Consider the following 57,671-nt stretch of genomic DNA (forward strand, 5'->3'; position numbering starts at 1 on the left):
TTGGTGATTTTGAAATTATTAGTCAGGTTAAGAAAAGCTACGAACAGTCTTTAGAAGTTAAAACTTCAGATGTTTTTCTGGATCGCTTGATCAACTCCGTAATTCAAGCCAGTCGAAAAGTAAAGTTTGAAACGGAATTAAGTTCAGGTGCAACTTCAGTTTCGTTTGCAGGTGTACAATATATTAGAGAACAGTTTCAGGATTTAAATGATAAAAAAATCCTATTGTATGGAACCGGCAAATTAGGAAGAAACACCTGCGAAAACCTGATCAAACATACCGATCATGATGCCATTACATTGATCAACAGGAGTCAGGAAAAAGCAAATGTACTCGGACAAAAATTTGACATCCATGTTAAAAATCATCAATACTTAAATGATGAAATTGGTGCTTGTGATATCCTATTTGTCGCTACTGGTGCCCAGATTCCTACTGTTACCAAAGAAAATATTACCAACGATACTCCTCTACTCATTCTGGATTTATCTATTCCTAGAAATGTAGACCCATCGGTGGCTGAGTTACCAAATGTTTCTCTGATCCATATGGATGAATTGAGTAAAAAAACCAATGAAACCTTAAAGAACAGAGAAAAATATCTTCCACGTGCATATAAAGTTATGGACGAACTCAAAGCTGAGTTTTATGCCTGGATTGATTCACGAAAAATGGTACCTACAATCACCGCGCTCAATCAAAAACTGAAACAGTACAAAGACAGCGAACTCCAAAAGCTATCAAAGTCTATCGGTGAAAAAGAGCAAGAACAGATGATGATGCTCTCAGACAAAATTGTTCAAAAGTTAACGGGACAATTCGCAAGTTACCTGAGAAACAACAGCACTGAATTTGATCGGGATCTAAATTTCATTCAGGAAGTATTTAAACTAGAAGAAGTACAGGCACATGAGTAATGTAGTTAGAATCGGAACCAGAGATAGTGTACTAGCCATGTGGCAAGCGCACTTTGTTCGTGATGAAATTGAAAAACTGGGATTAGAAACTGAAATTGTTCCTATCAATACTAAAGGCGATCAAAATACCGTAGTCCCGTTATATGAATTTGGGGTGACCGGAATTTTCACAAAAAGCTTAGATATTGCCTTATTGGAAGATCGCATTGATATCGCGGTACATTCCATGAAAGATGTCCCAACCATTTTACCAAAAGGAATTTCTGAATTTGCCATTCCTCAGAGAGGGGGCATTCACGACACTATGGTTTATAATGGTTCTCCGGAAGATTTTCTAAATAACTCCTCCCGTGTAATCGCTACCTCTAGTCTAAGAAGAAAAGCGCAATGGTTATATCGTTATCCAAACGATACTATCACTGGAATTAGAGGAAATGTGATTACCAGATTAGAAAAACTAGCATCCAATCCTTGGGATGGAGCCGTATTTGCCGAGGTTGGATTAAAAAGAATTGAAAAGCTTCCTACTCATTCTATGCGGTTGGATTGGATGGTTCCCGCAGCTGCACAAGGTGCGTTGCTGATCGTTGGAAAAACTGAAAACACAGAATTACAGAATCGTTTGGCTTCTCTTAATGATGAAAATACAGCCGCAGCTGTGACTATTGAAAGAGATTTTATGCATACGCTTGAAGCTGGTTGTACTGCTCCGATTGGGGCGCATGCCGAAGTTCGCGATCAACACATACATTTTCACGGAGTGGTAAACTCGATCGATGGTTCACAACAACTTGAAATCAAAGAATCTGTGGCTTGGGATGACCGCGAGCATTTCGGAGCTAAATGTGCTCAAACCATTTTAGGTCAGGGTGCCAAAGAAATTTTAGATGAAATAAAAAGTAGTCAATAATGACGCCTGTGGCTTCCATATTATCTACAAAGGTCCTCTCTGAAGATTTACGTGAGCAATTGATTTCAAATCATATTGCCATTCGGGATGAGGATTTTATTTCAATCGCATACAATCAGGTTGATTTAAAAAGAGATGCTTTAGATCATGTGGTGCTCATTACCAGTAAGAATGTTATTCAATCTTTGTTGGATTCAAATCAGATACATGTTTTGGAAGGAAAGGAGATTCATTGTGTGGGAGATTCTATTCCGAAGCTTCTGAAACCATATGGCATATCGATTCAGCAATCATTTCAAAATGCAAAAGCACTGGGCGAGTTTATAGTGCAACAAGATATTAAGTCGGTTACTTTTTTAAGAGGCAACAAGAGCCGACCAGAATTGCCTCAATTGTTACTAGATCATGGCGTTCTCCTGAAACAATATGAATTGTATACCACCAGATTGACCCCAAAGAAAATGGATCAATCATTTGACGGGCTACTATTCTTTTGTCCTTCTGCGGTAGAAAGTTACCTCACGAATCATCACATTAACAACGAACAGATTATATGTATTGGTCAGACCACTGCTTCAGCGGTTCAACCATATTCTAATAATATTATGATTGCCGATCACCAAAAGGTCTCTTCGGTGATTCAAAAAACCATTGAATTATTTCAAAAATCATGAAAAACGACTTATTTCTTCGTGCCTTAAAAGGCGAAACTGTAGAACGCCCTCCAGTATGGATGATGCGTCAGGCCGGGCGATTCCTTCCGGATTTCAGAGCACTAAAGGCCAAATATGATTTCTTTACCAGATGTCAAACGCCTGAACTGGCAACAGAAATCACTGTGATGCCAGTCAATCAAATTGGCGTAGATGCAGCCATTTTATTTTCTGACATTTTGGTAGTTCCACAAGCCATGAACATTCCGTTCGTAATGAAAGCTGGAGTTGGCCCATGGTTGGAAGACCCTATTCGTTCTATGGCGGATGTTCAAAAAACAGTTGTACCGGAAATTGGTGATACTTTACAATATGTAATGGATGCCATTAAAATGACGAAAGCAGAATTAGATGATCGTGTACCTTTAATTGGTTTCGCTGGTTCTCCGTGGACAATCCTTTGCTATGCAGTAGAAGGAAGAGGTTCTAAATCATTTGATCAGGCCAAAAGCTTCTGTTTCTCACAACCTGAAACTGCACATTTGCTATTGCAAAAAATTACCGATACCACCATTGCTTACTTAAAAGAGAAGGTGAAATCCGGAGTCAATGCGGTCCAGGTATTTGATAGCTGGGGAGGCATGCTTTCTCCTGAAGATTACGCAGAGTTCTCATGGCGATACATTCAACAAATCGTAGATGCTCTGGCTGATGATGCTCCAGTAATTGTGTTTGGAAAAGGATGTTGGTTTGCAATGGATAAAATGGCAGCTAGTAAAGCCTCTGCTATTGGCGTGGATTGGACCGTAACTCCAGAAACAGCAAGAAAATTAACTGGAGGAAACATTACTTTACAAGGTAATTTCGATCCATCCAGATTGTTATCTCCTATTCCAGTGATTGAACAGTTAGCGACAGAAATGATTGATCGTTTTGGAAAAGACAAATACATCGCTAATTTAGGTCACGGTATTTTACCTCACGTTCCGGTAGAACATGCACAAGCCTTTGTGAATGCAGTTAAAAACTATAAAGCGAAATAATTATGTATCCATATAAAAGACCAAGAAGATTACGCCAAAACGGAGCCATTCGTTCTTTAGTTCAGGAAACTATCGTAACTCCAAATGACTTTTTGGTACCACTTTTTATTTCGGAAGGTACCAATCAGGTAAAGGAAATTCCATCTATGCCAAATTACTTCAAAAAAAGTCTGGATTTGACTGTTCAGGATGTGAAGGAACTATGGAACATGGGAATTAAATCTGTACTACTATTTGTACAGGTTCCTGATGATTTAAAAGACAATCAAGGCACAGAAGCCATCAATGCAGATGGTTTAATGCAAAGATCTGTTCGAGCCATTAAGGATGCTGTTCCAGAAATGCTTGTCATGACAGATGTGGCTTTAGATCCGTATTCTTCCTACGGTCATGACGGTATTGTGGAAGATGGACAAATCTTAAACGATTCTACAGCTGAAGTACTGGCTGCAATGTCTATTTCTCACGCTGAAGCAGGAGCCGATTTTGTGGCCCCAAGTGATATGATGGATGGACGTATTCAAACCATTCGTGAAGCACTGGAAGAAGAAGGATTTACCAATACAGGAATCATGAGTTATAGTGCCAAATATGCTTCTAGTTTTTACGGCCCATTTCGTGACGCACTGGATTCTGCTCCAGGTTTTGGAGATAAAAAAACGTATCAAATGAATCCGGCTAACGGACATGAAGCTGTTAAGGAAATCCTAATGGATATCGAAGAAGGCGCTGATATGGTTATGGTGAAACCAGGATTACCTTATCTGGATATTGTAAAAGAAGCGAAAGCTATTTCTGAAGTTCCGGTTTCGGTTTACCAGGTAAGTGGTGAATATGCAATGATTAAAGCAGCTGCAGAAAAAGGCTGGATTAATGAAGAGCAAGCGATTATCGAATCATTGACTTCACTTAAACGTGCAGGTGCGGATGTGATCGCAACTTATTTTGCCAAAGAAGCTATTCGTTTATTTGGGTATTAAAAGATCAAAAAGATGAATCAAAATCTAATTCAGAAATACAATATTCCGGGACCGCGATATACAAGTTATCCAACAGTTCCATATTGGGAAGCTGATACAATCGATCAGGATTCCTGGAAAGAATCTGTAATTCGTTCTTTCAACGAGAGTAATTCAGAAGAAGGCATTAGTATTTATATTCATCTTCCTTTTTGTGAAAACCTATGCACATTCTGTGGATGTCATAAAAAAATCACCAAAAGACATACTGTAGAATCTCCATACATCGAAGCCGTTTTAAACGAATGGAATTCTTATGTAAAACTGTTTGACGAAACACCCATCATTAAAGAGTTACATCTTGGTGGTGGCACACCTACCTTTTTTGCTCCGGAACATTTAGAACAATTAATTACCGGATTATTTAAATCAGCAAAACGAGCTGAGAATCACGAATTCAGTTTTGAAGCGCATCCGAATAACACCACGAAAGAGCATCTTACAACACTTTTCAACTTAGGCTTCGAACGTTGCAGTTTTGGGATTCAGGATTACGATCCAAAAGTTCAAAAAACCATTAATCGAATTCAGAGTTTCGAACAGGTAAAAATGGTAACAGAATGGGCCAGAGAAGTAGGATATACATCAATAAGTCATGATCTTATTTTTGGTCTACCACATCAAACCCTGGAAAATGTTCAGGATACTATTCGTAAAACCAACGAACTTTTGCCGGATCGATTGGCATTTTACAGTTACGCGCATGTTCCTTGGATTAAGGGAAATGGCCAGCGAGGTTATAGCGAAGCTGACCTACCAAAAAATGAGGTTAAACGCGCGCTTTACGAAGCTGGGAAAAAGATGTTTTCCGAATTGGGATATGTAGAAATCGGGATGGATCATTTCGCTTTAAAATCAGATTCCCTGTATAAGTCTCTCGAGAGCAAAAAACTACATCGTAATTTCATGGGGTATACCGCAAGTAAAACCCAGTTAATGATCGGGTTGGGAATGTCGGCTATTAGTGACTCGTGGTACGCTTTTGCTCAAAATGAAAAATCCGTAACGGATTATGAGAATAGAGCAAATGCGGGTGAACTCCCAATTTTTAGAGGTCATTTACTCACCGATGAAGATCGTGTAATTAGACAGCATATTTTGAATATCATGTGCCATTTCGAGACTTCATGGAAAGAACCTGATGCTCAATTCCCAGAACTTCCTGAATGTCTCGACAAATTAAAAGAAATGGAATCTGATGGTTTACTCACCATTCAAGATGATATGTTGTTTGTTCCTGAACATGCCAGACCTTTCGTAAGAAATATCTGTATGGCTTTTGATTTGAGACTCCTTAGAAAGGCTCCGCAAACGAGAGTATTTTCAATGACGATCTAGTTGCGTTTTTCTCTTTGCCTTTTGTAAATTTTGATGGCCATCATCAATACAACAGCAAAAGCAACCAGTCCCAATAATCCGTATAACCAATCGGTTGCCGTTTGGAATATCACCAAAAAGATTATAGCGAATAAAAATAAAGTTGCTGCTTCATTCCATATTCTCAGTTTGGTAGAAGTCCATGAATATTGGTTGTTTTGAAGTTGCACAAAAATTCTGTGATTTAGAAAGTGATATACAAATAATAGGATTACAAATGTCAGTTTGATGTGCATCCAGGGTTGTTTTAAAAAGAACGGTCTTTGTAACAAAACGCTGGTTCCAAAAATTAGAGTCAGTATAGCAGAAGGCCATGTAATTCCATACCACAGTCTTTTACTCATTAACTGAAACTGGCGCGTCAAAATATCTTTTTCTACCTCAGGTTTATCCTGAGCTTCAGTCTGATAAATAAATAACCGAACGATGTAAAACAATCCCGCAAACCACGTTACCACAAAAATGATGTGCAACGATTTCAACCATAAAAAAGACATATTGTTCCTTTTGAGTAAAAGCCCAAAGAAACAATAAATTCTAAAACAACAATCCTATTCCTCAAAAGGAGCTCCTACTCCTTTTTCACAGTAGTTTCTTAAACTCTCCAAATACCTACCCCAACTGAAATTTATGTTTCCAAGCGCTGAATAATCATCAGAAAAAGCACCATGTGTAAACTGAACCATGACTTTATTATCATTTTCAGATAACTTAAAAGCGATATGCGTTCCTTCCCAATCAGGATTTCCCGAAACGGATTTCCAGACAACCATCAGATTTTCCTGAACCTGAACAACCTTCATTTCAAACGTGGCATATTCTGCGAATTTAAAAAATACGGTTCCGTTCAAATTGGCGTCTCCACTGGTGGTTTTAGTCCACCAACCGGATAACCCGTCAATTGTAGTGAGCGACTCAAATACCTTTTCGAAGGTGGAGTCAATATGAAATGTATGATATAGTGTTTGCATAAATCAAATTTGTTAAAACAAAAAGCGCGGCTGATGCCACGCTTTTTAAAATGAGTTTTTACATTGGTAAGCACTCTCTGATTTCCAGATTTCCGTTGTGCTCAAACACCGGGCAACCTTTTGATAATTCTACAGCCTGATCGTAATTTTCTGCTTTAATCATCAAATATCCTCCAATTGCTTCTCCACTATCCGAGTTTACCACACCATCAGTTGTGCCAGCCGTGGTTAAAATTCTACCATCCTGACCTAATGGTAATCCTCCGGCAAGATTTCCTGATTGCGCCAGACCTCCCATAAATACATTCCATTTCTCCATGTGTGCTGCAGTTTCAGCTTCTGTTAAATCTGCCATTCTTGCGTCACCACCTCGAATTAATACTAAATAATCTTTCATAGTTAAAATGTTTTTGGTTTATGCTAACAAAGGTAAATCCCACTTTACCCTTTTTATGGGTGTATTTCCGACACTTACACGGGTGTTTTGAGACACATAGTTTGTATACATTTGTTTTTCAACATCTTCAAAACAAAGGCCATGAAACATATTAGTGTTATAGTTCCTAACGGGGAAGCAGTTTTAAGCTCTATCATTGGTGCTTATAAGATATTTAATAAAGTCAACGATTATTTACTACAGACCGGTCAAATCTCATCTGACATGTTTAAAGTGGATCTGGTTGGATTGAATTCTAAGACTGATTTGTATAATGGTGCTTTTACTGTAACACCTAACAAAACGATTGATCAGATAGAACGTACGGACCTGATCATTGTAACTACAATTGTTGGAGATATGCAGAAGGAACTGGCCAATAATGCGGAATTTATTCCTTGGATTAAAAAGCAAAGAATTCAAAACGATGCGGAAGTGGCTAGCTTGTGTACTGGGGCTTTTCTTTTAGCTGAAACCGGATTGTTAAATGGTAAGACCTGTACGACACATTGGTTTGCTGCAGATAACTTTAGACAAATGTATCCCCAAATTACACTTCTAAATGAAAGAATTATTACTGAAGATAATGGCATTTATACTTCCGGAGGGGCCTATTCCTTTCTAAATCTCCTATTGTATCTGGTTGAAAAATACTGTGGACGTCAAACGGCCATTTGGTGTTCCAAAATGTTTGAAATCGAATTTGACCGTAGCAATCAAAATCAGTTCACCATTTTTAATGGGCAGAAAGAACATGAAGATGAATCCATAAAAAATGCGCAGACTTTTATCGAAGGTCACTTTGGTGATAAAATAAATGTAGAAGAGCTGGCCAACAAATTTGCTTTGAGTCGTAGAAACTTTGTGAGAAGATTTAAGAAAGCTACTTCAAACACACCAATCGAATATATCCAGCGTGTTAAAATTGAAGCAGCTAAAAAAAGTCTGGAGTCCTCCACTTATTCTGTAAGTGATGTTATGTACAATGTGGGTTACACAGATGACAAATCATTTCGTAATACTTTTAAAAAGTTCACCGGGTTATCTCCAATGGAATACCGTAAGAAGTATAATCGCGAGATGAGCTTATTATAGTCAGACAATATTATTTTATAACAAATTTTAATATCCCAATTCTTTTCCTAATTCAAAAGTCATTTTAAATTTGTCGCATGCGATATAATCGCTCACGATTTAAATTAAGATCATGGAATTTTACGATTTAACATTCGAAACGCCATCTGGAAAAAGTATTTCCATGGCTGACTTCAAAGGAAAAGTAGTTTTAGTAGTTAACACGGCCACCAAATGTGGACTTACTCCGCAATTTGACGGACTGGAACAACTACATCAAAAATACAAAGACAAGGGATTAGTTGTTTTAGGTTTTCCTTGTAACCAATTTAAAAATCAAGAACCGGAAACCAACGATACTATTGAAGAAGTATGCCGCATCAACCACGGTGTTACCTTTCAATTAACGAAAAAAGTGGATGTAAATGGAGAAAATACACATCCTGTATATAAATACTTAAAAAGTCAACTCGGTAGTTTCCTAGGACGAAAAATCAAATGGAACTTTGAAAAGTTTCTAATTGACAGTAATGGTAAACCATATAAGAGATATTTACCCACTACCGTGCCCTCCAAACTAGAAAAGGATATTGTTAAACTATTATCATAAAGTCATGAAAGATCAATCACAGCTTTTACTGGAAAATCAACTCTGCTTTCCGATTTATGCCACATCTCGGATGATCACAAGATTGTATCAACCGCTATTAGATGTGATTGGTCTTACCTATCCTCAATACCTGGTGATGTTAGTGATGTGGGAGCATGAAAATCTAAGCGTGAGTCAATTGGGAAACAAGCTCTTCCTGAATACCAATACGATTACTCCGCTCCTCAAAAAAATGGAGCTTAAGGGGCTAATTGTTAAAAAAAGGTCTTCGGAAGACGAACGAACGGTAAATGTTTCACTGACCAAATCTGGACAACAACTCAAAATAAAAGCGCTGGATATCCCGGAAAAACTAGCTACGACAAGTAACATTCCAATTACGGAGTTAAATCAACTAAGATCCACAATGTGGAAAATGTTAAATTTTATTGAAAAATAGATTCACTTACAACAATTGTATATACATTTGTTGTCTCAACAATAAAAAAATGAAATTAGAAGAGGAATTAAAAATGGGTGACATTCAAGATGCACATCATCGTGCCACACTAAATGTAATATTTACAGGAGCGTGGATGTCTGAAAGAATGAATAGCCTTTTAAAACCTTTTGGAATTTCAGAGCAACAATATAACATATTACGCATCTTAAGAGGTCAAAAAGGAAAGGCGATTAGTCTTCAGGATATTTCAGGTCGTATGGTACATAAAATGAGTAATACTACGCGTTTGGTAGAAAAACTTCGCATCAAGGGATTGGTAGATCGTCAGATTTGTCCAGCCAATCGTAGGAAGGTAGATATTTCCATATTGCCGGCCGGACTAGATTTATTAGAGAAAACATCTAATGAACTCAATGAAATGAACCAATCTTTTAGAGATAGCCTAACGGAACAGGAGGCTTCTACTCTCGCTGACTTATTAGATAAGATTAGGAATTAAAAAATTTTACAACAACCATTGTATATACAATTATTAACATCACAACAATTAAAAACAAACATCATGAAAAAATCAACATTATTATTAGGACTTGGATTTGCAACAGTATTAGGTTTAAGCGCCTTTACTTCAGCTGGTGAAAAAGAAGCAAGTAAATCCACATCGATTATCGAATGGACTGGCTCTAAAGTTATCGGTGGAGATCATAAGGGAACGATTTCTATTAAAGAAAGTGATTTCGAATTCAAAAAAGATCAATTGATAAAAGGAACGGTAGTCGCAGATATGACTTCAATTACAAATTCCGACTTAGAAGGTGAATGGCAACAAAAATTGATTGGCCATCTAAATTCTGATGACTTCTTCTCTACTTCGAAGTATCCAACCGCGACAATTAAAACGACTAAGGTTACTCCGGGGAAACAAGCGAATACATACGACATCGTAGCGGATTTGACCATTAAAGGCATTACCAAATCTCAAAGTTTTACTGCAATCGTAAAGCCGAATGGTAAGGGGCATATCATCACCGCTAACGTGGATATAGATAGAACCAAATATGAAGTGAAATATGGTTCATCTAGTTATTTTGATAGTTTGGGAGACAAGGCAATTAGTGATAACTTCAACTTAAAGGTCACTATTTATAGCCAAAACTAAATCGAGTCTATCCCATTAAAACATTCAACATGGATAGAAAAAGTTTTTTAAAAAAGGCATTGATAGCGGGTTCAGTGGGAGCAATAGCTCCCACAGTTCTGGCGTCAGAAAAAGATTCCAAAAACCAGAATGATATAAAAGTCATTTCTCAGGAAGGTTTTAATCATATTCCCAACAAAGAAATACGAACTATGAAAACGGTTTTACATAAAGCAAATACCCGTGGTCAGGCGAATCATGGTTGGTTAAAAGCGAATCACTCTTTTAGCTTTGCAAATTACTATAATCCTGAACGAATGAATTTTGGAGTGCTTCGTGTACTAAATGATGATCATATTGCTCCGGGAGCAGGATTTCCAACCCATCCACATGACAATATGGAGATCATTACTATTCCATTAAGTGGACAGGTGGAGCATAAAGATAGTATGGGCAATTCGGGAGTGATTAGTCCAGGAGAAATTCAGGTGATGAGCGCTGGTACAGGAATCCAACACAGCGAATTTAATAAAAACAAGGATCAAGATTTAAAGCTCTTGCAGATCTGGGTTTTCCCTAACCAAAAACAAGTTACTCCGCGCTACGATCAACATCAAATTAATGCAACACAGCAGATCAATGGATTTAGACAGATCCTATCTCCCAGTTCAAATGATGATGGCGTTTGGATTCACCAAAACGCCTGGTTTCATCTAGGTGAAATGAATTCTAGTGAACAATTCACGTATGAACTTAGAGATAAAAACAATGGAGTGTATATCTTCCTGATCGAAGGGAATGTCCAAATTGAAGGAGAAAATCTATCCGCACGTGATGGTTTAGGCGCATGGGATAGTGAAGAATTATTAATAAAATCACAAGCAAAAAGCAAAGTACTTGTAATGGAAGTACCTTTGCGCATCAACTAAGAAAAAAATCAAACTATGTCATTAATAGAAAATTTAAACTGGCGTTACGCAACTAAAAAATTCGATGCCACTAAAAAAGTATCTAATGCCGATATCGATACCATTAAAGAAGCCATCAGCTTATCTGCAACATCATACGGGTTGGAAGCTTATAAAGTGCTTATTGTAAAAGATGAAAGCCTAAGACAAGAGTTGGTGGCAGCATCATGGGGACAATCTCAGGTTTCTGATGCTTCTCATTTAATGATTTTTTGTAACTTCAACGAAGTTACTCCTGAATATATCGATCAATATGTTGATTTAAAATCAAGCGTTCAGGGCATCCCATCAGAAAACTTAAAAGGATATGGGGATTTTATGAAAAAGACTATTGGTTCTTTTCCTGAAGAAATTACCAGAACCTGGACTGCAAAGCAAACCTATATTGCTATGGCAAACGCAATGGCAGCTTGTGCCGAACTAAAAATTGATTCTTGTCCGATGGAAGGTTTCGATGCTGCAAAGTATAACGCGATTTTAGGTCTGGAAGCAAAAGGATTATCTGCTGCTTTGGTTTTACCAATCGGTTACAGATCAGAAGAAGATCAAACCCAGCACGGCAAAAAAGTAAGAAAACCACTTACTGATTTATTTGAAGTTGTATAACAATGCAATTCCCTGAAGGAGGGTAAAATGAAAAAATCGATTGAAAGAATCGTAAACAATCAAACGGTATGGATGGGTCAAACAAAAATTGGTCAACCTATACCTCAGGCTGAACTGGATGAAATCAGCCCATTTATTTTATTACATCATGCAGCTCCGGAGGAAATCCCTCCCGGAGGTCCTGCATTTGAAGTAGCACCTCATCCACATCGCGGTTTTGAACCTGTTACTTTTGTTTTTCAAGGTGAAGTTGAACATCGAGATTCGAGAGGAAATCAAGCCATCGTAAAAGCAGGTGGTGTACAATGGATCACTTCCGGAATGGGAATTATTCATTCCGAGGGTGTTCCAAAATCATTTGTAGAAACCGGTGGCACATTAGAGATTATCCAACTATGGATCAACCTGCCAAAGGATTTGAAAATGGTGCAACCCAATTATCAGGTCTTTAATTCAGAAGATATCCCAGTCATTAAACAAGTGGATAGTAAGATCAATGTAATTTCCGGAGAGATTGGAGGTTATAAAGGCCCCATAAAATCATTGACAAGCATCACCGCTGCAACTATTGAAATGCAAGAGCAAGGTAAAGTACAACTTGATCTACCTGAGGGAGAAAATGGAGCCATTTATCAATTAGCTGGTAGTTCTAAAATCAATGGGCAACAAGTTGGAAATATGCAACTCGTACAATTGGGTACAAATGGATCGGAAATAGAAATTGTATCAGATACTGAAAGTAAACTTTTAGTTTTATCAGGACAGTCCATTGATGAACCTAAAAAGATGTGGGGACCTTACGTAATGAACACGCAAACCGAAATTATGGAAGCGCTTAGAGATTACGATATGGGTAAAATGGGGTTCTTACCAAGGTAAGAACAATGATCCCCGAACAAATCAACCTATCAGGTTTAAAAAACCTGATAGGTTGATTTGTTCGGGGACTTAATATTATTTATGCGCTCCCTTTTTACAACAGGAGTGTAATTTATCATAAGCTTCTTTATCTGCAGGGACATCATCCGCATCATAACCAGTTGCTGCAACTGCTTTTCGAATCAAGTCCGGATTCGTTTTCTTAGGATTATATTCCACCGTTAAAATACTCGTTTCCACATCTAAAACTGCTTTTTTAACTCCTTTTTCGAATGCCATTCCTTTTTCGATGGTTTCTTTACACATATCACACTGTGAAGATGTTTTGATTTTTATCGTTTCCGTTCCACCTGCGAAAGCTGCATTCGTAAAAAATGAAACCGCCATAAAAACAAGTAACAAACCTAAATTTCTCATATCTATCTTTTATTTAATTGAATATCTAAAGCCAATATACACCATTCTTCCTGATACTGGTCCCCAAATCATAGACGCATCAAAATGATCTCCAAAAGGGTTTTCACTATCGATAATGGGATTATCTTGTCTATAATTCAATAAGTTTTCTGCGCCCAGGTATGCCTCAAACAACCTGAACTTTCTTGTAATCTGACCATTAACAACAAAAAACGCTTCCGACTCTGTCTTTCGAACTGCATTTTCAGGGTTACCCTCTGTAGACGGCACGCGACTCAATCCTGTCCAGAGTGTGGTAATATCAAACTTCCATTTATCAAATCGCGAACGATATCCCAGATTTAATAAAACTCTATCTTTTGGTGTAAATGGTTTTCTTTTCAATCCAGATGCATAATCTGTCATGACATCCAGGAACTTATAAGCCGTTCTAAATTCCCAGCTTTTATACTCTATACTTCCTTCTATCTGAAATGCATGCGAATATGATTTTCCGTCTAAATTATAAAACGAAACAAAGTCCTTATTCTCTACATCAACCACTACTTGATTTTCAAAATCAGTATAATAATAGTCTCCATTAACCGATACTTCAACATCCGAGATAGTCCACTTATGGGAGTAACTCACTCCATAATTCCATGCTCTTTCCGGATTTAAAGCTTCTACAAAATTTACCTTCCGAGAACTCACCAAATAAGATGAATTTTCGATTAGCACATTTGTAGTTCTAAAACCCTTCCCAGCTGATAATCGAAATGCTGATCTGGATGTTAAATTGTACTTCATGTGAAATCTTGGAGATACAAATCCACCAAACTGATTATGGTGATCTCCCCGAATACCCGCAACAACCGATAATTTATCACCAACATACGCATACTCCAAAAACACCCCTGGAACAACTTCCAAATTGGTAAATGAAGAATCGTTAAAATGATGTCTATAGTTATCGTAATTCAGACTCAACCCTGTTTTGATACTGTTTTTCTCATCAATAATCTCATCCGCATATGTAAGATTTACATAAAAGTTTCTTTGATCTGCATCATATCTCGTTAATCCATATGTAGATTTAAGCTCATGATATTTAAACTTTGAAATGATTGCAACACTATTATCATTATTCAATAAATATCCTCCTTTAGCGAAAGCATATAACTGATTGGTCTTGATGTTTACCTGATACGGATTCTCCAAAGCCTTCTTTTGTCCAGAGTTCACATCATTCAATACTCCCCTTACCCCAAATTGCGATCTAAACGTTTTGCCAAAATATTTCCATCGATTCATTACAATCAATGTGTTTTTTAAAGGAATATCTAAAAATTGATCATTATTACGATCTATTTCAAAACCCTGATTTCCTCCATGAATCATCAACATCGTACTCCATTTGTTATTGAGTTTTTTAGACAGATGCGTATTTAACTCAAATCGGCCCATTTCATTGGCATACACATTCACAAACAACTTTTCGGCCACATCAGGTTTTAACAATTCCACATTGATTTGTCCTGCAATAGATTCATATCCATTCACCACTGAGCCTGCACCTTTTTTGATTTGGATAGAATTCACCCAGGTACCTGGAATATAGTCTAACCCATTTGACGCGGATAGCCCTCTTACCAACGGTAAATTCTCAAATTGAATCTGGGTATATATCCCATCCAACCCCAACATTTTAATCTTTCGAGACCCCGAAACCGCATCGGTTACATTCACATCTACAGATGCATTGGTTGTAAAACTTTCTGAAACACTACAGCAGGCAGCCTTTTTTAATTCTTCTGCGCTTAAAGTTTCTACTTTGTCTGTAGAAATCGTCCCTACGGAAGTCGCACTTTTACGCTCTGCTACTTCGAATTCCTTTAAATCCAGATTACTTTTTAACGTTATAGTAATCTTTTTCATATTTTCCCAAACCTTGATCGTATCGGTTTTAAATCCCACACTGGAAATCACCAATAATCCAGGGTATTTCTGCGGCACATCAATTTTAAACTTTCCAGATTCATCTGTACTCACTCCAGTCTGTGTATACGCCCACAAGACGTTCACAAAAGCCAATGGCGCATTGCTTTCATCAGTAACAACTCCACTGATTTTTTGTGCATTCAAATCAGACACACTTAGCCATAAAAAACCCATAATCAAGCCCAAGCACTTAAGCACCGGGTTCAAATTAACTTTGAGATTTTTTATTTTCATGGATTCGGTTTTGCGGCTAAAATAAGTTTCGAAACTGATAGCTACCAATTTTAATTAAATTTTAACCTTTATGTCACAAATTACTCATAAAATGAGTTCAGATTCTCATTCAAAAGTCCAACCAACAAAGATCAAAACCCCTCTTTCCTTCTTATTTCCAGTTCTTTTCAATCCTCTTTATTTACTAGAAGTTATCCTTCTATTTCAAATTCTTATTCTTTAATAACTCAAAGTGTTTTTTTTCACTTGTTACCTACCTAAAAATAGGTATTTTTGCGCTTAATTAGAATCATTCTAAATAAACCGTTATGATAGAAGTAACAAACGCAGCACGTGACGAAGCATTACGGCTATTGAAACAAAGTGATCTGGGAAATGACGCCTTTATCCGAGTAGGAGTCAAAGGCGGTGGATGTTCTGGATTGATGTATGATTTAGATTTTGATAACAAAATCACAGAAGAGGATAAAAAAATGGAGGATAATGGGGTTACAGTTGTCGTTGACAAAAAGAGTTTCTTGTACCTCATTGGAACGAAGCTGGATTTTTCGGGTGGATTAAACGGAAAAGGTTTTCAATTTATCAATCCGAACGCTTCTCGTACCTGTGGGTGCGGTGAAAGCTTCGCTGTTTAAAAATAAAAAGCACATATAATGGGCTATAACGAAACAGATTTAGAAAAGGATTTAGAAGGGCAAGAATATAAATATGGTTTTGTTTCCAACTTTGAGACAGATCGTATTGAAAAAGGATTAAATGAAGACATTATTCGTTTAATCTCCAGTAAACGTGATGAACCAGAATGGTTATTGGAATTTCGATTAAAAGCCTATCGCCATTGGTTGACCATGGAAGAGCCTGATTGGGCACATGTAGAATACGAAAAGCCTAAATTTCAAGATATCAGTTATTATTCTGCGCCAAAGCCTAAAAAACAGGTAAATAGTTTAGATGAAATCGATCCTGAGCTAAAAAGCATGTATGATCGTTTAGGCATTTCGGTTGAAGAGCAAAAAAGAATGAACGGAATCGCTATTGATGTAGTGGTAGATTCTGTATCTGTTGCAACAACCTTCAAAGAAACTTTGGCAGAAAAAGGGATTATTTTCATGTCTTTTTCAGAGGCGGTAAAAGAACATCCTGAATTGGTAAGAGAATATTTAGGAAGCGTGGTTCCATCTTCAGATAATTATTATGCAGCTCTAAATTCTGCGGTATTTACGGATGGATCTTTCTGTTACATTCCAAAAGGCACCAGATGTCCAATGGAATTATCTACTTACTTCAGAATTAACGAAGCCGGCACTGGTCAATTTGAACGTACATTGATCGTAGCTGATGAAGGCTCATATGTAAGTTATTTAGAAGGTTGTACTGCTCCAACACGTGATGAAAACCAGTTGCATGCTGCAGTGGTTGAAATCATGGTGAAAAAAGAAGCTGAGGTTAAATATTCTACTGTTCAGAACTGGTATCCTGGAGACAAGGAAGGAAAAGGCGGAGTATATAACTTCGTTACCAAACGTGCGATGTGTGCTGGATATAAATCGAAAGTATCCTGGACACAGGTTGAAACAGGTTCAGCTGTCACGTGGAAATATCCTTCATGTATTCTAAAAGGAGACTATTCCGAGGGAGAATTTTACAGTGTTGCGGTTACCAACAACCACCAAATGGCCGATACAGGTTCGAAAATGATTCATTTAGGTAAGAACTCCAAAAGTGTCATTATTTCGAAAGGTATTTCTGCTGGCGTTTCAGAAAACAGCTACCGTGGATTGGTTCAAATTCACAAGAATGCAACAAAATCTAGAAACTTCTCTCAGTGTGATTCCTTGCTTTTGGGAGATCAATGTGGGGCGCATACTTTCCCATACATTGAGGTGAAGAATAAAAACTCACAAGTGGAACATGAAGCGACCACCTCAAAAATTGGAGAAGATCAAATATTCTATTGCCAGCAAAGAGGTATCAGTGAAGAAAAAGCAATTAGCTTAATCGTAAATGGTTATGCACGTGAAGTATTAAACCAGTTACCAATGGAATTTGCTGCAGAAGCGCAAAAATTATTAGAAATTACATTAGAAGGATCAGTAGGGTAAATTTAGTCTGATGACATTATTCAAATTCGTCATCGATTACAAAGAAAAAAACAATGAGTACACCAATTATATCAATTAAGAATCTACATGCTGAAGTAGAAGGTCATAAAATCTTAAAAGGTTTTAATCTGGAAATTAACGCAAGTGAAATCCATGCGATCATGGGACCAAATGGAACTGGAAAAAGTACTTTGGCCTCTGTATTGGCAGGAAGAGATGATTATGAAATTACCGAAGGAGAGGTTCTTTTCAATGGAAAAGATCTTTTGGATTTGGAGCCAGATGAGCGTGCTGCAGAAGGTTTATTCTTAGCATTCCAATATCCGGTTGAGATCCCTGGAGTGAGTAACACCAACTTCATGAAAGCAGCGGTAAATAACATCCGTGAGTATCATGGAAAAGAACCTTTAAAAGCCAAAGATTTCTTAAAACTCATGAAAGAGAAACAAGAATTGGTTGAGCTTAAAGGACGTTTAGCGAACCGTTCTGTAAATGAAGGTTTCTCAGGTGGTGAGAAAAAACGAAATGAAATTTTCCAAATGGCTATGTTGGATCCTCAATTAGCTATTCTGGATGAAACCGACTCAGGATTGGATATTGACGCTTTAAAAGTGGTTTCTAACGGAGTAAATCAATTACGTAATGAAGAAAATGCTTTTATGGTAATAACTCACTATCAAAGACTTTTGGATCATATTGTTCCGGACTTTGTTCATGTAATGTATGATGGGAAAATTGTAAAAACCGGGCCAAAAGAATTAGCATTAGAATTAGAAGCTAAAGGTTACGACTGGTTAAAAGAAACTACGGTTTAATTCTTCAAATTAGATAATTATGAGTGCCATAGCACCAATAAAAAATAAGGAGTTTGTAGATAGTATCGTAAATACCGATCATATCGTATCCGGTTTTGATCATCTTAGATCAGAGGGTTTACGTCAACTGGAAACAACTCCATTTCCGACATTGCGAAGTGAAGTGTGGAAATACACCAAAGTTTCCGGACTTTTAAAAAAGAGTTTTATTTCTTCTCCGTCCGATCTCAAAGCAATTCCAGATTACATCAAATCCGCAATTGATGGGAACCCACATATTGTATTTGTGAATGGATTTTTTAATGCAGATTTAAGTCAACTTCCTGAAGAGCAAATCCACATCGCAACCTTAAGTTCAGGAAATGTAAATAGCCAGGACATTTCTTCCCTTCCTACCAATTGGGAAGGTGAAAATGAAGCTTTCACGCACTTAAACGCTGCGTCTTTTACAGACGGTGTATCTATTACAATAGAAAAAAACATAAAACTAGATACTCCATTATTTGTTATTCATCTTACGAGAGGTGAAAACGTATCGGTTTCAAAAAGAAACTTTATTCGGGTAAAAAATGGAGCTGAATTGTCGGTCATCAATATGTTTGATGGAGATTCAGAAACTTCCTTTTCTAACCATTTTAATAGCATTTCTGTAGAAGCAAATGCATATTTGAATTGGTATGATTATCACCAGGATGGAAACTTATCAAATCAGGTAAACACTACCATTGCTGATCAACAAGGTGATAGCCATTTGAATATCGGTTCTTATATCTTTGGAGGAAAACTTTTACGTAAAAACTTCTACGTAAATATCCTCGGGGAAAATGCGGATACTACTGTTAATGGCGCGTATATCTTAAACGAAAAACAAGTTGCGGATCATCGTATCATCCTGGACCACAAAGCTGCACATTGCACCTCAAATCAGATGTTCAAGGGAGTTATGGGAGATCAATCTACTGGTATTTTCAATGGAAAAATCTACGTAAGAAAAGACTCTCAAATCATTAATGCTTTCCAAAACAACCGCAACATTTTGTTAAGCGATGATGCTAACGCATATTCCCGACCACAATTGGAAATTTATGCGGATGATGTAAAATGTTCGCATGGATCTACCATTGGTCAATTAGATGAAGAAGCGCTCTTCTACTTAATGGCCAGAGGAATTCGCAGGACTGAAGCTGAAAAATTACTTGTATCTGCATTTACTGCGGATGCACTCGAAAATATTTCTTTTGAACCTTTCAAGGAGATTGTTCTCAACGCTATTGCTGAAAAAAGCGCAAAACTTTAATCATGGAAAAAGTATTGGACATCTCTAAAATACGTGAAGAGTTTCCCATTTTACAGGAGAAAGTAAATGGGAAACCTTTAGTATACTTTGACAATGCGGCATCTTCTCAAAAACCAATTTCGGTAATTGAAACTATTTCAAATTACTATTTGAAAGAACATGCCAATATTCATAGAGGGGTTCATACGTTAAGCCAAAAAGCTACTTCCAAATACGAAGCGGTTCGGGAAAACCTTGCCGATTATATCGGTGCGGAATCAAAAGAGATCATCTTCACCAGAGGAACTACAGAAGCCATTAATTTATTTGCATCGACCTACGGAGCTGAAAATCTCATGCCGGGTGATGAAATCATTATTTCTACACTAGAGCATCATTCTAATATGGTACCCTGGCATATGTGGTGCAAAAAAACAGGAGCAATTCTAAAAATTATTCCAATCAATGATGCCGGTGAGTTAGATTTAGAAGCCTATACTGAGCTACTCAATGAGAAGACTAAAATAGTTTCTGTAGCACATGTCTCCAATACACTCGGTACTGTAAATGATGTGAAGTTTATTATTCAAAAAGCGCATGAATTTGGCGCAGTTGTTTTATTGGATGGTGCACAAGCTTTGCCACATATTGAAGTAAATGTTAACGATCTGGATTGTGATTTTTATGCTTCTTCTGCACACAAAATGTATGGACCAACAGGAATTGGTTTTTTATATGGTAAAGCTGAGCTTTTAGAAAAAATGCCACCTTATCATGGTGGTGGAGAAATGATCAAATCCGTTAGTTTATTAGAGAGTACTTATGCTGATTTACCTTTCAAATTTGAGGCTGGAACTCCAAATATTGCTGATACCATTGGTTTTGGAGCAGCCATAGACTTCTTAAAAAAATACGGAGCTCATAATATCGCAGCACATGAAAAAATGCTCCACGATTACGCAACTGAAGAGTTAAGCAAAATTGAAGGGATTCGTTTTATCGGAACCTCAAAACACAAAGCTGGAGTAATTTCATTTTTAATTGGAGATATCCATCCATATGATCTGGGTGTGATTTTAGACCAACTAGGTATTGCAGTACGTACGGGACATCATTGTACCGAACCATTAATGCAACACTTTAATATTCCTGGAACCGTTCGAGCTTCATTTGCAATCTATAATACCAAAGAAGAAGTCGATCAATTTATTGCAGGTGTAAAACGTGCACAAAGAATGTTATCTTAAATAGATACGAAATGACGATTAAAGAAAAACAAGATCAGATCATAGAAGAGTTCGCCATGTTCGATGAGTGGATGGATAAATATGAGAATATTATCGATTACGGAAAAGAACTTGAAGGGTTAAATGATTCTGATAAGACTGATGAAAATATCGTACGCGGTTGTCAAAGTAATGTTTGGCTAACTGCAACCGAAAAAGATGGAAAATTAATTTTTAATGCAGATTCAGATGCCATTATTACAAAAGGGATCATTGGGTTATTGTTAGAGATATTTTCCGGACATACCCCTCAGGAAATTGCAACAACCGAACTATACGCGATTGATGAAATAGGGTTGAAAGAGCATCTTTCTCCAAATAGAGCCAATGGACTCACATCAATGGTGAACAAAATTAAAATGACGGCTTTGGCTTATAGAGCGAAGCAAAACGGATGAGGCTATGAAAATGAATAAAAAATTATTAGGAAATGAAATTATTCGGGTCTTAAAAACTATTTATGATCCGGAAATTCCTGTCGATGTATACGAACTGGGATTGATCTATGATGTTCAAATTAAAGATGATTATTCTGTATTCATCCTAATGACATTAACAACTCCAAACTGTCCGGTAGCAGAATCTCTTCCACAAGAAGTAGAAGATAAAGTTGCAGGAATTCATGATGTAACAAAAGCATCGGTGGATATTACATTTGAACCGCCATGGACCAAAGACATGTTAAGTGAAGAAGCTATGCTTGAACTGGGAATGCTATAAAATTGAAACAGCCGAAATAAATATTTCGGCTGTTTTTTTATGGATAATATTGTTTGATCCTGATCCTTGTATTGTGTGTTCGAATGGGTAACCATTCTTTCAACTTCTTCATTCTGGCATTCTTTGTTGAGGTCCCTATCTTTCGGGACCAATTAATAAACAATGTTGGAATCGTATCTAATTTCTCTCCACTATTTTCAATTACATCGCCAAACGCCAATGTATTCACACCAGAGTACATAGAACGAATTTCATCCGAAATCTGTTGATAATCTATCATCATAGAATCTCGTTTATGAATCTGATTATTTAATTCATTAATCACAGAATCTTTCATACTTAGATTCATCCTATTCTCCAACATCATCGCATTAAAAGCCGATTGATTTTCTTCATTTTGACTAGAGGAACTTTGTTCTAACTCTTTAATCTTGTCTGATAGTAATTCATCATGAATATCTTGAATAATGTGCAACTCCGTATTCTCCAGATTATATTCCTGCAACTTGGCCACCCAGGACTGAATTGTAGAATCACCAACCGTTTGTCCTCCCATTAAAATCTCAATTTTTGAATCTCGATTCGGATTAAAATTAAAATTCTCAGCAATTACAAAGCTATTGCTATGTTGGATTTCCTCCTTTACAAATCTATTTGCAGCAGATTCGAATAAAGATTTACGAGTCGCATTGATAAAAAAGAAAATACTTGGAACTATTAATACAATCATCGATACCGTGATAATGATCTTTGCTTTCTTCTCTTTTCTCTTATTAACGAAAGTATGAATAGGGAATCCTATCACACGCACAAAAACGGTTGTAGAAATACTGATAATTACAGAATTCAGCATAAACAGGTACATCGCACCCAATGCAAATTCCATTTGAAATGTGGCCAGTCCATAACCTACTGTGCATAATGGTGGCATCAGAGCAGTTGCAATAGCCACCCCTGGAATTACGGTTAGCCCCTGAGTCTTTTTTGTTCCAGCAATAGCACCAGCCAATCCACCAAATGTAGCTACCAATACATCTAGTATTGTTGGAGCCGTTCGTGCTAAGATTTCTGTATCCGCCTTATCTATTGGAGTCAATAAAAAATACAACCAGGATGTAATTAAACTTACGGTAACCATGATGACAAAATTCATGAATGACCGTTTCAGTAAGTCAAATCTATTGGTCCCCAATGAAAAACCAACTCCAACAATGGGTCCCATTAATGGAGAAATTAACATGGCTCCGATAATGATCGCTGTAGAATTAGAATTTAACCCAATCGAAGCAATAAATATTGAGATGATCAATACCCAAACGTTAAAGCCCTGAAACTTGATTCCTTCCGCAATTCTCCTTGGAGACTCTTCATAATCAATCTCACTCTTTACACTGACCAGTGAAACCAAAAACTCTTTCAACGAGCTATATAAACCCGTCACCTTTTCTTTTACTTCGTGTTTTGCATCCTCTAACTTCTCTTGTTCCTGATTCTGGTTATCTTCAGCGGGATTCATTGGCGTAATTTTTCGGAAAGTTAGTAAATATAATTTTTTCCAAAATTCAAATCAGTATTACTTATTCGCTTATTTCTAAACATGCGGGTATAACATGTATTTTTGTTGTTCAATCAGATCGAACATATGTCAGAAATCATCAACAGAGTAGAAAAAAGTGGTCTTATTCAAATTGATTTGGCAGACTATTATACCCATGGAAAAAGAACCATACTAGATATCAAACCATGGCTATTTGAAGAACTCATACTTAAAGAGAAGGATTTCAGAGATTATGTTAAAAATCATGATTGGAATCAATATCAGGACCATTTCGTTTCTGTGATCTGTAGTGTGGATGTCATTGTTCCTTCATGGGCATATCTTTTAATTGCGATAGAATTAGAATCTATTGCTAAAAAAGTGGTCTTTGGAAATACGGAAACTATGGAAACCATATTGTTTGAGGAATATTTCAATCAATTTGATTTTGTTCAATATCAAGACAAAATGCTAATTGTTAAAGGTTGTGGACATCTTCCTATTCCACAACAGGCTTATATGCACTTTATAATCAAAGCAAAACCCTTTGCAAAGTCTATTATGTTTGGAGAACCTTGTTCTGCTGTACCTTTGTACAAACGGTCAAAGAAATAAAACATAAACAAGTTACAACTCCTATCAGGTTTTATTAGATTTGCTCACCCAATACTCAACAAAATGGATCAAAAAATTCTAATCACTGGAGGTGCAGGTTTTATCGGTAGTCATGTTGTCAGACTATTTGTTCAGAATTACCCCAATTATCATATCTATAATCTGGATAAACTTACTTATGCGGGGAACCTGGAAAACATCAGAGATATAGAAGATGCTTCTAACTATACCTTCATTAAAGGGGATATCGTTGATGCTAGTTTTATTCAATCCATTTTTGAAGAGCACCAGTTTGATGCAGTAATTCATTTGGCTGCAGAAAGTCATGTAGATCGTTCCATTTCAAATCCAATTGAATTTGTGATGACCAATGTGGTAGGTACGGTTAACCTTCTGAATGCTGCTAAGCATATTTGGAACAATAACTTTGAAAACAAATTATTCTATCACGTTTCTACCGATGAAGTATATGGTTCACTTGGCGAAACAGGGATGTTTTTAGAAACTACAGCTTACGATCCTCATAGCCCATACTCAGCTTCTAAAGCAAGCTCAGATCATTTTGTGAGAGCCTATCATGATACTTATGGAATGCCAACGGTTATTTCCAACTGTTCTAATAATTACGGTCCAAATCAATTTCCCGAAAAACTGATTCCGTTATTCATTAATAACATTAGAAACAACAAACCTTTACCAGTATACGGTAAAGGTGAAAATGTCAGAGACTGGTTATTTGTGATTGATCATGCCCGTGCTATTGATGTCATATTCCATAAAGGAGTTGATGGAGAGACTTATAATATTGGAGGGGAAAACGAATGGACCAATATTGAGCTGATCAAAGTAATTTGTAAAGCCATGGATAAAAGGCTAGGCCGAGAAACAGGCACTTCAGAAAAGCTGATCACTTTTGTGAAAGATCGTGCAGGTCATGATTTAAGATATGCGATTGACTCCTCTAAACTGATGTCCGAATTAGGTTGGGAACCATCATTACAATTTGAAGAAGGAATCGAGAAAACCATAAACTGGTATATGGACCATCAGGAATGGATGGATAATATCACATCAGGTGATTACCAGAAATATTATGATGAAATGTATCTAAATAGATAATTTTTCGCCACAAATCACTTTCATCTTAACTCCATGTAAATCAAAAACATCTGCTCAGACAGTGATTTTACCAGCATTCTATTGTGATTTTTTTAACAAAAAAAGAACCTTTTCTCCAACCCTATATCCAATCAGAGTTGTCTACTTTATTAGGATGACACTCCGATAATTCCGCTCTTAATTCATCTAAGGGTCATCCCAAATCTTGAGCAATATTCTGCTACGTCCATTTTCCGTAGCACAAATTCTAAAATGTAATATCTAGATGATAGGGGATAAACGAATTGTCGTGGTTATGCCTGCGTACAATGCTAAAAACACTTTACAGAAAACTTTTAATGAAATTCCATTTGACATTGTGGATGATGTTATTCTCGTAGACGATTGTAGTACAGACAATACTGCGATTGTGGCGAGAAAAATTGGTATTCATCACATTATTAGACATCAACAAAATCGTGGTTATGGAGGAAATCAAAAAACATGTTACCAAAAAGCGATTGAGCTTGGTGCCGATATCGTAATCATGCTCCATCCGGATTACCAGTATACACCTAAACTTATTCAATCCATGGCCTTTGTTATTGCCAACGATCTGTATCCAGTTGTATTAGGGTCTAGAATTCTGGGTAAAGGTGCTTTAAAAGGAAATATGCCTATGATCAAATATGTGGCGAATCGATTTCTAACACTCTTCCAAAACATAATGTTGAATCAAAAACTCTCTGAATATCATACCGGATATCGTGCTTTCTCTACCCAGATATTTAAAGATATTGATATCGAAAAAAACTCTGATGACTTCATTTTCGACAATCAAATGCTATGTCAAATTTTTATGTCTAACCACGAAATCGGAGAGATTACATGCCCTACTAAATACTTTGACGAAGCTTCTTCAATTAGTCTTAAACGGAGCGCTATCTACGGTATGGGAGTTATTAAGACGTCCATCCAATATCGATTACATAGATGGGGACTGGTTGAATCACCAATATTCATGAATTAATATAAAACCTATGGGGCAGTTAAAATCATCAAACATACTCGATACATTTGTATACCCACTGATTATTTCAGTTGTATTCCTATTCATCTATGCTTTCATATTTGATATGAAATTAGATACGAATGGAGATAATTACAATTACCTCAACTATGCAACTTCAATACTAGATGGGCATGGTTACTCTTCACCTTATAATTCCAACTATTCCCCAACCAACTGGTATCCTCCAGGATACTCTTCACTTTTAGCGATTACTATGGTTTTCTTTGGTGAAAATATTCCATTACTTAAAGTTCTTAATGGGGTACTTTACTTAGTGGGCTTAATTCTGTTTTATATCATTATCAAAAAAAGTACAAATGACTCTATTTTAGCTTTTTCAATCACTCTATTACTCACATTTAATCCTGGGTTGCTACGATTTTCAACGATTTTAATGTCCGAAATCCCATTTCTATTCTTTACGATGTTCACTGTTTATCTTGTAATCCATTTTGATGAAAACAACTTGCAATGGAGATCCCCATACTTTCTAGGGATAATTATCAGTGCAATCACGACATATTATTTCCGTACAGCTGGAATTTCATTACTTGTAAGTATTTGCATTCACTGGGCAATTCAGAAAAAATGGAAACAAATAGGTCTATATATTACTGGGTTATTTATTCTTTACCTTCCCTGGATTATTCGCAATTCTATTCATGGCATTAAAGGACGTTATATGGGGTCCATTATGGCCGTAAATCCATGGAGACCTGAAGAAGGTAACATCGGTTCAATTTCTGAATTTGTATCCAAAATGAAAACCAACCTTTTTGATACTGTTCTTAAAGGTTTTCCTGAAACATTATTCAACTTCTATCCCTTTAAAGATTTATCTACAGAAAGTATGATTGTAATTGGAGGGCTCACGCTTCTCATCATCTTATTTGGAATTTGGAAACTTCAAAAAATCAATTATCTCCTTTTATTTCTGATTTTAGGTAACATCGGAATTTTTATGATTTGGCATGGAGGCAATGGTATTAGATATGTTTGGACCATTACTCCATTTTTAGCTTTGGGCTTCTTTAACGGACTCATTCAACCTCTTAAACTTCTATTCACATTTAAAAATCAAAAAGTCTATTCCTATTTCTCTCTCTTGATTTTATTATTATTTATCCCTTACAAGCCACAACTTCAGGCTTATCATCAAAACGCACAGAAAAAGGGAAGTCCTGCATATCAAAACTATTTTAAAATCGCCAAAGAAATCAAACATATGGAAGGTCAGGATGTTACGGTTACTTCCAGAAAACCAGGAATGTTTCATTTCTATTCTGATGTATTTGTAAACAATTACAAATACACTTTAGACATTGAAGAACAGATTGACTTTCTAAAGAAATCGGGCACCGATTATGTGGTTTTAGAACAGTTAGGTTATTCCAGTACTAACAGATATTTATATCCAGCAGTTCAGCGCTATCCTAATAAATTCAAAATAATCAAACACATTAAGAATCCCGACACCTATCTACTTAAATTCTCTCCTGACCTTGGGTACACCGGTGAATGGGAAAATAATGAACGCTCAGGATATGGTACTTTTGTTTGGGAAAACGGGATGACATTTGCAGGGAATTGGAAAAACAATGTGCGTAATGGTAAAGGGACTTTATACTTTTCTGATGGTCGTCAACTGGAAGGTTCCTGGGAAAATGATAAATTACATGGGCCAGCCATTATAAAATCTAAAGAAGGAACTATCATAGAAAGATGTGAATACCAACACAATAAGAAAATTAAAATCTATTAAAAACAACTTTTTTGATTTTTTTTAGTCTTTTACCAACCAATCACCTCTTTCATATTGTCTATGGTATTAGGAGCATATTTAATATCATTTTATAAACACTTATTATGAAAAAAATTAACAAATTAATTCTTGCGATCTTTGCGCTACTATCGGTGCAAATGGTTCAAGCCCAGTGTGACGCTTCGTTCACACATACAGGAACTGACCCTACGTTTAGTTTCTCGCCTAACACGACCCCTTCAATCAGTTCTGCTGCCTGGTGGAATTTTGGTGATGGGAATATTAGCTATACCATCAGTCCTTCACATACCTATGCTGCAAATGGAAGTTATATGGTTACATTTAATGTAATCGATTCTGCTTCAAACTGTAGTGATATCGATACCCTTTGGATCAATGTAACCAACGCAGCACCCGTTACTTGTAGTGCGGCATTTACTATTTCTGGAACATCTCCAACTTTCACGTTCAACCCAACAGGTACTCCAACTGCTCCAGCAGGATATTATTCTTATGTATGGGATTTTGGTGATGGAAACGTGAGCTACGCAAATAATCCAACGCATACATACACCGCAAATGGAACATACAATGTAACTTGTATTTTCTATGATAGTATTTGGTGTGCTGATACTGTAACCAATATAGTAACGGTGACTGGTATCTCAACACCTTCATGTGATGCTTCATTCACTGTAATTGATTCTAACGGAACTTTTATTTTCATTCCTAGCGCACCATTCCCAGGAGCAGTTTACTCATGGATTTTAAGTGATGGTAGTGTATATGGAGTACAAAACCCGGTTGTTAATTTAACTACTCCTGGCAATTACGTAATGTGTTTAACTATTTCCGATCCTTCATCAGGTTGTTCAGATACTTTCTGTGACACAGTAGTAGTTAATCCAGCAGTTTGTGATGCTTCATTTACAGTATCAAATATGGACCCTTCTTATACATTTACTCCGAACACGGTGCCTTCAGTTTCTAGTGGTTACTTCTGGGATTTTGGTGATGGAAATACTTCTACTCTATTAAATCCAACACACACTTATGCTGCAAATGGAACTTACAACGTTACATTTACTGTAATTGATACCTTAAACTGGTGTGGTGATTCTTCGGTTACATCAATAACTGTAACCAACATTGTTCCTACTCCAACTGTGGGACAAATCACAGGTATTGTTGCAATGGGATTACAAGGTGCTGATGCTGGGGTAGTATTCTTAATTACATATGATTCCGCTGCAGGAACTTTAACAATGGTCGATACTACTCAAATCGATTCTTTCGGAATGTATGCATTCTATAACGTACCTTACGGAACATATTTAGTTAAAGCTGCCCTTAGTCCAGCTTCTATTAACTATACAAATTTCCTACCTACATATTATGCTACCTCAGTATGGGGAGGAGAATTACTATGGAACAATGCTACTGATGTAGTTCTTAACACCCCTTACCTAAACAACGTAAACTTCAATCTGGTACCAGGTTCAAACCCTGGAGGACCAGGATTTGTTGGTGGTTTAGTAAGTCAAGGGGCAAACAAAACCGGAGATCCAATGTCTGATATCCAGATCATGATTTTAGATCAGAACGGTGATGCAGTAGCGTACGAGTACAGTGATAACACCGGATCATTTAATATTCCTGATTTACCTTACGGTACTTACACCGTTTATCCTGAAGTTCATGGTCGTGTAACTACTTCTGTTGATGTGGTTTTATCTGCAGCTCATCCAGGAACAAATCAAATTAGAATTGAAGTAAACAGTACAACTGTTGAAGCTTCTATTGCTACTGGAATTAATGATTTACCACAATTTGCTAATATCAGATTATTCCCAAATCCGGTAAAAGAAATTCTTAACGTGGATTTAGGTTCTGAATTAAGTGGAAAAACTACGCTTCAAATATTAGATTTAACTGGTAAAGTTATTTCGACTACTAACGTTTCTTCAACTGGTGTAATGACAGTTAATACTTCTGAGTTAAACACAGGAGTTTATATCTTATCTGTTGAAAATAACGGTAATAAAGCAATATATAAGTTTGTAAAATAATATCTAAATATCTCAAAATTAATCTCGGTGTGGGCAAATTCCCGCACCGGGATATTTTACTTTATGGCGGTTGATCAAAGACTTATTCAACAGTGCATTAAAGGTAAGGAAAAGGCTTATTATGAACTATATAAGCTTTGTTTTTCAGACCTAATGGCTGTCTGTGTAAGATATTTCCGCAATAAAGAAGAAGCTGCACCAGTATTAAACAAGGCTTTTTTAAGAATTACGCAGAATTTAGATAAGTATAAATCTGACGTTCCCTGGGATCGTTGGATTAAACGAATAATGATTAATACGATCATTAATGAATATAAAAGTCAAAAAAGAAATAAAGATTTTTTCGTTCCAACTAGCTTTGAAAGCGGATCTTTAGAATTTGATAATTATTCATTAAATGAAATCAAAGAACGCATTGATCTCGAACACATAAAATCTTTTATTCATGAGTTGCCCGCAACTCAGAAAGAAGTTTTTAACCTTTATGCGATAGATGGTTATACGCATAAAGAAATAGCTGAAATGTTGGAGATTCCTTTGGGGACCTCAAAATGGTTACTTGCCGAGGCAAGAAAAAGACTTAAAACTATGGTAACAAAGTCTTTAAATATTAATACTGCAATCGCGATATGAATAACGGTGATCACAATATAGATAAGTTATTTAAAGATGCTTTTGAAAGTGAAGAGCATGACTTTAATGCAGCTTACTGGCAAGATGCTCAGCAAATGCTGAACACTGGTAAATCCACGCCTATTTTTACAAAACCATATATGGTGGTTAGTGCCTTATCTATTGTTATTTCATCTATTCTATTTTTTGCAGACTCAACACCTCAACAATTTATTCAAACTAAAAACCCCATTGCTGAAAATCAAACTATCAATTCAACTGAAAAACAGCGTATTTCCAATACAACATCTTCAAACACTGATTATTCTAAAAATATTCAAATAGGCACAGAACAAAATCAAACTCTTGATTCCAAAGCTTTAACTAATGAAGAATCAAAAACTAATTCCACACCTTCTTTAATAAAAAACGAACAAGAAGCTAATTCTAAATTAGAATCCCACCTTGTAAATAACACTACGGAAATCGCCATATCTGAGCGTCCACGCAAAATAACAGCTCAGAATACTAAAACTGAATCAAAAGTTGCTAAAGGAGAACTGACTAAATCGAATATATCAACTTCTAATATTGCTCAAACCGCTATTGTTTCTTCCAGTATCGGAACAAATAATGCGACTAACCAAAACCAATTAACGCTTCGCAAAACAAGCAATCATACAGTTATGTCAAATGATACGGAACAGAATGTATCTCAAGAACATACTGTGAATCAACCTCATCAAGACTTACAGTACAAAAAGACCATTCTCAATCATGACTTTAAAGAACAAGCTTTAGGTTTTATGAATACAAAGTCGCTGGTTTTATCGAAACAGGATAATTCATTAGCTATTCCTTCTTCCGACTTCGAACCCTTAAAGTCAATTCATCTACCACTTACATTAAGATTAAGTGTGGGTAATTACTGGAGCGAGTCATTTAATACCGCATCTAGCAACGTTCAAACTTATGGACAAAATAGAAATATCGAATTTAGCGCAGAATATCTCTTCAGACCTAATTGGGGAATTCAGGTAGGTATTTCCTATAACAACATGGTGGAAGAACAAGCACACCGAGGTTTAGGTGTGATCAACAACTCATATTGGAACGAAGTGGATAATTCCTATTGGAAATATCAAGAACAACAAATAACGATAAATGATAGTACCTGGTGGTTAGGTGGCTGGTGGCACTATGCTCCGTATCAGGATACAGTTATAGACTCCACCTACATATCAAAACATGATCAGGTCTATGTTACTAAATACGATACAACTGCTAAAAACTTTAAATCCGAGCAAAAAATCAAACTTATTGAAGTTCCAGTATTGATCTCTTACAATTTCAATATTGAAAGATGGACTTTCCAATTGGCATCAGGTATGTCATTTGGGTTCTATTCAAACTCTTCCGGACAAATTATTCGTCCAGGAGATCCGGTGCGATTGGAAAATTCGAGTTCTTCATTGTTTCATAATATCCAATACAACTACCTGCTTCAAACTGAACTAGGATATAATATTACAGATCAGTGGCAACTTACGGCAAGACCTCAGATGAAAATGAACCTGAACAGCATTTATAAAAACGAATCTGGTTTCCGACATCGTTATCTATTTTATGGTGTCAATGTTGGTGTTGCATACAGATTCTAGGCTCCCACAGCCGAGTATGGTAATCAGAGTGAGAAAAAGTCCCTTGGAAGATTATGACAAACGCTCGCTTTGATTACTTAACTCCCCTCCTTTTGTTTTAAAAACGTATTCTTCTTAGCCATGAAAAACATGTATTTTTACATCTAGGTTTGGCTTAATCATTGTTGTAGATAATATATGTTAAAAAAGGTTTTCATATTACTTCTTTTCATTGGATCATTTTCTCCTATCTATACTCAAGCATATTTATCCGAATTAAAGACAAACGATGATTTTGAAACGTTAAGCGGCTTACCATTATCCAATAAGTATGGTCAACTTTCAGCTATAAAAGTGGTTGTCGACTTAAAAACTGATAAGATTTATTATTTAAATGCCTCAGATTATAAATTTCATCATGAATTTTGCGAGCAGGTTTTAAGAAATAATGTGACCCTTTCCTATTTCAATGAAGTGAATTATGAAAACTCTTCTCAACGCCAATACTTGCTTGGGAACCTCAACCTTATCGAGACTTCGGGCAAGTATTTTTTAGAACTTTCGCCAACGGATTTGATGTCTGAAAAACTCATCTATCAATTCTTCAATAAGGTTCAAAATTCATTTTATAATTCAAAAAAATTACTGTTTCTGATCAACAGTAACAGATTAAACGAAATCTCGGATTCACTAGCATTACAAATTCCCATTTTACACGCTTCGGAGATTTATCAGGATCTCGATTACCAGGCCATTGGCAAAGGTGAATCAGACGGATATTTAAAAATCATTGATGATTTGGAGACATGTGTAAATCAGTTACAACCCACTGATATTATTGTCATCAATCAAACACCTCTGTTTTTGCCTCAGGTTGCTGGCGTAATTGTTACCAAGTTTCAGACTCCTTTAAGTCACTTGAGTATTCTGGGGCAAAATAGAGATATTCCGATCATGGCCTACACAAATGCTTTTAGGGATCATCATCTACAACGATTAAACAACAGCCCTGTTCATCTTAAAGTGGAAAGTGATACTTTTTATCTTCGACAAATTGAAGAAGTGATTCCCAAAACCTCAGCCTCCAAAAAAATCAAATTAAAATATGATCTGGACGTAGACTCTTTAATCAGCATTAAAGATCTCAAAAGAAAATCTTCAAAATATGTGGGTAACAAAGCACAAAACTTTAGAGAACTCTATAAACTTTCTTTAAAGAACAATTTCAAAGTTCCAGAATCTGCTTTTGCAATCCCATTCTTTTACTACCATCAGCATCTGATAGAAAATAAGATCGACACACGAATTGAACACTTCTTAACCCATTATAAAAGTTTAGAACCGGATTCCATTCAATTCTATCTTAAACAGATCAGAAGAGAGATCAAAAACACTCCTGTTAATGATCAACTTTTAAAAGATACGGAAAACATGATTTTAGCATTAGGTACATACAAGCGAATGAGATTTCGATCTTCTACCAATGCCGAAGATGCTAAAGGTTTTTCAGGAGCCGGACTTTATTCTTCTAAAACGGGAATTCTATATGACGACCAAAAAACGATTGATCGGGCCATTAAAAAGGTATGGGCAAGTTTATGGAATTATGAAGCCTTTATGGAACGTGAGTTTTTTTCAGTCGATCATCGACAAGCGTATATGGGAATTCTGGTTCATCGTTCCTTTCCTTCAGAAGTTGTAAATGGCGTTGCCATTACTAAAAATCTATATCGATATGGTTATTTAGGGTTTACGGTAAATGCACAACTGGGAAATGAGAATGTCGTTCAACCTTCTCCTGGTGTGATTTGTGATCAGTTCATCTGCTATCCAAATACGCTTCACAACATGTATGATGAACATCATACGATTGAAATCATCACTACTTCAAGTTTAAATAATGGTGAGCTGGTCATGACTCCAGAAGAAATTTACAATTTGGCGTATCAGCTGCACGTCATCAAAAAACACTTCTTTTATACGCCATATTCCGGTGGTGAATACGCCCTTTTTGCAATGGATGTAGAATTTAAAATAGATGGTGAAAACCGTACTTTATACATCAAACAAGCCCGTCCGTTTAATGATTAGAAAAAGTTGATATTGTATATCTTGACACTTTTTCGTTTAACAAAACGCATATTCTATTTAACTATAAATTCATTTATAAACTTTGACCGAATAGTTACATGCTTTCGTTTTCAGGATGTTCTAATTTCATATCACCAACAAACACCAACTAAATAATTGTATAACAAACTAAAACAACACTATGCAACGCAAAGACGCCCCTTTTGCATTGCTCTACGTGATTATATTGTTGTTTGCCCCAATTAACGTTAACGCTCAGGTTAATGCTAATTTTTCTTCAGTTCAAACCATTGGATGCAGTCCTTTAATGGTTGAATTTAACGATCTCTCCACAGGCTCGAACATTATCTATAGAAAATGGGAATTTGGAAATGGCAATATGTCCATTGGAAATAATACCCATCCTTACGTGATCTATAATTCTTCCGGATTTTATAGTGTTACACTTACCGTTTCAGATGGAATCGATACCTCTACTGTTACCAAGACCAACCTCATCCATGTTACACCTCCCCCAACAGCCGCCATATCACTTCCGGTAAATCATGGTTGTGTTCCTGTTACTCTGAGTCCTCAAGATATTTCAACCGCATCGGTAGCTCCTATTGTTTCATGGGAATGGGATTTTGATGATGGTGCTTTATTGGACTCCAACCAAAATGCAGTTCACACGTATCAAGTTAAAGGAAATTATTCCATTTCATTAAAAGTCACCGATTCACTGGGCTGCTCAGATTACACGATAATCTCACATCCCTTTAAAGTTTATAAGCCAAAATCGAGATTTTCTTCAATTGGTTCTCGATTCGCATGCAGTCCGCCCTTAAACGTAAACTTATCCAGCCAACCCATTGGCACCAGCCCTTTTACTTATTCATGGACCGTCAACAACCAAAATTTCACTTCTTCTCAATTAGCGACTGCAATTCATCAATCCGGAAACTATGATGTTGAACTTATAGTCACTGATTCAATAGGATGTAAAGACACACTAAACATCAACAACTACCTTAGAATTGGAAATAGCTCTACTTCTATAAATGCACCAGATACAACCTGTAGAAATACCCTAGAGAACTTTATCGCTGTTGGCCCAACAAACTCTTACTATACATGGGACTATGGAGATGGAAATACCGGGACAGGTATTTCTACCTCTCATAGTTATGCTTATCCGGGTACATTCACCATAACTCTCGTTGCTAATAATCCTGGAGGTTGTTCTGATACTGTAACTCAAAATATTGTTGTAGAAACTGTTTCTGCCGATTTCACTTCTTCACCGCATTATTCTTGTCAACAACCAATGATGGTCAACTTTCAGGATCAATCCACCGGAAATATTACGCAATGGGAATGGAACTTTGGAGCTCATAATGGGACATCTACCAGTCAAAACCCAACCCATCAAATCAATCACCCTGGCATCTACAATGATACATTGACTGTTACAACTGCTTTTGGATGTCAAAGTACTGTGGTCAAATTAGCCAATGACTCTTTGATTGTAAATCAGGCCAATTTTACGCCTAGTATTACCGAAGGTTGTGCTCCGCTCACCGTACAATTTCAAAATACCACTCCAGCTTTGTTATCCCTTCAAAGTGTATTCTGGGATTTTGATTTTGGATCTGTTTCTTCTACTACAAACACACAAATGTCGCCAACGCATGTTTTTACTATACCTGGAGTTTACAAGGTAAAGCTAACCGCGATTACGTATTCAGGATGTCAAACGAGTATTATTAAGACCATTAGAGTTGGAAGTCCTCAAAATGCTGCTTTCGCATTAGATACGAATTTAGCTTGTGGTTCGGAATCTATTCAATGTATCAACAACTCTACAGATACTAATCTCATTAACTATTACTCCTGGAATTTTGGGGACGGATCCTTTGAGTATCAACCACAACCACAGCATATTTTTAAGGACACAGGTTATTTAAACATTTCACTTATTGTGGGCTACAATGGGTGTTATGATACTGCATCTATCGATTCAGCAATTTATATTAAATCACCAATAACAGATTTTAGCTATAACGTAGATTGTACACAACCCAATAATGTGGCCTTCTCACCTTCAACTTTGGGGGGTACAAGTTTTTATTGGGATTTCGATGATAACTCACCAATTGATTCAACCAGTTGGAATCATACTCATGTATTTCCGAATATCGATGGTGATTACGATGTATCTATTTTAGCGAAGGACTCTACCACAAGTTGTCAATACAAATACACTAAAAAAGTACGTATTCGTTACCTTCAAGGACAATTATCCAGTACTGATTCCATCACATGTTTAAATGACTCCGTCTTATTCTCAACCAGCGGCTCCAACAATATTTTTGGTTCCATTGACTGGTCTTTAAACAATTTCTCAAATCTTGCTTCTGGTATTGGCGCTCATAAATTCAGAATCAACCAACGTGGAAATAATACGATTTATGCTATAATCAAAGATTTAAACGGTTGTAGAGATACATTAGCAACCCATGTAAAAGCTTTTAAACCGATCGCAAGAATGAATGTGGATACGATGCTGGGATGTGCACCTTTTTCTGTTCAGTTTTCGGATTCCTCATCAAGTGACACCAATATCATTTCTTATTTGTGGAACTTTGGGGATGGGACGAATTCTTCTCAAAAGAATTTTAATCATGTGTATACACAGCAGCAAGCCACATCATATGATGTCAGCTTAACTGTAACTGATACTTTCGGTTGCTCTCATTCGGTTAAACGATATGACTATATCGCAACGACTCTACCTCCTGCATTTTTTAATTCTACCGACTTAGATATTTGTGCACGAGATACAGCAAATTTCATAGATATTCCGAATGGGAATTATACTTATGCCTGGGATTTTGGAGACAGTTCAAGCAGTACTATTCAAACTCCTTCGCATGCTTACCAAACCGATGGACAATATTCTATCTCTCTTTCCGTAGCAGATTCCAATGGCTGTATCAATACATTCACCAGACCATCATTTATTACGGTTAGACCTATTCCAAGCCCACAATTCGCGTCTGATAAACAATCTACTTCTTGTTACCCTTCCAGTATTATATTCAATAATACTTCAAACATAGCCACTTCATGGGAATGGAATTTTGGAGATACAACCGGTACGAGAATCACAAGTTCCGGCATGGCACAGCATCTATACCATCAACCTGGAGTTTATGATATTACTTTAAAGGTAACTTCAGACTATGGTTGTTCCGATTCTATTAACCTTGGACAACATATCAATATACAAGGGCCAACAGCTCAAATTGATCTTCAACCCAATACCGGATGTCTGAATAAGCAATTTAGCTTTAATGTGGCACAAATTAATCCGGCAGCCAATATCTTCACATGGGATTTTGGCGATGGTACAATCCAAACTTTAAATAATCAAAGTAGTGCGATTTATCACACCTACAATTACGCAACAAGTTACGACATAACTCTTTTGACTTCAGACTCTTTGGGGTTATGCGTTAAAACAGACCAGAGCACAGTACATGTGATCGAAATTAAAGCCGATTTTGACCTTTCTCACCAATTTGGATGTACTCCTGTAAATCTGAATCTCACTAACAAATCCGCTGGATATAACCAGCAAGCATGGTCTGTTGATGGAATCTTTAAATCATCTTCTAAAAATCCGAACCTGGATCTCACCCAACCTGGTATGCGTACAATTTCCCTAAAAGTTTGGAATGACTCGGTAAGCTGTATGGATTCCATTCAAAAACAAATCGAAGTATTTCCGTTACCTCATGTGAGCACCTATTCTGATACTTCTATTTGTTATGGTGATTCTTTGCAATTGTCTGTATCTGGAGCAAATTCATTTCAATGGTTCCCTTCCAATTTTTTAACCGCTACAAATATTCCAAACCCGATAACCACAACGACCCAAAACATGCAATATGTAGTTCAGGGAACGGACTCAAATAACTGCATTAATACAGATACCCTGGATATCCAAATTGTAACTCCTGCACAGATTTTATCTTTTCCAAAGGATACCATGATCTATGAAGGTCAAAGCTTTGCTTTGACCGTAAATGCAGATCAAAAACTAAACTATTTATGGACTTCCGATGAATATTTAAGTTGCGAAGATTGTAAAGACCCTTTTGTAGAACCGCAACAAAAAAGTGTGTACACCTTACACTACGAAGACCCTTTCCAATGTTTTAGCGGAGATACTTCGGTTACCGTTGACATTATTGATTTCAATGTCTATATACCCAACTCATTTACGCCAAATAATGACGGAGATAACGATGTCTTTATGCTCGCATCTGATGGTGTAGATCGCTTGATGTATATGTATATTTATGATTATTGGGGCAATTTAGTATATGAATCAAGAGAGTTGGATCAAGGATGGGATGGTACCTACAATGGTCAGACATTAAATGGTAATACTGCTTATGTATATAAAATAAAGGTTATTGGTTTTAGCGGTAAAACCGCAGAGTTTGTAGGAACAGTTAATTTAATCAGCAGATAACGATTTTCATCCCAAATAAAAACCCCCATACAAGTAATTGTATGGGGGTTTTTCCTTATTAATATATCGAATTATAAATTCAACTTCACAACGTTTTCACCTACCTGAAGCATATAAACTCCGTTTGATAAGTCAGATACATTGATTCTTTCTAAAGTATTTGAAAGAACAACTTGTTTCACAACAGTACCAGTAATGCTGTATAATACTGCAGTACCTTCTCCGTTTCCAACAACGATCTCATCATTTGATGTAAATGCGAAGAATTTTCCGCTATCTAAATCATTAATGCTTAATGGATACGCTTTTTGGATTGTAATCGTCTCAGTAGCCACACAAAACTCCGGGTTGATTGTATATAAACCAACTGAATCAGTTAAAACCACTGTATAATCGTTAGTTTCAACTGCATAAGTATTTGTTTCAGTAGCTGAAGCATCAACAGTCATATTACCATCACCGAAGTTGATTGCAGTAGTATTGTTATCTTGTAATAAACCAGTGAAAGTTAAATAAGAACTTCCCATTTGAGAAGCAGTAATATTGAAAGTTACTTCTTCATTTGGTCCTGATAATTTAGTCACACTAGGAATCACATTGTTCATAACATCATATTGGATCAATGGGTGAATTCTTGGTACAATTCCACCAATTTGAGCAGAAGCTCCAGGTCTTAACCAGTTACCACCTACTTCTAATGAAGTTGGGTATCCATCAAAACCTCCAGAAAGTACACCACCGGTCCATAAAGCAGTTGAATCAGTAGGAGACCCTGCTTCAACAGTGATTACGAAAGAATTGCTCAAGTTTGCTACACTAGAAAATGTAACCAGGTTATAAATATCACCTAAAGTTTGGCTATTCGTATCTACACTTACAGTTTGTGTTTCTAAAGCTGTTCCAGTTGGTAATGAATCTGCGCCAGCAGTATAAAGGCTTACAACAACCGATGAAGCTGAACCATCTGCTTTTCTACTATTCGCAAAGAATTCTAATCCATTTACGCCAACACTTTGACCTGCAGGTACCGGGAAAAATAATCCCATTCCTTTGATTGTAGTCATTGAATCTTGTAAAAGTACAGTTGCATAAGTCACCTGACCCGCACTGTTTAATGATCTGTATAATGCATAATCTACAGTATCCACACAACTTTGAGTACCTCTAGCTACATCTGCCGAAGCAGCATCTCTTGTAGCAATTACCTCTCCGGTCATCTGTTGTGGCTCAATTTTATAATCTAAGTTGTTTTGTGCAAAACTTGCACCTACAAGGCCAACCAAACCTATAGCTAATGTGTAAATTTTTCTCATGTGTATTTTGTTTAATACACGCGTAAACGGACACATTACCCTATTGGTTGGGTAGAATTTTAAGTCTTATGTTAAAAGGTCGTTAAAGCTTATCAGCGGATGATTTCAAGTAGGAAAATTTGACACGAAAATTTCATTGAAAATAAAAAAAGCCAATGGTTACCCATTGGCTTTTTTGTTCTATTTAATCGATTAATTAGTCGATTACAATTTCGTTGATTTTGTCTCCCTGACGAATATCATCAATTACATCTAAACCTTCTACTACTTTTCCAAAACAAGTATGTTGGCGATCTAAATGTGAAGTATTATTTCTACTATGACAAATGAAGAATTGCGAACCTCCGGTATTTCTACCTGCATGTGCCATAGATAAAACTCCTCTATCATGGTATTGATTATCGCCTGTTAATTCACAATCAATTTGATATCCAGGACCACCTACTCCTGTTCCTTCAGGACATCCTCCTTGAATTACAAAATCAGGAATAACACGGTGAAAATTTAATCCGTTGTAAAAACCATCTTTGGCTAGTTTCACAAAGTTGGCTACTGTATTTGGCGCATCATTATCGTAGAATTCTACTTTCATATCGCCCTTTTCAGTTTTAATAGTTCCAGTTGTCATACATTTATTTTTAGGCCGCCAAAAGTAATAAAGTTATAACAAGTATAAATCAAGGGAAATCAGCTGAACAAAAACTATTTAGAACTTTTTATCAGACTAATTCCTCCCAAAATCACAAACACAAATACCAATTGGATCATGTTAAATTCTTCTCCATCCAGGATTCCCCATAAGATGGCTATAATTGGAATTAAATAAGTAACCGAAGAAGCAAATAAAGCCGTGGTATGTTTAATCAGCATATTGAATACCAACACTGCTATTGCTGTTCCTACAACCGCAAGAATAGCAATATAGCCAAAGCTTTCTATACCACCTGGTTTCTGAATATTCGATACAAAATCAGAAATTCCAAATAAATAGATTCCCGCCAATGGACCAATCATGGCAAACGACCAGGCAGTAACCGCAACAGGATTAATATTTTGAAGGTAAGTTTTAATGATATTTACATTAATCCCATACGAGGCCGAAGCAATGATCGGGAGTATCATGAATATCGTAAAACTCTGCGCAACTTTATGTTCTGCCGAGAAATAAATCAGCCCTACAGCCCCAATTAAACCCAGGCTTACTCCGATCATACTGATCCGTCTTACTTTTTGCTTAAAAAAGAAAACTGCAATTATCAGAGTAAATAAGGGAGTCAAAGAATTTAATATTCCACTTAATGAACTACTGATCTCGGTTTGAGCCGTAACAAATAAAAAGTACGGTAATGCACTTCCGAAAATCCCCACGGCAAAAAACCACCATCTATTGCTCGGCTTTAATGCTGAAAAATGTTGAATCGTACTGGGCAATAAAACCGCAAATACCAAAAACATCCTCAAAGCCGCAATTTCATCAGCCGGAAATACTTCTAAACCACGTTTCATTAAAATAAACGAACTCCCCCAAATAATAGAGAGAAAAGCCAGTGTGGCAATTTGAACCGGCCGAGATTTAAAATTGATTCTTTGCATTGGCGGCAAATGTACTCCGAATTCTAAGTTTGCCTCTGATTTTCCAAATTAAAAAAAGCAATTTCCCCCATAGGAAAAACTATGCGTCTGAAAGGTGTTAGGTAAAAAGATAGCGATGCACTTTTTCATTATCTGCCCGCCAAATCACGTTATCAATAAAATAGTGATGAATATTGATAAACACAGAGAACAAAAACAAAAACAGGCCTTGTCCAAAAAGATCATGATTATATGGAATCGTAACATCCATTACGCGCGGTAATGCCTCGAAGAAAACAACTCCTGTTAGCACAGCAAATGCGATATAAGCCACCACCCATTTAGCCACATGATTTTTATTTTCAATTTGCGCTGTGATCTCGTTCTTTTTTAGCGCGATCACAAAGGTGAAATACTGAATAGAATGGAAAAACGGCACCGCTAGATTATACACCGGGTCATACAAGATAGGAAGAAACCAGGCATAAATAGACAAGAAACTAATAATGGAAATGAATGGAGGCCATTCTTTAGTTTTCAAAATTCTTCGAAGCATCAATAGGCCAAAAACCATTAATGTCACTGCCGTAACTCCATATGAGATGTAAATACTATACTTTGGAAAATTCAGCGACTCATATGGAATTCCCCAATATTCCAAACCGGAATTTTCACCAATATTAAATGACAAAAATGACGTAATCCATAAAGCATACATATTCACTTTTAGAGCCCATCTTTCCCAATGGCTATAAAAGTATTTCTTCATACTCGAGGTCACCATCACTGCGCCATAGGCCTGCTTGGTATAATGCCACCCCACAATGACAAACATAAACTCCACGAAATAGGCCAACATATCTGGACTTTGCTCCACCATGGACCAAATGATATACAATAGAAGCAAAACTGGGACAACAATCCCCGCCCAGATAAACCGATAATCTTTGAGCAAAAGATGTCTGTAATCACTATATAAAAGTTGATATGATACGGTAAAGTGGGGATAATTAACTACAAAAGCAACAATGTATAGCGAAATGCCAACTTGGTCCGATAACCCGGCATCATTTGAAATAAAAAAAAGAAAAATGGGTAATATAACTACCGATAATCCCCCAATAGTCAACCAATCTATTTTCGAAGAAAGAAGATATGAATGACGTAAAGATTGTTTCATATTATTCCTTTAAGTCCTCCGGAATTTCGCATACCGGAATTGGATTCATTTTATGTTGATTGGCCTTCCAACGACTGAAATATATCTCCCAAACTTCACGCTCTCTTTCTGACAAGAATTGAATTTGATCTAACGAATCTCCTAATGTTTCATGCTTTCGCATCGCTGCTTCCAACTCTGCGTAAGTCGCTCCGATTTGATCCTCATCTGTTCTGCCATCATCCCATAAACCATCGGTGGGTGGCGCTTCTAATATATTTTGATTAACGTTCAGATATTTTGCCAGAGCATAAACTTCGGTTTTAAACAAATCCGCAATGGGAGAAATATCCACTCCTCCATCTCCATATTTGGTAAAGAAACCTACTCCAAAATCTTCTACTTTATTTCCAGTACCAGCAACCAGTAATCCCTCAATCCCTGCCACAGCATATAATGCAGACATACGCAATCTGGCTCTGGAATTCCCGAGGGTTAAATTCTTGATTTCTTCCGAACGATTCAAATCAATATTTGATCTTAACTCAGCTAAAAATACATCATAGGTATCAGTCATGTTCAGTTCTAACGAAGAACAATTTGGATATTTTTCAACCAAAAAAGAAATGTGCTTCTTCCCTCTTGACACCTGAGATTCATCCTGATGAATCGGCATCTCCACCAAAATCGTTTTCTTGCCGGTTAACGCGCATAATGTACTGGTAAGAGCACTATCAATACCTCCTGATACTCCAATTACAAATCCATTGGTTCTTGAAGATTCCGTATAGTCTTTTAACCACCCAACGATATGATCTATGATCTTAGCGTACTCCATAATACTTAAAATACAATCGCTAAATTCAGTTCAATAAATTTTAACTTGGTAGATAAATCTTTATCCTCTTGCGCTTCGTTGTTTTCTACAATGGTATTTCCATTACCATCCACTGCATACGCTTTGCCTTTCATGATATTATTTAGACCATTGTGATAAGTGATTCCAATTCGGTAATAAGCATCACCTGATATATTTCTTTCGATTCCTGCACCAAAAATCATAGAAGTTCTAAACAAGTTAACGTCTCCCGAAACATCCTCTGTAACTGTTGCATTTGTCGTCCCGCTGTAACTTGTATTGTATTCTTTTTTGGCATTCACATTAAAACCTAACTCCGTTCCAAATAAACCATAGAAAATATTATATCCAATTTCATTGGTTTTAAGCCTAATCGCAAAAGGCACATCGATATACGTCAATTTATACGTTGACATATTTCTAGCTGCAATTACATTTCCATTACTATTCGTCACATAGGTAGGTTCTGATAATTTCCCTCCTAAATGATTCATCGTAAATCCTGACGCGAGACTATAATTATCGTCACCAAACAATCTAAAGTCCATGAGTAAACCATACTTAATTCCTGCTCTAGACCCCTCAGAACTATACCCGGTATTTGTTGGAGCCAACCAACTTGCAGATGGGGAAACTGTAAAAGCTAAACCTACTTTTTTATCTCCCTGGGCAATCGAATTTTGGTTGGCCACTAAAATTAATAAGCCTATAACATAAAATTTTAAATCTCGCATAACGTTACCTTATCCTGTTTTATAGATTTGCCAAATAAAGCGATAAAAGTAGGATATATTCCCAACCAATGAAGTATAAATTTTCATACATTTTCAATAGTCTATTGTTCCTTATCATTGGATTGAGTTCCTGCGAAGAGAACAAATTTGATGTGGATTTATCCGGTCAAACAACAAACATAAACTGGTTACATTTGGAAACGGATTTTACCGGTTTAGTGACTCATTCAAATTTTGAGTCTTATAATGATTCTCTCCTAAAAGTTTATGGTAGTTTTTATCGTCTATATGCCGGGAGAGTGATGAAATTTGGAAATGTTTCTACTCCTGTATTTAAAGAAAGAGCCGTCCGTTTTCTAATCCATAAAGACATTCATCAACTATACCGAACAGTTGATAGCAATTTCCATGATATCTCTGCTATCCAATCAGATGTAGAGAAAGCATTTAGCTATTATCAATATTATTTCCCGGAAAAAGAAATCCCTGTGGTAGTTAGTATGGTCACGGGTATTTCTAACAACATTGTAGTTACAGACTCTGTCTTAGGAGTCGGGTTGGACTTATACCTGGGAGACTCTAATAAAATCTATCAACTTGCCGGAATTCCGGAATACATCCGAAAAAAGTCGACTCCGGATTATATGGTTTATGATATGCTCCGTGGATGGGTTTTAAGTGAGTTTGAACCTGAAAACAAAAAAGACGAAGTCTTATCACAAATGGTAAATTTCGGAAAATCCATGTACTTTATGGATGCCTTATTCCCATTTGCTTCCGACCATTACAAGATCGGTTTTACCGCTAATGAAATTCAATGGTGTAAAGAAAATGAAGCCACCATTTGGGCAAAAATGATTGAGGAACAACAACTGTATAGTACAGATGTAAATGTCATTCGTGCACTTACCGGACCCGGTCCTTTTTCTCCGGGTTTCCCAAAGGAATCTCCTGCACAAATAGGGTACTGGATGGGATGGCAAATCGTGAGAAAATATATGGATGAACATCCTGAAACAACAATAGAAGAACTAATGAAAATGGAAGACGCACAAAGCTTGTTGCGTCAATCTAAATACAAACCGAGATAATGAAAAAATCAGAAATAAAAATTGAGGTCTCTTTAGATGAGAATCACATTCCGGAACAAATAGATTGGTCTGCTACCGATAGCCAAAATAATGGTTCGGTAAGTGCTTCATTTCTGTCTGTTTGGGATCCAGAGTCGCAGAGCGCTTTGCGTATTGACCTTTGGACCAAAGAATTTACCGTAGACGAAATGAAGATGTTTACTTATCAAAACATCATGACCATGGCCGATACTTTTGAAAAAGCCACAGGCTTAAGAGAAGAAGCTGAAGACATGAGAGATTTTGGAAGATATATGGGAGAAACTCTTGGTGTAGTTCAAAAACCAAAAAGTCCGGATTCTTTACCGGATCCAAAATAATCAATACTTTATGAAAACTGTCTTAGTCACCGGAGGTACGGGTTTAATTGGCAAACATCTTTGCCATTTTTTAAAACAATCCGGGTACCATGTGGCCATACTAAGTCAGATTAAGCATAACAAGTCAGAATTTCCTGTTTTTTACTGGAACTGGAAAAAACAGGAAATTGATGAAACCGCTTTACAAAATAGTGATTACATCATACATCTCGCGGGAGCAAATATTGCCGGTCAAAGATGGTCGGATAGTCGCAAAAAACTTATACTGGATTCCAGAGTTCAATCGACCTTGTTCTTACAGAAAAAGATCAAAGAATTGAACTTGAGTCCTTCTGCTTTTATTTCCGCTTCTGCGGTTGGATATTATGGGATGATTACCGATTCACATATCTATAAAGAATCTGATTCTCCCGCTGATGATTTTCTTGGAGATGTATGTGCTAAATGGGAAAATGCGGCAACACAAGTTTACGATCCGCGCATTCGAACAGTCCAACTTCGAACCGGAATCGTACTAACCTCAAAAGGTGGTGCACTTCAAAAAATGACTCAACCCATTCAAGCCGGAATAGGCTCTCCACTAGGCTCGGGAAAGCAATTCATCCCCTGGATTCACATTGATGATCTGTGTCAAATGTATTTGGATGCCATCCAAAATACACATCTACATGGTGCGTATAATGCAAGCGCACCCGAACATCATACCAACAGATCATTTACCAAAACAATTGCCCAAAAACTCAACAGACCAATCTGGCTCCCTCCGGTGCCTGCATTTGTATTAAAAATGATATTTGGCGATATGGCCAAACTACTTTTATATGGCAGCCGGGCTTCTTCTGAAAAAATAAAATCTACTGGTTTTTCCTTTAAATATCCAGAATTAAAGGCTGCCCTTGACGACCTGTTAAGCTAAATTCAGTAGAACGATAAAATATAAAAAAAATTAAATTTTAGCCCTAACATCTATCATTTATCTGACCCTGTCAAGGTCATCAAATGCCGTATGAATATTTTCTAGTTTTATACTTTAAAATTTTTAATAAAACACTAGAAACTAGTTTTCTAAGATATTCATATAAAATTATACGGTGATGAAAGTATTTGATGAAAAACACATTAAAAATCTGGTATTACTTGGAAGCTCGAAATCCGGCAAGACAACTCTTGCAGAGACCATGTTGTTTGAAGCCGGATTAATTTCTCGTAGAGGTACGATTGAAGATAAAAATACAGTTTCGGATTACCACGAAATTGAAAAGGAAAGACAAAGTTCTGTATTTGCCACACCATTGCATACTGAATGGAGAAATTATAAGATTAACATTATAGACACTCCGGGATTAGATGATTTCGTAGGTGAGGTAGTCGCATCCCTTCGCGTAGCTAACACCAGTTTAATGCTGATCAATGCACAACATGGAGTTGAAGTCGGTACAGATCTCATCTGGAATCATGTTTCGCATTATAACAAACCTCTCATTTTTGCAATCAACCAATTGGACCACGAAAAAGCGGATTTCGAAATGTCTTTAGAGTCTCTAAAAGAACATTATGGAAATGCTGTAACTCAGATGCAATATCCTATTGATGAAGGAAATGGATTCCATCAAATAGTGGATTTACTAAAGATGAAACTTTACAAGTTTGGTCCGGATGGAGGAAAACCCGAAAAATTAGAAATTCCGGAATCTGAACTGGATAAAGCGAACAAACTACATAATGAACTGGTTGAAAAAGCTGCTGAAAATGATGAAGCTTTAATGGAACTTTATTTTGAAAAAGGGAATCTATCTGAGGATGAGTTGAGAGAAGGTTTAAAACTCGGCATGCGTAATCATGATGTCTTCCCGGTATTCTGCTTGTCCGCCAAAAAAGATATGGGTTCAGGACGTTTAATGGGCTTTATTGATAATGTGGCGCCATCCGCCATTGATATGCACCCTGAGCAAACAGATGACGGACATGAAATACAATACAAATTAGACGGCCCTCCGGTACTTTTTATTTTTAAAACTCTTATCGAACCTAATTTGGGTAAGATCTCATTCTTTAAAGTGATCTCAGGTTCTGTGAAACAAGGAGACCACCTAATCAATCATACAACAGGCGAAAACGAACATCTGAACCAACTTTATATCATGGATGGTCACGAGCGTCATGCAGTAGATCAATTGGTGGTAGGGGATATCGGAGCCACCTTAAAATTAAAGAATTCTGATACCAACCATACTTTAAGTTCTAAAAATGATAATGTTGGTCTGAAGCCTATTAATTTCCCGGCACCAAGAATCAGAACGGCTGTAGTAGCCAATACGCGTAAGGATGATGAAAAAATTGGTGAGGTCCTCAAAAAGTTATCTCAAGAAGACCCTACTGTTATTTATGATCAATCTGTAGAACTGAAACAATTGATCATCCATTGTCAGGGAGAACTCCATCTATCAGTGATCAAATGGAACATGGAAAATATCTATGGCATGGATATCCGATTCGAAGATCCCAAAATTCCGTATCGCGAAACCATCCAAAAAAGTGCAACTGCTTATTACAAGCATAAAAAACAATCAGGTGGCTCCGGTCAATTTGCTGAAGTACATATGGAAATTGAACCATGGTATGAAGGTATGGAAAAACCAACACATCATCCGGTAAGAGGTGAGGAACTGGTGGATCTCCCATGGGGTGGAAAATTACATTTTGTAAAATCTATTGTGGGAGGTGTAATTGATGCTCGATTCTTACCAGCAATTCAGAAAGGGATTATGGAAAAAATGGAAGAAGGTCCAATTACCGGTTCTTATGTTCGTGACGTTCGCGTTATCGTATATGATGGTAAAATGCACTCTGTAGACTCAAATGAAATCTCTTTCAAGATCGCAGGTTCACATGCTTTTCAGGATGCTTTCAGAGATGCTGCTCCTAAAATTTTAGAACCAATCTATAAAGTAACGGTAACAGCTCCGGAAGATGTGGTTGGGGAAGTAATGACTGATTTACAAAGTAGACGTGCAATCATAATGGGAATTGAGTCCAAAGGGAAAAATCAAATTATTCAATCTCATGTGCCTTTGGCTGAATTAAATAAATACAGTACTGCATTAAGATCGCTCACTCATGGTATGGCCAGTTTTACAAGTACATTCTTAGAATATGCCCCAGTACCAGGTGATGAACAAAAGAAGTTAGCTGAGAAATTTATGGAACACGCATAAATTTAAAATATCTCAAATTCGAAGCCTTCTCAAATATTGGGGAGGCTTTTCTTTTGCGAAGAATCTGGGTTACGTTCGTAGTATACATCCATAGCTACGATAATCGCTACAAACGCCCAAAAAGGAACTGCTGCCTTATCCACATCTAAGAAATTGTTCAAGATTCCGTGTACCAGATAAGTGGTCAAACCCAACAACGTCCCCATCATTAAACCTTTGTTTTCTTTTTGTTCCAATCTATAATAAGTCGTCACTCCTCGATAATAAATAAAGAATATCAACACTAACCATATCGCCAGTCCCGGAACACCCTGTTCGGCCAGTGGTCCAAAATATTCCGAATGCGCATTTCCCAAATCACCGAAATTGGTAGAAATCACAGTTAGATTTGAACTTAATTGATATGGTGCATATAAAAATGCATACGTCCCCGGTCCTGTACCCACCACCGGACTTTCATAAAACATTTGAAACGCAGCACTCCATCTATTCAGACGCTCCAGGTTACTCGCATCCGTAGCGACATTACTCATTGACTCTACGTGTTCAGCTAAATCTCCAGAAGAATCCTGACGGTTTTTTTCCAGCTTATGCATAATCGGTACCCAAAACATAAATAGTAGTGCCACTATTGTGACTCCGGATAATCCAACTATCCACCATCTGATACGCAACTTAATTAAAGCAAATAATGCTACTGCAGCAACCAAACTCACCCATGCCGCACGCGTATACGATAATACGGTACCAATCATAAAAATAGCGGTTAATACTCCAGCTAAAATCTTCGTATTAATTTCCCATTTTAAACTACTGATATGTGCAAACATCGATGGAATAAAAAATGCCATCATGGCCCCATAAGAAGTATGATCGCTAAAAAAAGGCTGCATTACCCAGTGTGCAGCTTGCATATCAAACCCTCTCACATATTGTCTGATAATAGTGTAAATGATTACACCAGACATCGGAACTGCAAACAACCAGGTCAGTTTAATCACATTCTTTCGATTCTTAAACAACAATACGCCTGCAAAAAAGAACGGTACAATAAACCATAATTTGGCAATAAAGAACTTCAATGAAACGACCGGAAGTCTGCTAAAAAGAAATGAAATAAACATCCACATCAACATGACAATAATGGATATGGAAATCGGATTTTTTAAAATTCTACCATCGTAATCTCCCGTAAACAAATTTTTCAGAATAAATACGAGCATGGCTCCAAAGAGTAAAGGTTCCGTGGGCAATGTGAGCCCCATCCCCATTCCAACTTCTTCTAAAGTTAATGAAACCGGAACCAAAAAGAAGATCAGCATCAAGAGCCAATCCAATTTAAACAATGCGATTGCAATAATGGCTAATGCCACAGGCACCGCCATGAAATAAAATATTTCAAAATAGATAAACAGGGCATTAATAATTGCAAATGCCCCAAGAATCTGGTAAAATAACTTATATGATAGTTTGTCTTCCAAATGAAAGGTTACTTCTATTCATTTTTAAGTTGCGCAGCATAGCGGTTGTAATTTTCAACACCGATGATTACTAATACTGCCAATAACAAAGATGCTAATGTTGAAACCAAAACAATTAACCATCTGATTGGATACGCTTTCTTTTCAGCTGGTACAGCTTCGTTTACCACGAATTTCCAGGTTAAATCTTTAGTTGCATCTACTTTAATCTCATCATATTTACCTTTCAATAAAACCAAACGCTCTCTCAAAAACTCCAGATTTTCTGTCATCGATTTTGAAGCTGAACCGTATTTCGCAAGAGTATCTAACTGCATTTGTAACTGATTTACGGCACGCGTATTATTCTCAGCCAAAGCCTGATAATACACCCCGGTAATCATCTCAATCTGCTTCTCATAATCTTGAACACCTTTCTTTCTAAGTACCGTCAATGAGTCATCCAATTGTTTCATGTAACCTACCATACTGTTGTACTCTTCGTCCATAATCTTGTATGCTTCTTGCGCTCTGGCATGGATCATTTCGTTACGCATGGTATCTACCAACGCTGCAATCTCATTCGCCAAAGTAGCCGCCAAATCTTTATCAGTATCCAGTACATCAATTCGAATGGAGTTAAACTCTGTTCTTTTAAAGCTTACGTTGTTTTCCCAGGTCTTTGATAATTTTGTTTGAGCATATTCTTCACCTGGGTCAATTTCGTAGTGCTCCATCATGTTATACTTTGCCCAAAGTCTCCAACGAATTTTATCACTATTCAAAATCTGAAGCATCGCTTCCGCTTGCTCTTCCTCTCCAAATTTTGATAAGTCATTCTTACCCTGCGCATCCTCAGTCATCAAACCTTTAGATAATGATGAGTTATTTGCCGGGAAGAATATCGCGGTAGACAAAAACTTTGGTGTAATCATCAAAGAAACTACAGCTGAAGCCACTGCGGTTACTGCCATTACAATGATCAATGGCTTTCTCCATTTTAATAAAAAGAACAGTAAACTTGATGATGAAAAATCGCTTTCCCGAGTAGAATTGTTTTCAGACATTTAATTGTATTTATTTCTGCGAATAATAGTTGCCAAATGTAAATAAATACGTGTAACGAAATAAGCCTTCTGATATTTTGGCTTATTTGTTTTTAAATAATTAAAAATCACCCACTATGTCAAATACAAAACAATTCTAAACCGCATTCATTTGCTCTAGTTCCGATTTATATTTTTCAGAATACATCACAATCTCCCTGATGATTTCATTACGCTCCTCAAACAAAGCCTTTAATACGTTTCTATCCTTACGCAGCAATCGATTCAATTTGCCCTGTTGACGCATTTGAAAAATCAAACTCAAATATTTTAATGTAAACCTACCAGCCAGATAAACTACCGAAATCAACAAAAACCCAAACCACCAATATCCGATAAAGCTGGAGGCATATACACCCCATCCAATATACCAGATTAAATACAAGACCATCCCAATACTCATTCCAATAGAGCCATGAAATGATGGATCAATCTTAAACCTTCTAAAAATCCAAATCGTTGCGTAATAGGGTAAACTATTCGCCAGAAACCCAAATACAAATACCGGAATGCCTAAAATGATTCTCATATAGTCGTACCAACTTATTTGTCCTACTCCTCTGGATATGGTAGAATCACTAACCCCATAAAAATCTGATCTTCGAATATAATTATCTAAATTTCGAGTGATTATTTCCAATACCTCAGGATGTTTATTCGCATAATATGCCATGCCATCCTGTATTTCCTGATCTAATTTAAACTTATCTTCTAACCCCAGTTTTTGATCATTAGACACACGTAATTCATGTGCAGAAACTCTTCTTACCTTTTCAAAAAGTGCTTCTAATTTTTCGTCTTCCAAATGAATTAGATTCTCCTTCAATCTATCTTCAATAATTTGAGTTAAAGCTTTCGCTTTTTCAAATTCATCTTCTAATTGAAGAGAATCAATATCTAATGTTAAAATAGGCTTTCCTATTCGCACATATAATTCTGATTGAAAAGAATGCGGGTCAGAATAATTCAAGCCTATTGGAATAATTTGCACCTGCACATCATGCCGTTTTTCTGCTCCAAATGCAATTCTAGCTACTCCAGTTTTTAATGGTCGCAGCTTTTTCTCCGTAATCGAGCTCCCTTCCGGAAAAATCAAAATTGATCCGTTATTTGACAAATGCGTAAAACACTTTTCAAATACATCACCATTCTTTGCGGATTTATCGGGTAACGTGTTTGGGCGATATATCGGAATCATGTTAAACAACTTTTGCATCAACCAGGTCACGATTCCTTTTCCCATAAATTCAGCTGCAGCCAAAAAGTACAATTGTGGTCGAACGATCGCACCAATAACCACCGGATCCATCAAAGTGCTAGGATGATTTGCCACAAAAATAATCGGTCCATCATTCGGGATATTTTCTTTCCCGGTTACCTTCAAAACTTTGAAATACGATTTTAGGGTTAATCGCATCAGGTATTTTAAAACAACATAGAGCATTCGCAAAGAATTTGAATTCGCTAAATTAAGGAATCCATCTTTAGGGAAATGTTATTTAAATCTAATATAATCTTAGCTGTGCACTGATGAAATCCATGTTGAAATACTACTTTTACAGCCATACAAATGAAAACAAAAGAGGATGCAAAAAATTCAAAATTATATTAATGGTGAACTCATAGCTCCAAGCAGTGATTTATATATTGATAATATTGAACCTGCTACCGGACAAGTCTATTCACTCATTCCGGATTCTGATGAACGTGATATCGAATTGGCCGTAAAAGCTGCAAAAGATGCGTTTGAATCGTGGGGATCTAAACCAAAAGAATTTAGATCCAATGTAATGCTAAAAGTAGCACAACTCATTGAAGAAAGACTTCCCGAATTGGCTGCTGCGGAAAGTAGAGATAATGGGAAACCTTTAAAACTGGCGACTGCAGTAGATATTCCTCGCGCCAGAGATAACTTTCACTTTTTTGCTACCGGTATATTACACTTTGCATCTGAATCGCATGAAATGGAAGGCGTGGCAATGAACTATACCACCAGACATCCTTTAGGAGTTGTAGGATGTATTTCTCCCTGGAATCTACCACTATATCTATTTACCTGGAAAATTGCTCCGGCCCTGGCTGCCGGAAACTGTGTGGTTGCCAAACCATCTGAAGTAACTCCGATGACAGCTTATCTGCTTTCAGAAATTTGTATTGAAGCCGGAATGCCTCCAGGTGTTTTAAACATTGTACATGGTTTAGGACATAAAGTTGGAGAAGCAATTTCACAAAACGATCATATCAAAGCTATCAGTTTTACTGGTGGGACTAAAACCGGAGCACATATTGCATCCATAGCAGCTCCAAAATTCAAAAAACTATCTTTAGAATTAGGAGGAAAAAATCCAAATATCATTTTTGCTGATGCAGACTTTGACGAAGCATTAAAAACTACAGTTCGCTCTTCATTTGCGAACCAGGGACAAATTTGTTTATGTGGATCGAGAATTTTTGTAGAAAGACCGATCTATGAAAAATTCAGAGATGCTTTTGTAGAACGTGTTCAAAATATGAAAGTAAGTTACCCGAATGATCCGGATGCCAAATTAGGCGCAGTAGTATCAAAACCACATATGGAAAAGGTACTTTCTTACATCGAACTTGCAAAAGAAGAAGGTGGTAAAGTATTGGCTGGAGGACATCAGGTTCAAATGAACGGAGAATATGCGGATGGTTATTATATCGCACCAACGATTATCGAAGGTTTGGCCTACACCTGTAGAACCAATCAAGAAGAAATTTTTGGGCCGGTCGTTACCATTACTCCATTTGACACCGAAGATGAAGTGTTGATGATGGCCAACAGTGTAGAATACGGATTATCTTCTACCATTTGGACAGAAAATCTCAAACGTGCACATCGCGTAGCTAGCAAAGTAGAAGCGGGAATCGTGTGGATCAATTGCTGGTTAGTACGCGATTTAAGAACTCCATTTGGTGGCGTTAAGAATTCTGGAGTAGGTCGAGAAGGTGGTTTTGAAGCCCTGAAATTTTTCACAGAACCTAAAAATGTTTGTATTAAATTTTAACTTCTTCAAATAGATTTTGAAGTACATTTGACGGCATTATTTTCACCACGAAAACGGAATCATAATATGGAAGGGAATATACTGGTTATTGGCGCTTTAGGTCAAGTAGGAAGTGAACTTGTGGAAACCTTGAGAGCTAAATATGGAGCATCTTCTGTGATCGCTGCAGATATTAAAGATGAAGGAGGAACCGGAATCTATGAAAAACTAGATGTTTTAGATGACGCTGCTCTTCGCCAGATTATAGAGAAGCATCAAATTCGAAATGTATTTAATCTTGCCGCATTGCTATCTGCTACTGCTGAAAAGCATCTGGAATATGCTTGGAAATTAAATATGGATGGTCATTTCAATATTTTAAACATTGCCAAGGAAGGCAAATTAGATAAAATCTTCTGGCCAAGCTCTATTGCTGTTTTCGGGCCTACAACACCAAAACAAAATACGCCACAGGATACTGTGATGGATCCAAATACCGTATATGGAATTTCTAAACAAGCTGGAGAGCGTTGGAACGAGTATTATTTTGAGAAGTTTGGTGTTGATGTACGTAGTGTACGTTACCCTGGACTTATCGGATGGAAATCTCTTCCTGGAGGGGGAACAACCGATTATGCTGTAGATATTTTTTATCATGCACGCAAAACCAACTCATATGAGTGTTTTTTGAATAAAAATGCGAGTTTACCTATGATGATGATGGAAGATGCGGTTAGAGCTACTATTGAAATCATGGAGGCACCTTCTGAAAATATCAAAGTCAGATCAAGTTATAATTTATCGGCAGCTTCATTTTCTCCTGCGGAATTGGCCAATGAAATTGCTGAGCAAAAAGAGGGTTTTACGATTTCTTATAAACCGGATGAAAGAGATGCTATTGCTGCATCATGGCCACAAAGCATTGATGACGCTCCTGCGCGTGCCGACTGGGGGTGGAAACATCAATATGGCACCACAGAATTAGTAACAGAAATGTTGGCTCATATTTAAGCATTTAAAAAAATAATTCAATAAAAAAGGCGCTCAATGAGCGCCTTTTTTATTGAATATATTCTGATTTCTATAACGCATTTGCAATACGATATTTCAATCTATTTACGATAAAGTACATTACAGGTACAATGACTAATGTCAAGAAAGTCGCAAACGTCAATCCGAAGATAATTGTCCATGACATAGGTCCCCAGAATTGTACGTTCTCACCACCTACATAGATATGTGGATCTAACTCCGTAAAGAATCCAAAGAAGTCCACGTTCAATCCAACCGCTAATGGTAATAATCCCAATACTGTGGTAATTGCTGTCAACAATACCGGACGTAAACGCGTTTTACCACCTTCTTCAATCGCTTCAACGAAATCAGCAAAAGGTAATTTCTCATCTAAAGACAATCCTTGCTCTTTCTTCTTACGATCCACGATAATATTGGTATAATCTATCAATACAATCGCATTGTTTACCACAATTCCGGCCAGTGAAATGATACCAATCATGGTCATGATCACAACGAAATCCATTTGGAAGATTACCAGACCCAATAATACCCCAATCAATGAGAACAATACAGAAGTACCGATAATCACAGGAGTTGAAGTCGCATTAAATTGAAGAACAATGATGAAGATTATCAATAAAAATGCAATTAAAAGTGCATTACTCAAGAATGCCATCTCCTTAGCCTGTTCCTCTTGTTGCCCAGTAAACTTATAGGTATTCTCTGCTGGGAAATCGTATGAATTTAAAGTCGCTTTAATTTCATTTACCACTTCCGTTGGATTGTACCCTTCAAGAACATTAGAAGAAATAGTAATAATTCTATTCAAATCCTTACGTTTCACTGCACTAAACGTTGATGTCTTTTGCACATCAATCAAAGATGAAATTGGAATTTGAATGATCTTACCGTTATTCATATTCTTAAACGTAATTCTCTGATTGATCAACGCATCCGGATTATCACGGAATATCTTAGCAGATCTGATATTGATCGGATAATCATCCTCTCCATCTTTATACGTAGATACTTCCTTACCGAAAAGCGATGTTCTTAAAGCGCCCCCAATTTGTGCGGTAGATACCCCTAATCTTCTTGCTTTATCTCTATCAATCTTAATTGGCATTTCAGGTTTCCCCTGATCCACATCCAGTTTCAACTCTTCAATACCTCCAATGTTGGCGTTATTGATAAATGTCTTCACTTTATTGGCTTCAGTGATTAATTGTTCATAATCGTCACCTGTAATTTCAATGTTAATTGGTGCCCCAGTAGGCGGTCCATTCGCATCTTTATCAACAGTAATTTTTACTCCTGGTATGCCTTTAAACATTTCTCTAAAGTCAGATAATACATCATTGGTATTAATCAGTTCCTTATCTGTAAACTTATGACGCTCGGTATATTTGACAAACGAAACCGTAATTCTTGCTTTATTAGGAGTTGAGCCAGCGGTAAATCCTTGAGCCGGATCAGAAGTCCCTTTTCCTACTTGTGCAATCACAGAAGATACCAGATAGTTTTCCACTTTTCCAGTTGCTGGATTTACTTCCTCATACTTCTTAATCGCATTCAATACCTTCTTCTCTAAATCCATGGTCAACTTATTGGTTTCTTCAATATCAGTCCCAATAGGTTTTTCAATAAAGATGTTGAGATACTTCGGTTCATTGTTTGGGAAAAACAACACCTTAGGCATAAACGCAATCAGGAATACGATCGATAAGATCAACATACCAAATGTACCTCCTAAGAATTTGTATGCATTTCTACCTCTTAATGCGAATCGGATAAATCTATCATAGATCACCTCTAATCTTGGCATAAACGCATCTTTAAACCAAATACTAGCCGGATAAATCAAATAAGCATTTACAATTAAGAATG

Annotated in this window: 52 protein-coding genes (2 of these 52 cut by a window edge); 36 read left to right on the plus strand and 16 right to left on the minus strand. The window is 36.8% G+C overall.

Going from position 1 to position 57,671, the window contains the following annotated elements; genetic code table 11:
• The 6 genes in view from hemA to hemN are tightly spaced (at most 12 nt apart) and all read left to right on the plus strand, a layout consistent with a single transcriptional unit that may run on beyond the window.
• On the plus strand, positions 1 to 917 hold the 3' portion of the coding sequence (gene hemA, locus KFE94_05525; protein ID UTW67571.1) for a glutamyl-tRNA reductase. 346 nt of this gene lie to the left of the window's left edge; the window shows 917 of its 1,263 coding nt (coding positions 347-1,263); its start codon lies beyond the left edge, outside the window; it ends in the stop codon at positions 915 to 917.
• Positions 910 to 1,827 carry a hydroxymethylbilane synthase gene (gene hemC / locus KFE94_05530; GenBank protein UTW67572.1) on the plus strand — a complete coding sequence of 306 codons (918 nt, stop codon included), beginning with the start codon at positions 910 to 912 and terminating at the stop codon, positions 1,825 to 1,827. Before hemA ends, hemC begins: the two co-directional genes overlap by 8 nt.
• Positions 1,828 to 1,835: 8 nt before the next feature.
• Positions 1,836 to 2,501, plus strand: a complete 666-nt coding sequence (locus KFE94_05535; GenBank protein ID UTW67573.1) for a uroporphyrinogen-III synthase — start codon at positions 1,836 to 1,838, stop codon at positions 2,499 to 2,501.
• Positions 2,495 to 3,523 (plus strand): uroporphyrinogen decarboxylase, encoded by a 1,029-nt coding sequence (gene hemE / locus KFE94_05540; protein ID UTW68219.1) that lies wholly within the window; start codon positions 2,495 to 2,497, stop codon positions 3,521 to 3,523. The genes KFE94_05535 and hemE overlap by 7 nt, the downstream gene beginning before the upstream one ends.
• Positions 3,524 to 3,525: 2 nt before the next feature.
• A complete protein-coding gene (gene hemB / locus KFE94_05545) occupies positions 3,526 to 4,503 on the plus strand; it encodes a porphobilinogen synthase (protein UTW67574.1) in 978 nt (325 codons plus the stop codon).
• A gap of 12 nt (positions 4,504 to 4,515) precedes the next feature.
• On the plus strand, positions 4,516 to 5,880 hold the full coding sequence (hemN, locus tag KFE94_05550; GenBank protein ID UTW67575.1) for an oxygen-independent coproporphyrinogen III oxidase: 1,365 nt from the start codon (positions 4,516 to 4,518) through the stop codon (positions 5,878 to 5,880).
• Here hemN and KFE94_05555 read toward each other — a convergent pair.
• From KFE94_05555 to KFE94_05565, 3 genes are read right to left on the minus strand one after another with little or no spacing between them, the layout of a single operon-like run.
• Positions 5,877 to 6,416 carry a CopD family protein gene (locus KFE94_05555; GenBank protein UTW67576.1) on the minus strand — a complete coding sequence of 180 codons (540 nt, stop codon included), beginning with the start codon at positions 6,414 to 6,416 and terminating at the stop codon, positions 5,877 to 5,879. The two genes, hemN and KFE94_05555, sit on opposite strands and share 4 nt — an antisense overlap.
• A 54-nt stretch (positions 6,417 to 6,470) precedes the next feature.
• Positions 6,471 to 6,890 carry an SRPBCC domain-containing protein gene (locus KFE94_05560; GenBank protein ID UTW67577.1) on the minus strand — a complete coding sequence of 140 codons (420 nt, stop codon included), beginning with the start codon at positions 6,888 to 6,890 and terminating at the stop codon, positions 6,471 to 6,473.
• A 58-nt stretch (positions 6,891 to 6,948) separates the two neighbouring features.
• Entirely contained in the window at positions 6,949 to 7,287 is a 339-nt protein-coding gene (locus KFE94_05565; GenBank protein ID UTW67578.1) for a hypothetical protein, read from the minus strand.
• 141 nt (positions 7,288 to 7,428) lie between these two features.
• Here KFE94_05565 and KFE94_05570 point away from each other — a divergent pair, with 141 nt between their 5' ends.
• The 8 genes from KFE94_05570 (at position 7,429) to KFE94_05605 (ending at position 13,043) form a co-directional block, all read left to right on the plus strand.
• Entirely contained in the window at positions 7,429 to 8,421 is a 993-nt protein-coding gene (locus KFE94_05570; GenBank protein ID UTW67579.1) for a helix-turn-helix domain-containing protein, read from the plus strand.
• A 112-nt stretch (positions 8,422 to 8,533) separates the two neighbouring features.
• Positions 8,534 to 9,010, plus strand: a complete 477-nt coding sequence (locus KFE94_05575) for a glutathione peroxidase (protein ID UTW67580.1) — start codon at positions 8,534 to 8,536, stop codon at positions 9,008 to 9,010.
• A gap of 4 nt (positions 9,011 to 9,014) precedes the next feature.
• Positions 9,015 to 9,449, plus strand: coding sequence for a MarR family transcriptional regulator (locus KFE94_05580; protein UTW67581.1), 435 nt, complete (start codon positions 9,015 to 9,017; stop codon positions 9,447 to 9,449).
• Positions 9,450 to 9,498: 49 nt separating this feature from the next.
• Positions 9,499 to 9,951 (plus strand): MarR family transcriptional regulator, encoded by a 453-nt coding sequence (locus KFE94_05585; protein UTW67582.1) that lies wholly within the window; start codon positions 9,499 to 9,501, stop codon positions 9,949 to 9,951.
• A 63-nt stretch (positions 9,952 to 10,014) separates the two neighbouring features.
• A complete protein-coding gene (locus KFE94_05590; protein ID UTW67583.1) occupies positions 10,015 to 10,611 on the plus strand; it encodes a YceI family protein in 597 nt (198 codons plus the stop codon).
• 29 nt (positions 10,612 to 10,640) lie between these two features.
• On the plus strand, positions 10,641 to 11,519 hold the full coding sequence (locus tag KFE94_05595; protein UTW67584.1) for a pirin family protein: 879 nt from the start codon (positions 10,641 to 10,643) through the stop codon (positions 11,517 to 11,519).
• A gap of 15 nt (positions 11,520 to 11,534) precedes the next feature.
• On the plus strand, positions 11,535 to 12,164 hold the full coding sequence (locus KFE94_05600; GenBank protein UTW67585.1) for a nitroreductase family protein: 630 nt from the start codon (positions 11,535 to 11,537) through the stop codon (positions 12,162 to 12,164).
• 27 nt (positions 12,165 to 12,191) lie between these two features.
• Positions 12,192 to 13,043 carry a pirin family protein gene (locus KFE94_05605; protein UTW67586.1) on the plus strand — a complete coding sequence of 284 codons (852 nt, stop codon included), beginning with the start codon at positions 12,192 to 12,194 and terminating at the stop codon, positions 13,041 to 13,043.
• Between the two features lie 75 nt (positions 13,044 to 13,118).
• Here KFE94_05605 and KFE94_05610 read toward each other — a convergent pair whose 3' ends face one another.
• Together KFE94_05610 and KFE94_05615 are read right to left on the minus strand one after the other, a co-directional pair.
• Positions 13,119 to 13,460: a heavy-metal-associated domain-containing protein gene (locus KFE94_05610; GenBank protein ID UTW67587.1), complete on the minus strand. Its 342-nt coding sequence runs from the start codon at positions 13,458 to 13,460 to the stop codon at positions 13,119 to 13,121.
• A 9-nt stretch (positions 13,461 to 13,469) separates the two neighbouring features.
• Complete coding sequence (locus tag KFE94_05615) at positions 13,470 to 15,674, minus strand: TonB-dependent receptor (GenBank protein UTW67588.1); 2,205 nt, start codon at positions 15,672 to 15,674, stop codon at positions 13,470 to 13,472.
• Positions 15,675 to 15,982: 308 nt separating this feature from the next.
• Between KFE94_05615 and KFE94_05620 the strand changes: the two genes are divergently transcribed.
• The 7 genes from KFE94_05620 (at position 15,983) to KFE94_05650 (ending at position 21,873) form a co-directional block, all read left to right on the plus strand.
• Positions 15,983 to 16,309: an iron-sulfur cluster assembly accessory protein gene (locus tag KFE94_05620; protein UTW67589.1), complete on the plus strand. Its 327-nt coding sequence runs from the start codon at positions 15,983 to 15,985 to the stop codon at positions 16,307 to 16,309.
• Positions 16,310 to 16,327: 18 nt separating this feature from the next.
• Positions 16,328 to 17,776, plus strand: a complete 1,449-nt coding sequence (sufB, locus tag KFE94_05625; protein ID UTW67590.1) for a Fe-S cluster assembly protein SufB — start codon at positions 16,328 to 16,330, stop codon at positions 17,774 to 17,776.
• Positions 17,777 to 17,841: 65 nt separating this feature from the next.
• A complete protein-coding gene (sufC, locus tag KFE94_05630; GenBank protein ID UTW68220.1) occupies positions 17,842 to 18,591 on the plus strand; it encodes a Fe-S cluster assembly ATPase SufC in 750 nt (249 codons plus the stop codon).
• A 19-nt stretch (positions 18,592 to 18,610) separates the two neighbouring features.
• Positions 18,611 to 19,888 carry a Fe-S cluster assembly protein SufD gene (sufD, locus tag KFE94_05635; GenBank protein ID UTW67591.1) on the plus strand — a complete coding sequence of 426 codons (1,278 nt, stop codon included), beginning with the start codon at positions 18,611 to 18,613 and terminating at the stop codon, positions 19,886 to 19,888.
• Positions 19,889 to 19,902: 14 nt separating this feature from the next.
• On the plus strand, positions 19,903 to 21,114 hold the full coding sequence (locus tag KFE94_05640; protein UTW68221.1) for a cysteine desulfurase: 1,212 nt from the start codon (positions 19,903 to 19,905) through the stop codon (positions 21,112 to 21,114).
• Positions 21,115 to 21,125: 11 nt separating this feature from the next.
• Positions 21,126 to 21,551 carry a SufE family protein gene (locus tag KFE94_05645; GenBank protein ID UTW67592.1) on the plus strand — a complete coding sequence of 142 codons (426 nt, stop codon included), beginning with the start codon at positions 21,126 to 21,128 and terminating at the stop codon, positions 21,549 to 21,551.
• 4 nt (positions 21,552 to 21,555) lie between these two features.
• Positions 21,556 to 21,873: a DUF59 domain-containing protein gene (locus KFE94_05650; GenBank protein UTW67593.1), complete on the plus strand. Its 318-nt coding sequence runs from the start codon at positions 21,556 to 21,558 to the stop codon at positions 21,871 to 21,873.
• A 37-nt stretch (positions 21,874 to 21,910) separates the two neighbouring features.
• Here KFE94_05650 and KFE94_05655 read toward each other — a convergent pair whose 3' ends face one another.
• The gene (locus KFE94_05655) at positions 21,911 to 23,389 is read right to left on the minus strand and encodes a DUF389 domain-containing protein (GenBank protein ID UTW67594.1); all 1,479 of its coding nucleotides are present in this window, start codon (positions 23,387 to 23,389) and stop codon (positions 21,911 to 21,913) included.
• A gap of 126 nt (positions 23,390 to 23,515) precedes the next feature.
• Between KFE94_05655 and KFE94_05660 the strand changes: the two genes are divergently transcribed.
• The 9 genes from KFE94_05660 (at position 23,516) to KFE94_05700 (ending at position 38,891) form a co-directional block, all read left to right on the plus strand.
• Positions 23,516 to 24,025: a DUF2480 family protein gene (locus tag KFE94_05660; GenBank protein ID UTW67595.1), complete on the plus strand. Its 510-nt coding sequence runs from the start codon at positions 23,516 to 23,518 to the stop codon at positions 24,023 to 24,025.
• A gap of 63 nt (positions 24,026 to 24,088) precedes the next feature.
• Positions 24,089 to 25,144, plus strand: a complete 1,056-nt coding sequence (rfbB, locus tag KFE94_05665; GenBank protein ID UTW67596.1) for a dTDP-glucose 4,6-dehydratase — start codon at positions 24,089 to 24,091, stop codon at positions 25,142 to 25,144.
• A 265-nt stretch (positions 25,145 to 25,409) separates the two neighbouring features.
• Entirely contained in the window at positions 25,410 to 26,153 is a 744-nt protein-coding gene (locus KFE94_05670) for a glycosyltransferase family 2 protein (protein UTW67597.1), read from the plus strand.
• A 10-nt stretch (positions 26,154 to 26,163) separates the two neighbouring features.
• The gene (locus KFE94_05675; protein UTW67598.1) at positions 26,164 to 27,957 is read left to right on the plus strand and encodes a phospholipid carrier-dependent glycosyltransferase; all 1,794 of its coding nucleotides are present in this window, start codon (positions 26,164 to 26,166) and stop codon (positions 27,955 to 27,957) included.
• A 104-nt stretch (positions 27,958 to 28,061) separates the two neighbouring features.
• A complete protein-coding gene (locus KFE94_05680) occupies positions 28,062 to 30,026 on the plus strand; it encodes a PKD domain-containing protein (protein ID UTW67599.1) in 1,965 nt (654 codons plus the stop codon).
• 63 nt (positions 30,027 to 30,089) lie between these two features.
• Complete coding sequence (locus tag KFE94_05685) at positions 30,090 to 30,659, plus strand: RNA polymerase sigma factor (GenBank protein ID UTW67600.1); 570 nt, start codon at positions 30,090 to 30,092, stop codon at positions 30,657 to 30,659.
• Entirely contained in the window at positions 30,656 to 32,299 is a 1,644-nt protein-coding gene (locus KFE94_05690; GenBank protein UTW67601.1) for a hypothetical protein, read from the plus strand. Before KFE94_05685 ends, KFE94_05690 begins: the two co-directional genes overlap by 4 nt.
• 177 nt (positions 32,300 to 32,476) lie before the next feature.
• Positions 32,477 to 34,369: a hypothetical protein gene (locus KFE94_05695; GenBank protein ID UTW67602.1), complete on the plus strand. Its 1,893-nt coding sequence runs from the start codon at positions 32,477 to 32,479 to the stop codon at positions 34,367 to 34,369.
• A 181-nt stretch (positions 34,370 to 34,550) separates the two neighbouring features.
• Complete coding sequence (locus KFE94_05700; protein ID UTW67603.1) at positions 34,551 to 38,891, plus strand: PKD domain-containing protein; 4,341 nt, start codon at positions 34,551 to 34,553, stop codon at positions 38,889 to 38,891.
• A 71-nt stretch (positions 38,892 to 38,962) separates the two neighbouring features.
• Here KFE94_05700 and KFE94_05705 read toward each other — a convergent pair whose 3' ends face one another.
• From KFE94_05705 to KFE94_05730, 6 genes are all read right to left on the minus strand, one after another.
• Positions 38,963 to 40,204: a T9SS type A sorting domain-containing protein gene (locus KFE94_05705; GenBank protein UTW67604.1), complete on the minus strand. Its 1,242-nt coding sequence runs from the start codon at positions 40,202 to 40,204 to the stop codon at positions 38,963 to 38,965.
• Between the two features lie 196 nt (positions 40,205 to 40,400).
• Positions 40,401 to 40,832, minus strand: a complete 432-nt coding sequence (locus KFE94_05710) for a peptidylprolyl isomerase (GenBank protein UTW67605.1) — start codon at positions 40,830 to 40,832, stop codon at positions 40,401 to 40,403.
• Positions 40,833 to 40,906: 74 nt separating this feature from the next.
• Positions 40,907 to 41,797, minus strand: coding sequence for a DMT family transporter (locus KFE94_05715; protein UTW67606.1), 891 nt, complete (start codon positions 41,795 to 41,797; stop codon positions 40,907 to 40,909).
• Between the two features lie 97 nt (positions 41,798 to 41,894).
• Positions 41,895 to 42,956, minus strand: a complete 1,062-nt coding sequence (locus KFE94_05720) for a hypothetical protein (protein ID UTW67607.1) — start codon at positions 42,954 to 42,956, stop codon at positions 41,895 to 41,897.
• Position 42,957: 1 nt separating this feature from the next.
• Entirely contained in the window at positions 42,958 to 43,773 is an 816-nt protein-coding gene (gene nadE, locus KFE94_05725; GenBank protein UTW67608.1) for an NAD(+) synthase, read from the minus strand.
• 5 nt (positions 43,774 to 43,778) lie between these two features.
• On the minus strand, positions 43,779 to 44,528 hold the full coding sequence (locus tag KFE94_05730; protein ID UTW67609.1) for a PorT family protein: 750 nt from the start codon (positions 44,526 to 44,528) through the stop codon (positions 43,779 to 43,781).
• Between the two features lie 68 nt (positions 44,529 to 44,596).
• Here KFE94_05730 and KFE94_05735 point away from each other — a divergent pair, with 68 nt between their 5' ends.
• From KFE94_05735 to KFE94_05750, 4 genes are all read left to right on the plus strand, one after another.
• The gene (locus KFE94_05735; GenBank protein UTW67610.1) at positions 44,597 to 45,619 is read left to right on the plus strand and encodes a hypothetical protein; all 1,023 of its coding nucleotides are present in this window, start codon (positions 44,597 to 44,599) and stop codon (positions 45,617 to 45,619) included.
• Positions 45,619 to 45,978 (plus strand): gliding motility protein GldC, encoded by a 360-nt coding sequence (gene gldC / locus KFE94_05740; protein ID UTW67611.1) that lies wholly within the window; start codon positions 45,619 to 45,621, stop codon positions 45,976 to 45,978. Before KFE94_05735 ends, gldC begins: the two co-directional genes overlap by 1 nt.
• Positions 45,979 to 45,988: 10 nt before the next feature.
• Complete coding sequence (locus KFE94_05745) at positions 45,989 to 46,894, plus strand: TIGR01777 family oxidoreductase (GenBank protein UTW67612.1); 906 nt, start codon at positions 45,989 to 45,991, stop codon at positions 46,892 to 46,894.
• A 178-nt stretch (positions 46,895 to 47,072) separates the two neighbouring features.
• Positions 47,073 to 49,193, plus strand: coding sequence for an elongation factor G (locus tag KFE94_05750; protein UTW67613.1), 2,121 nt, complete (start codon positions 47,073 to 47,075; stop codon positions 49,191 to 49,193).
• Positions 49,194 to 49,222: 29 nt separating this feature from the next.
• Here KFE94_05750 and KFE94_05755 read toward each other — a convergent pair whose 3' ends face one another.
• The 3 genes from KFE94_05755 to KFE94_05765 all read right to left on the minus strand — a co-directional run bounded on the left by KFE94_05755 (position 49,223) and on the right by KFE94_05765 (position 53,176).
• Positions 49,223 to 50,578, minus strand: a complete 1,356-nt coding sequence (locus KFE94_05755; GenBank protein UTW67614.1) for an O-antigen ligase family protein — start codon at positions 50,576 to 50,578, stop codon at positions 49,223 to 49,225.
• Positions 50,579 to 50,688: 110 nt separating this feature from the next.
• Complete coding sequence (locus KFE94_05760) at positions 50,689 to 51,720, minus strand: hypothetical protein (GenBank protein ID UTW67615.1); 1,032 nt, start codon at positions 51,718 to 51,720, stop codon at positions 50,689 to 50,691.
• Positions 51,721 to 51,856: 136 nt separating this feature from the next.
• Positions 51,857 to 53,176, minus strand: coding sequence for a 1-acyl-sn-glycerol-3-phosphate acyltransferase (locus KFE94_05765; protein UTW67616.1), 1,320 nt, complete (start codon positions 53,174 to 53,176; stop codon positions 51,857 to 51,859).
• Positions 53,177 to 53,345: 169 nt separating this feature from the next.
• Between KFE94_05765 and KFE94_05770 the strand changes: the two genes are divergently transcribed.
• Both KFE94_05770 and KFE94_05775 read left to right on the plus strand, forming a co-directional pair.
• Positions 53,346 to 54,788: an aldehyde dehydrogenase gene (locus tag KFE94_05770; GenBank protein ID UTW67617.1), complete on the plus strand. Its 1,443-nt coding sequence runs from the start codon at positions 53,346 to 53,348 to the stop codon at positions 54,786 to 54,788.
• A gap of 66 nt (positions 54,789 to 54,854) precedes the next feature.
• The gene (locus KFE94_05775) at positions 54,855 to 55,778 is read left to right on the plus strand and encodes an NAD-dependent epimerase/dehydratase family protein (protein ID UTW67618.1); all 924 of its coding nucleotides are present in this window, start codon (positions 54,855 to 54,857) and stop codon (positions 55,776 to 55,778) included.
• Between the two features lie 70 nt (positions 55,779 to 55,848).
• Here the strand turns inward: KFE94_05775 and KFE94_05780 are convergent, their stop codons facing one another.
• Positions 55,849 to 57,671, minus strand: partial view of an efflux RND transporter permease subunit gene (locus KFE94_05780; protein ID UTW67619.1) — the end only. It continues 1,849 nt past the right edge of the window; the window shows 1,823 of its 3,672 coding nt (coding positions 1,850-3,672); its start codon lies off the right edge, out of view; its stop codon occupies positions 55,849 to 55,851.

It is taken from the genome of bacterium SCSIO 12643 (assembly GCA_024398135.1).
Taxonomy (GTDB): domain Bacteria; phylum Bacteroidota; class Bacteroidia; order Flavobacteriales_G; family Salibacteraceae; genus CAJXZP01.

Bases quoted from the DNA above. Each gene is read 5' to 3' on its own strand.
- KFE94_05570 (UTW67579.1), top strand. From the start codon at position 7,429: ATGAAACATATTAGTGTTATAGTTCCTAACGGGGAAGCAGTTTTAAGC.
- sufD (UTW67591.1), top strand. From the start codon at position 18,611: ATGAGTGCCATAGCACCAATAAAAAATAAGGAGTTTGTAGATAGTATC.
- gldC (UTW67611.1), top strand. From the start codon at position 45,619: ATGAAAAAATCAGAAATAAAAATTGAGGTCTCTTTAGATGAGAATCAC.
- KFE94_05750 (UTW67613.1), top strand. From the start codon at position 47,073: ATGAAAGTATTTGATGAAAAACACATTAAAAATCTGGTATTACTTGGA.
- KFE94_05760 (UTW67615.1), bottom strand. From the start codon at position 51,720: ATGTCTGAAAACAATTCTACTCGGGAAAGCGATTTTTCATCATCAAGT.
- KFE94_05600 (UTW67585.1), top strand. From the start codon at position 11,535: ATGTCATTAATAGAAAATTTAAACTGGCGTTACGCAACTAAAAAATTC.
- KFE94_05680 (UTW67599.1), top strand. From the start codon at position 28,062: ATGAAAAAAATTAACAAATTAATTCTTGCGATCTTTGCGCTACTATCG.
- KFE94_05765 (UTW67616.1), bottom strand. From the start codon at position 53,176: ATGCGATTAACCCTAAAATCGTATTTCAAAGTTTTGAAGGTAACCGGG.
- KFE94_05650 (UTW67593.1), top strand. From the start codon at position 21,556: ATGAAAATGAATAAAAAATTATTAGGAAATGAAATTATTCGGGTCTTA.
- KFE94_05770 (UTW67617.1), top strand. From the start codon at position 53,346: ATGCAAAAAATTCAAAATTATATTAATGGTGAACTCATAGCTCCAAGC.
- hemC (UTW67572.1), top strand. From the start codon at position 910: ATGAGTAATGTAGTTAGAATCGGAACCAGAGATAGTGTACTAGCCATG.
- KFE94_05715 (UTW67606.1), bottom strand. From the start codon at position 41,797: ATGCAAAGAATCAATTTTAAATCTCGGCCGGTTCAAATTGCCACACTG.
- KFE94_05610 (UTW67587.1), bottom strand. From the start codon at position 13,460: ATGAGAAATTTAGGTTTGTTACTTGTTTTTATGGCGGTTTCATTTTTT.
- KFE94_05660 (UTW67595.1), top strand. From the start codon at position 23,516: ATGTCAGAAATCATCAACAGAGTAGAAAAAAGTGGTCTTATTCAAATT.
- KFE94_05620 (UTW67589.1), top strand. From the start codon at position 15,983: ATGATAGAAGTAACAAACGCAGCACGTGACGAAGCATTACGGCTATTG.
- KFE94_05685 (UTW67600.1), top strand. From the start codon at position 30,090: ATGGCGGTTGATCAAAGACTTATTCAACAGTGCATTAAAGGTAAGGAA.
- KFE94_05690 (UTW67601.1), top strand. From the start codon at position 30,656: ATGAATAACGGTGATCACAATATAGATAAGTTATTTAAAGATGCTTTT.
- KFE94_05730 (UTW67609.1), bottom strand. From the start codon at position 44,528: ATGCGAGATTTAAAATTTTATGTTATAGGCTTATTAATTTTAGTGGCC.
- hemN (UTW67575.1), top strand. From the start codon at position 4,516: ATGAATCAAAATCTAATTCAGAAATACAATATTCCGGGACCGCGATAT.
- KFE94_05700 (UTW67603.1), top strand. From the start codon at position 34,551: ATGCAACGCAAAGACGCCCCTTTTGCATTGCTCTACGTGATTATATTG.
- KFE94_05675 (UTW67598.1), top strand. From the start codon at position 26,164: ATGGGGCAGTTAAAATCATCAAACATACTCGATACATTTGTATACCCA.
- KFE94_05595 (UTW67584.1), top strand. From the start codon at position 10,641: ATGGATAGAAAAAGTTTTTTAAAAAAGGCATTGATAGCGGGTTCAGTG.
- KFE94_05695 (UTW67602.1), top strand. From the start codon at position 32,477: ATGTTAAAAAAGGTTTTCATATTACTTCTTTTCATTGGATCATTTTCT.
- KFE94_05705 (UTW67604.1), bottom strand. From the start codon at position 40,204: ATGAGAAAAATTTACACATTAGCTATAGGTTTGGTTGGCCTTGTAGGT.
- KFE94_05560 (UTW67577.1), bottom strand. From the start codon at position 6,890: ATGCAAACACTATATCATACATTTCATATTGACTCCACCTTCGAAAAG.
- KFE94_05580 (UTW67581.1), top strand. From the start codon at position 9,015: ATGAAAGATCAATCACAGCTTTTACTGGAAAATCAACTCTGCTTTCCG.
- KFE94_05645 (UTW67592.1), top strand. From the start codon at position 21,126: ATGACGATTAAAGAAAAACAAGATCAGATCATAGAAGAGTTCGCCATG.
- KFE94_05735 (UTW67610.1), top strand. From the start codon at position 44,597: ATGAAGTATAAATTTTCATACATTTTCAATAGTCTATTGTTCCTTATC.
- KFE94_05720 (UTW67607.1), bottom strand. From the start codon at position 42,956: ATGAAACAATCTTTACGTCATTCATATCTTCTTTCTTCGAAAATAGAT.
- KFE94_05670 (UTW67597.1), top strand. From the start codon at position 25,410: ATGATAGGGGATAAACGAATTGTCGTGGTTATGCCTGCGTACAATGCT.
- KFE94_05590 (UTW67583.1), top strand. From the start codon at position 10,015: ATGAAAAAATCAACATTATTATTAGGACTTGGATTTGCAACAGTATTA.
- KFE94_05615 (UTW67588.1), bottom strand. From the start codon at position 15,674: ATGAAAATAAAAAATCTCAAAGTTAATTTGAACCCGGTGCTTAAGTGC.
- KFE94_05555 (UTW67576.1), bottom strand. From the start codon at position 6,416: ATGTCTTTTTTATGGTTGAAATCGTTGCACATCATTTTTGTGGTAACG.
- KFE94_05605 (UTW67586.1), top strand. From the start codon at position 12,192: ATGAAAAAATCGATTGAAAGAATCGTAAACAATCAAACGGTATGGATG.
- KFE94_05565 (UTW67578.1), bottom strand. From the start codon at position 7,287: ATGAAAGATTATTTAGTATTAATTCGAGGTGGTGACGCAAGAATGGCA.
- KFE94_05575 (UTW67580.1), top strand. From the start codon at position 8,534: ATGGAATTTTACGATTTAACATTCGAAACGCCATCTGGAAAAAGTATT.
- sufB (UTW67590.1), top strand. From the start codon at position 16,328: ATGGGCTATAACGAAACAGATTTAGAAAAGGATTTAGAAGGGCAAGAA.
- KFE94_05745 (UTW67612.1), top strand. From the start codon at position 45,989: ATGAAAACTGTCTTAGTCACCGGAGGTACGGGTTTAATTGGCAAACAT.
- KFE94_05710 (UTW67605.1), bottom strand. From the start codon at position 40,832: ATGACAACTGGAACTATTAAAACTGAAAAGGGCGATATGAAAGTAGAA.
- KFE94_05775 (UTW67618.1), top strand. From the start codon at position 54,855: ATGGAAGGGAATATACTGGTTATTGGCGCTTTAGGTCAAGTAGGAAGT.
- hemB (UTW67574.1), top strand. From the start codon at position 3,526: ATGTATCCATATAAAAGACCAAGAAGATTACGCCAAAACGGAGCCATT.
- KFE94_05655 (UTW67594.1), bottom strand. From the start codon at position 23,389: ATGAATCCCGCTGAAGATAACCAGAATCAGGAACAAGAGAAGTTAGAG.
- nadE (UTW67608.1), bottom strand. From the start codon at position 43,773: ATGGAGTACGCTAAGATCATAGATCATATCGTTGGGTGGTTAAAAGAC.
- KFE94_05755 (UTW67614.1), bottom strand. From the start codon at position 50,578: ATGGCGGTGCCTGTGGCATTAGCCATTATTGCAATCGCATTGTTTAAA.
- KFE94_05585 (UTW67582.1), top strand. From the start codon at position 9,499: ATGAAATTAGAAGAGGAATTAAAAATGGGTGACATTCAAGATGCACAT.
- rfbB (UTW67596.1), top strand. From the start codon at position 24,089: ATGGATCAAAAAATTCTAATCACTGGAGGTGCAGGTTTTATCGGTAGT.